Annotated in this window: 57 protein-coding genes and 2 tRNA genes (2 of these 59 cut by a window edge); 27 read left to right on the top strand and 32 right to left on the bottom strand. The window is 65.0% G+C overall.

The genetic code is table 11. The annotated features are described in order from the left end of the window. Positions 1–111 carry the final stretch of an FmdB family zinc ribbon protein gene (locus N0D28_RS15585; RefSeq protein ID WP_312846414.1) on the top strand. 312 nt of this gene lie to the left of the window's left edge, so only the last 111 of its 423 coding nucleotides appear in the window; the start codon falls outside the window, past its left edge; it ends in the stop codon at positions 109–111. After that, a complete protein-coding gene (locus N0D28_RS14350) occupies positions 108–1,205 on the top strand; it encodes a S1C family serine protease (protein WP_260560167.1) in 1,098 nt (365 codons plus the stop codon). The genes N0D28_RS15585 and N0D28_RS14350 overlap by 4 nt, the downstream gene beginning before the upstream one ends. A gap of 91 nt (positions 1,206–1,296) precedes the next feature. Here the strand turns inward: N0D28_RS14350 and pckA are convergent, their stop codons facing one another. Next, positions 1,297–2,922, bottom strand: coding sequence for a phosphoenolpyruvate carboxykinase (ATP) (gene pckA, locus N0D28_RS14345; protein WP_260560166.1), 1,626 nt, complete (start codon positions 2,920–2,922; stop codon positions 1,297–1,299). A 226-nt stretch (positions 2,923–3,148) separates the two neighbouring features. Between pckA and N0D28_RS14340 the strand changes: the two genes are divergently transcribed. The 4 genes from N0D28_RS14340 to N0D28_RS14325 all read left to right on the top strand — a co-directional run bounded on the left by N0D28_RS14340 (position 3,149) and on the right by N0D28_RS14325 (position 7,381). Next, positions 3,149–3,607: a GNAT family N-acetyltransferase gene (locus tag N0D28_RS14340; protein ID WP_260560165.1), complete on the top strand. Its 459-nt coding sequence runs from the start codon at positions 3,149–3,151 to the stop codon at positions 3,605–3,607. Positions 3,608–3,677: 70 nt separating this feature from the next. Continuing rightward, positions 3,678–4,241, top strand: coding sequence for a hypothetical protein (locus N0D28_RS14335; protein ID WP_260560164.1), 564 nt, complete (start codon positions 3,678–3,680; stop codon positions 4,239–4,241). A gap of 241 nt (positions 4,242–4,482) precedes the next feature. After that, on the top strand, positions 4,483–6,972 hold the full coding sequence (gene leuS, locus N0D28_RS14330; RefSeq protein ID WP_260560163.1) for a leucine--tRNA ligase: 2,490 nt from the start codon (positions 4,483–4,485) through the stop codon (positions 6,970–6,972). 133 nt (positions 6,973–7,105) lie between these two features. Beyond that, on the top strand, positions 7,106–7,381 hold the full coding sequence (locus N0D28_RS14325; protein ID WP_260560162.1) for a hypothetical protein: 276 nt from the start codon (positions 7,106–7,108) through the stop codon (positions 7,379–7,381). 95 nt (positions 7,382–7,476) lie between these two features. On the opposite strand, the gene N0D28_RS14320 is transcribed toward N0D28_RS14325, so the two are convergent. Then, positions 7,477–8,088, bottom strand: a complete 612-nt coding sequence (locus tag N0D28_RS14320) for a DUF2726 domain-containing protein (RefSeq protein WP_260560161.1) — start codon at positions 8,086–8,088, stop codon at positions 7,477–7,479. 91 nt (positions 8,089–8,179) lie between these two features. Then, on the bottom strand, positions 8,180–8,686 hold the full coding sequence (locus N0D28_RS14315) for a DcrB-related protein (RefSeq protein WP_260560160.1): 507 nt from the start codon (positions 8,684–8,686) through the stop codon (positions 8,180–8,182). A gap of 49 nt (positions 8,687–8,735) precedes the next feature. Between N0D28_RS14315 and N0D28_RS14310 the strand changes: the two genes are divergently transcribed. Together N0D28_RS14310 and N0D28_RS14305 are read left to right on the top strand one after the other, a co-directional pair. Further along, positions 8,736–9,368 (top strand): MOSC domain-containing protein, encoded by a 633-nt coding sequence (locus N0D28_RS14310; RefSeq protein WP_260560159.1) that lies wholly within the window; start codon positions 8,736–8,738, stop codon positions 9,366–9,368. Between the two features lie 42 nt (positions 9,369–9,410). Continuing rightward, on the top strand, positions 9,411–10,511 hold the full coding sequence (locus tag N0D28_RS14305) for a prephenate dehydrogenase (protein WP_260560158.1): 1,101 nt from the start codon (positions 9,411–9,413) through the stop codon (positions 10,509–10,511). A 29-nt stretch (positions 10,512–10,540) separates the two neighbouring features. Here the strand turns inward: N0D28_RS14305 and N0D28_RS14300 are convergent, their stop codons facing one another. Next, positions 10,541–11,146: an LON peptidase substrate-binding domain-containing protein gene (locus tag N0D28_RS14300; RefSeq protein WP_260560157.1), complete on the bottom strand. Its 606-nt coding sequence runs from the start codon at positions 11,144–11,146 to the stop codon at positions 10,541–10,543. An 81-nt stretch (positions 11,147–11,227) separates the two neighbouring features. Between N0D28_RS14300 and N0D28_RS14295 the strand changes: the two genes are divergently transcribed. Genes N0D28_RS14295 through N0D28_RS14285 form a run of 3 tightly spaced genes read left to right on the top strand, consistent with a single transcriptional unit; the run spans position 11,228 to position 13,132 of the window. Beyond that, complete coding sequence (locus N0D28_RS14295; RefSeq protein ID WP_260560156.1) at positions 11,228–12,190, top strand: diacylglycerol/lipid kinase family protein; 963 nt, start codon at positions 11,228–11,230, stop codon at positions 12,188–12,190. 4 nt (positions 12,191–12,194) lie between these two features. Next, positions 12,195–12,509, top strand: a complete 315-nt coding sequence (locus N0D28_RS14290; protein ID WP_260560155.1) for a PadR family transcriptional regulator — start codon at positions 12,195–12,197, stop codon at positions 12,507–12,509. Beyond that, positions 12,506–13,132, top strand: coding sequence for a hypothetical protein (locus tag N0D28_RS14285; RefSeq protein WP_260560154.1), 627 nt, complete (start codon positions 12,506–12,508; stop codon positions 13,130–13,132). Before N0D28_RS14290 ends, N0D28_RS14285 begins: the two co-directional genes overlap by 4 nt. Positions 13,133–13,168: 36 nt before the next feature. On the opposite strand, the gene N0D28_RS14280 is transcribed toward N0D28_RS14285, so the two are convergent. Further along, complete coding sequence (locus N0D28_RS14280; protein WP_260560153.1) at positions 13,169–13,921, bottom strand: DsbA family oxidoreductase; 753 nt, start codon at positions 13,919–13,921, stop codon at positions 13,169–13,171. A gap of 290 nt (positions 13,922–14,211) precedes the next feature. Between N0D28_RS14280 and carB the strand changes: the two genes are divergently transcribed. Further along, positions 14,212–17,298 carry a carbamoyl-phosphate synthase large subunit gene (carB, locus tag N0D28_RS14275; RefSeq protein WP_260560152.1) on the top strand — a complete coding sequence of 1,029 codons (3,087 nt, stop codon included), beginning with the start codon at positions 14,212–14,214 and terminating at the stop codon, positions 17,296–17,298. A gap of 124 nt (positions 17,299–17,422) precedes the next feature. Here carB and N0D28_RS14270 read toward each other — a convergent pair whose 3' ends face one another. The 3 genes from N0D28_RS14270 to N0D28_RS14260 form a co-directional block, all read right to left on the bottom strand. Further along, a complete protein-coding gene (locus tag N0D28_RS14270) occupies positions 17,423–17,995 on the bottom strand; it encodes a PIN domain-containing protein (protein WP_260560151.1) in 573 nt (190 codons plus the stop codon). Next, positions 17,992–18,402 carry an excisionase family DNA-binding protein gene (locus tag N0D28_RS14265; RefSeq protein WP_260560150.1) on the bottom strand — a complete coding sequence of 137 codons (411 nt, stop codon included), beginning with the start codon at positions 18,400–18,402 and terminating at the stop codon, positions 17,992–17,994. Before N0D28_RS14265 ends, N0D28_RS14270 begins: the two co-directional genes overlap by 4 nt. A 156-nt stretch (positions 18,403–18,558) precedes the next feature. Continuing rightward, positions 18,559–19,971, bottom strand: coding sequence for an MATE family efflux transporter (locus N0D28_RS14260; protein ID WP_260560149.1), 1,413 nt, complete (start codon positions 19,969–19,971; stop codon positions 18,559–18,561). 89 nt (positions 19,972–20,060) lie between these two features. Between N0D28_RS14260 and N0D28_RS14255 the strand changes: the two genes are divergently transcribed. Further along, positions 20,061–20,660: an MSMEG_1061 family FMN-dependent PPOX-type flavoprotein gene (locus N0D28_RS14255; protein WP_260560148.1), complete on the top strand. Its 600-nt coding sequence runs from the start codon at positions 20,061–20,063 to the stop codon at positions 20,658–20,660. Between the two features lie 59 nt (positions 20,661–20,719). Here N0D28_RS14255 and N0D28_RS14250 read toward each other — a convergent pair whose 3' ends face one another. Further along, positions 20,720–21,715, bottom strand: coding sequence for an ABC transporter substrate-binding protein (locus tag N0D28_RS14250; RefSeq protein WP_260560147.1), 996 nt, complete (start codon positions 21,713–21,715; stop codon positions 20,720–20,722). A gap of 129 nt (positions 21,716–21,844) precedes the next feature. On the opposite strand from N0D28_RS14250, the gene N0D28_RS14245 reads away from it, so the two are divergent. Further along, positions 21,845–22,222, top strand: a complete 378-nt coding sequence (locus tag N0D28_RS14245) for a hypothetical protein (protein ID WP_260560146.1) — start codon at positions 21,845–21,847, stop codon at positions 22,220–22,222. Between the two features lie 43 nt (positions 22,223–22,265). On the opposite strand, the gene N0D28_RS14240 is transcribed toward N0D28_RS14245, so the two are convergent. The 4 genes from N0D28_RS14240 to N0D28_RS14225 all read right to left on the bottom strand — a co-directional run bounded on the left by N0D28_RS14240 (position 22,266) and on the right by N0D28_RS14225 (position 28,539). Beyond that, positions 22,266–22,739 (bottom strand): DinB family protein, encoded by a 474-nt coding sequence (locus N0D28_RS14240; protein WP_260560145.1) that lies wholly within the window; start codon positions 22,737–22,739, stop codon positions 22,266–22,268. After that, entirely contained in the window at positions 22,736–23,548 is an 813-nt protein-coding gene (locus tag N0D28_RS14235) for a methylenetetrahydrofolate reductase (RefSeq protein ID WP_260560144.1), read from the bottom strand. Before N0D28_RS14235 ends, N0D28_RS14240 begins: the two co-directional genes overlap by 4 nt. Beyond that, positions 23,545–27,213: a methionine synthase gene (metH, locus tag N0D28_RS14230; RefSeq protein WP_260560143.1), complete on the bottom strand. Its 3,669-nt coding sequence runs from the start codon at positions 27,211–27,213 to the stop codon at positions 23,545–23,547. The genes N0D28_RS14235 and metH overlap by 4 nt, the downstream gene beginning before the upstream one ends. 402 nt (positions 27,214–27,615) lie before the next feature. Continuing rightward, on the bottom strand, positions 27,616–28,539 hold the full coding sequence (locus tag N0D28_RS14225) for a ferritin-like domain-containing protein (RefSeq protein ID WP_260560142.1): 924 nt from the start codon (positions 28,537–28,539) through the stop codon (positions 27,616–27,618). Between the two features lie 406 nt (positions 28,540–28,945). On the opposite strand from N0D28_RS14225, the gene N0D28_RS14220 reads away from it, so the two are divergent. Further along, a complete protein-coding gene (locus tag N0D28_RS14220) occupies positions 28,946–30,076 on the top strand; it encodes a GTP pyrophosphokinase (protein ID WP_260560141.1) in 1,131 nt (376 codons plus the stop codon). A gap of 45 nt (positions 30,077–30,121) precedes the next feature. Here N0D28_RS14220 and N0D28_RS14215 read toward each other — a convergent pair whose 3' ends face one another. From N0D28_RS14215 to N0D28_RS14180, 8 genes are all read right to left on the bottom strand, one after another. Continuing rightward, positions 30,122–31,000 carry an ABC transporter ATP-binding protein gene (locus N0D28_RS14215; protein WP_312846413.1) on the bottom strand — a complete coding sequence of 293 codons (879 nt, stop codon included), beginning with the start codon at positions 30,998–31,000 and terminating at the stop codon, positions 30,122–30,124. Next, positions 30,997–31,809, bottom strand: coding sequence for an ABC transporter permease (locus N0D28_RS14210; RefSeq protein WP_260560140.1), 813 nt, complete (start codon positions 31,807–31,809; stop codon positions 30,997–30,999). Before N0D28_RS14210 ends, N0D28_RS14215 begins: the two co-directional genes overlap by 4 nt. Further along, positions 31,809–32,801 (bottom strand): ABC transporter substrate-binding protein, encoded by a 993-nt coding sequence (locus N0D28_RS14205; RefSeq protein ID WP_260560139.1) that lies wholly within the window; start codon positions 32,799–32,801, stop codon positions 31,809–31,811. The genes N0D28_RS14210 and N0D28_RS14205 overlap by 1 nt, the downstream gene beginning before the upstream one ends. 270 nt (positions 32,802–33,071) lie before the next feature. Further along, positions 33,072–34,256, bottom strand: coding sequence for a sulfate adenylyltransferase (gene sat / locus N0D28_RS14200; protein WP_260560138.1), 1,185 nt, complete (start codon positions 34,254–34,256; stop codon positions 33,072–33,074). A 101-nt stretch (positions 34,257–34,357) separates the two neighbouring features. Then, positions 34,358–35,083, bottom strand: coding sequence for a phosphoadenylyl-sulfate reductase (locus tag N0D28_RS14195; protein WP_260560137.1), 726 nt, complete (start codon positions 35,081–35,083; stop codon positions 34,358–34,360). Beyond that, positions 35,080–35,619 carry an adenylyl-sulfate kinase gene (gene cysC / locus N0D28_RS14190; protein WP_260560136.1) on the bottom strand — a complete coding sequence of 180 codons (540 nt, stop codon included), beginning with the start codon at positions 35,617–35,619 and terminating at the stop codon, positions 35,080–35,082. The genes N0D28_RS14195 and cysC overlap by 4 nt, the downstream gene beginning before the upstream one ends. Continuing rightward, positions 35,616–37,199, bottom strand: coding sequence for a nitrite/sulfite reductase (locus tag N0D28_RS14185; RefSeq protein WP_260560135.1), 1,584 nt, complete (start codon positions 37,197–37,199; stop codon positions 35,616–35,618). Before N0D28_RS14185 ends, cysC begins: the two co-directional genes overlap by 4 nt. Before the next feature lie 30 nt (positions 37,200–37,229). Beyond that, positions 37,230–37,655, bottom strand: a complete 426-nt coding sequence (locus tag N0D28_RS14180) for a DUF4395 domain-containing protein (RefSeq protein ID WP_260560134.1) — start codon at positions 37,653–37,655, stop codon at positions 37,230–37,232. Between the two features lie 165 nt (positions 37,656–37,820). Here N0D28_RS14180 and N0D28_RS14175 point away from each other — a divergent pair, with 165 nt between their 5' ends. Continuing rightward, entirely contained in the window at positions 37,821–39,611 is a 1,791-nt protein-coding gene (locus tag N0D28_RS14175) for an ABC transporter ATP-binding protein (RefSeq protein WP_260560133.1), read from the top strand. 9 nt (positions 39,612–39,620) lie between these two features. Here N0D28_RS14175 and N0D28_RS14170 read toward each other — a convergent pair whose 3' ends face one another. Both N0D28_RS14170 and N0D28_RS14165 read right to left on the bottom strand, forming a co-directional pair. Continuing rightward, entirely contained in the window at positions 39,621–39,854 is a 234-nt protein-coding gene (locus N0D28_RS14170; protein WP_260560132.1) for a hypothetical protein, read from the bottom strand. Positions 39,855–39,962: 108 nt separating this feature from the next. After that, positions 39,963–40,430: an Rrf2 family transcriptional regulator gene (locus N0D28_RS14165; protein ID WP_260560131.1), complete on the bottom strand. Its 468-nt coding sequence runs from the start codon at positions 40,428–40,430 to the stop codon at positions 39,963–39,965. Positions 40,431–40,479: 49 nt separating this feature from the next. Between N0D28_RS14165 and N0D28_RS14160 the strand changes: the two genes are divergently transcribed. Then, a complete protein-coding gene (locus tag N0D28_RS14160; protein ID WP_260560130.1) occupies positions 40,480–40,956 on the top strand; it encodes a Uma2 family endonuclease in 477 nt (158 codons plus the stop codon). A 44-nt stretch (positions 40,957–41,000) separates the two neighbouring features. Here the strand turns inward: N0D28_RS14160 and N0D28_RS14155 are convergent, their stop codons facing one another. Next, positions 41,001–41,735 (bottom strand): YebC/PmpR family DNA-binding transcriptional regulator, encoded by a 735-nt coding sequence (locus tag N0D28_RS14155; RefSeq protein ID WP_260560129.1) that lies wholly within the window; start codon positions 41,733–41,735, stop codon positions 41,001–41,003. Positions 41,736–41,928: 193 nt separating this feature from the next. Between N0D28_RS14155 and era the strand changes: the two genes are divergently transcribed. Further along, positions 41,929–42,846, top strand: a complete 918-nt coding sequence (gene era / locus N0D28_RS14150) for a GTPase Era (RefSeq protein WP_260560128.1) — start codon at positions 41,929–41,931, stop codon at positions 42,844–42,846. Between the two features lie 19 nt (positions 42,847–42,865). Here era and N0D28_RS14145 read toward each other — a convergent pair whose 3' ends face one another. Beyond that, on the bottom strand, positions 42,866–43,411 hold the full coding sequence (locus N0D28_RS14145; RefSeq protein WP_260560127.1) for a GNAT family N-acetyltransferase: 546 nt from the start codon (positions 43,409–43,411) through the stop codon (positions 42,866–42,868). A gap of 110 nt (positions 43,412–43,521) precedes the next feature. Here N0D28_RS14145 and N0D28_RS14140 point away from each other — a divergent pair, with 110 nt between their 5' ends. Together N0D28_RS14140 and N0D28_RS14135 are read left to right on the top strand one after the other, a co-directional pair. Beyond that, on the top strand, positions 43,522–43,884 hold the full coding sequence (locus tag N0D28_RS14140; RefSeq protein WP_260561915.1) for a RuvX/YqgF family protein: 363 nt from the start codon (positions 43,522–43,524) through the stop codon (positions 43,882–43,884). Between the two features lie 18 nt (positions 43,885–43,902). Next, the gene (locus tag N0D28_RS14135; protein ID WP_260560126.1) at positions 43,903–44,085 is read left to right on the top strand and encodes a hypothetical protein; all 183 of its coding nucleotides are present in this window, start codon (positions 43,903–43,905) and stop codon (positions 44,083–44,085) included. A gap of 60 nt (positions 44,086–44,145) precedes the next feature. On the opposite strand, the gene N0D28_RS14130 is transcribed toward N0D28_RS14135, so the two are convergent. Further along, positions 44,146–44,221: transfer RNA gene (locus N0D28_RS14130), tRNA-Phe, on the bottom strand. 2 nt (positions 44,222–44,223) lie between these two features. Then, positions 44,224–44,299 (bottom strand) — tRNA-Asp (locus N0D28_RS14125). A 454-nt stretch (positions 44,300–44,753) separates the two neighbouring features. Between N0D28_RS14125 and rplS the strand changes: the two genes are divergently transcribed. The 3 genes from rplS to N0D28_RS14110 all read left to right on the top strand — a co-directional run bounded on the left by rplS (position 44,754) and on the right by N0D28_RS14110 (position 48,243). Continuing rightward, positions 44,754–45,341 carry a 50S ribosomal protein L19 gene (gene rplS / locus N0D28_RS14120; RefSeq protein ID WP_376777632.1) on the top strand — a complete coding sequence of 196 codons (588 nt, stop codon included), beginning with the start codon at positions 44,754–44,756 and terminating at the stop codon, positions 45,339–45,341. Between the two features lie 249 nt (positions 45,342–45,590). Beyond that, entirely contained in the window at positions 45,591–46,577 is a 987-nt protein-coding gene (locus N0D28_RS14115; protein WP_260560125.1) for a malate dehydrogenase, read from the top strand. Between the two features lie 112 nt (positions 46,578–46,689). Continuing rightward, a complete protein-coding gene (locus N0D28_RS14110) occupies positions 46,690–48,243 on the top strand; it encodes a serine hydrolase (RefSeq protein WP_260560124.1) in 1,554 nt (517 codons plus the stop codon). A 4-nt stretch (positions 48,244–48,247) separates the two neighbouring features. Here the strand turns inward: N0D28_RS14110 and N0D28_RS14105 are convergent, their stop codons facing one another. The 4 genes from N0D28_RS14105 to N0D28_RS14090 form a co-directional block, all read right to left on the bottom strand. Continuing rightward, positions 48,248–49,414 carry a prepilin peptidase gene (locus N0D28_RS14105; RefSeq protein WP_260560123.1) on the bottom strand — a complete coding sequence of 389 codons (1,167 nt, stop codon included), beginning with the start codon at positions 49,412–49,414 and terminating at the stop codon, positions 48,248–48,250. Positions 49,415–49,438: 24 nt separating this feature from the next. Then, positions 49,439–50,212, bottom strand: coding sequence for a DUF2705 family protein (locus tag N0D28_RS14100; RefSeq protein ID WP_260560122.1), 774 nt, complete (start codon positions 50,210–50,212; stop codon positions 49,439–49,441). Beyond that, positions 50,212–51,168 (bottom strand): ABC transporter ATP-binding protein, encoded by a 957-nt coding sequence (locus N0D28_RS14095; protein ID WP_260560121.1) that lies wholly within the window; start codon positions 51,166–51,168, stop codon positions 50,212–50,214. Before N0D28_RS14095 ends, N0D28_RS14100 begins: the two co-directional genes overlap by 1 nt. Positions 51,169–51,249: 81 nt before the next feature. Then, the gene (locus N0D28_RS14090; RefSeq protein WP_260560120.1) at positions 51,250–51,909 is read right to left on the bottom strand and encodes a PIG-L deacetylase family protein; all 660 of its coding nucleotides are present in this window, start codon (positions 51,907–51,909) and stop codon (positions 51,250–51,252) included. Positions 51,910–52,161: 252 nt separating this feature from the next. Between N0D28_RS14090 and N0D28_RS14085 the strand changes: the two genes are divergently transcribed. The 4 genes from N0D28_RS14085 to N0D28_RS14070 all read left to right on the top strand — a co-directional run bounded on the left by N0D28_RS14085 (position 52,162) and on the right by N0D28_RS14070 (position 54,851). Then, positions 52,162–52,302: a hypothetical protein gene (locus tag N0D28_RS14085; RefSeq protein WP_260560119.1), complete on the top strand. Its 141-nt coding sequence runs from the start codon at positions 52,162–52,164 to the stop codon at positions 52,300–52,302. 373 nt (positions 52,303–52,675) lie between these two features. Beyond that, positions 52,676–53,311 (top strand): MarC family protein, encoded by a 636-nt coding sequence (locus tag N0D28_RS14080; protein WP_260560118.1) that lies wholly within the window; start codon positions 52,676–52,678, stop codon positions 53,309–53,311. 71 nt (positions 53,312–53,382) lie between these two features. Further along, entirely contained in the window at positions 53,383–53,931 is a 549-nt protein-coding gene (locus tag N0D28_RS14075) for an HNH endonuclease (RefSeq protein ID WP_260560117.1), read from the top strand. 59 nt (positions 53,932–53,990) lie between these two features. Beyond that, entirely contained in the window at positions 53,991–54,851 is an 861-nt protein-coding gene (locus tag N0D28_RS14070) for an alpha/beta fold hydrolase (protein WP_260560116.1), read from the top strand. A 68-nt stretch (positions 54,852–54,919) separates the two neighbouring features. Here N0D28_RS14070 and N0D28_RS14065 read toward each other — a convergent pair whose 3' ends face one another. Then, positions 54,920–54,986: the 3' end of a DdrH gene (locus N0D28_RS14065; RefSeq protein ID WP_260560115.1), read on the bottom strand. 191 nt of this gene lie beyond the right edge of the window; 67 of the gene's 258 nt are visible here — the last part of the coding sequence; the start codon falls outside the window, past its right edge; the stop codon is at positions 54,920–54,922.

Genomic DNA, 54,986 nt, shown 5'->3' with positions numbered 1-54,986 from the left:
GCCGACGCTCCCAAAGCCGCGCCCAGCCCGGCCCCGGCCAAGAGCAGCGCGCCCGCCGCGACGGGTTCTTCCAGCAGCGGCGGCTCTTCCAGCGGCGGTCAGAGCCAGTGAACTGGCAGCGCGGGCTGGGACTGGGCGTGCTGCTGAGCGCGGCGCTGGCCTGCGCTTATCTCACCGGCACAGTCACGGCGCAGCGCCCACTGGTCACCTCCGACGAGATCAACACCGTCGAGGTGACGCGTGCGGCCCTGGCCGCCACCGTGCGGGTGGACGTGCGAATCCGTGCCGACGCTCTCCAGCAGGGCGAGAGTCCCAACGACACCGGCAGCGGATTCTTCTACAAATCCAACCTGATCGTCACCAATTACCATGTGGTGCAAAATCAGGAAAGCCTCAGCGTGACGCTCAACGACGGGCGCAGTGTTCCGGCCAAGGTGGTGGGCATCGATCCCGGCATCGACATCGCGGTGCTGCGGGTCACAGGCGTCAGCGCGCCCAAGCTGCTGAGTTTTGGAGACAGCAGCCGCCTGGTGCCGGGTCAGAAGACCATCGCCATCGGCTCGCCGATCAAGTTTCAGGGCTTCATCTCGACGGGGGTGTACTCGACCTCCAACGCCGACATTCCCCGCGACGACGGTTTCGGCGGTGAGGTCGGCGAGTACATCCTGACCACCGCCATGATCCAGGGCGGCAACTCCGGCGGCCCGGTGCTCGATTCGCGCGGCGCGGTGATCGGCGTGGCTGACGCCAATGCGGCCCCCAGCCAGCTGGTGCCGGGCATCATCGGTGTGGTGATTCCGGCCAACATCGTCAAGCAGTCGCTGACCGACCTGGAAACGGTGGGGGTGTCTCAGCGCGGCACGCTGGGCGTGACCTTTCAGGACCTCGCCAACCTCGACCCGGCGCTGCGCCAACTGGCGGGCCTGAGCAGCAGCAACGGCGCGCTGGTCAACGATGTCCCGGCGGGGTCGGCGGGGGCGCGCTCGGGTCTGCGCGGCAGCCTGAAAAACAATGAGGGCCAGCTGCTCGCGCCGCTCGGCGACGTGATCGTGGCGGTGGACGGCGTGCGGGTGAAGAGTTCTTACGACGTGGTGCGCCGGGTGGCCACCAAGCGCCCTGGCCAGACGGTGACGCTGACGGTGTGGCGCAACAAGAAGGAAGTGCCGGTCAAGGTGACGCTGCTCAAGCGCACGCTGGTGCAGTAAAGCGGGCTGACCGGGTGGCCGAAGGGGTCAGGGGCCAGGCGAACGGTCATTTTCCGAAGGCCTGGCCCCTGACCCCTTCAACTTCTGCTGTTCAGTCGTGCTGCGGCAGGCTGGCCGTCACCGCTGGATCCACACCGATTTCGAAGCGCTCGAAGTTCTGGCGAAACTGTCCGGCCAATTTTCTGGCCGCCGCGTCGTAGGCAGCGGTGTCGGCCCAGGTCCGGCGCGGGTTCAGCACGGCGGGGGGCACGCCCTCGACTGCTGTGGGAATCTCCAGGCCGAAGAACGGCTCGCGCCCGAACTCGCCCTCATCCAGCGAACCGCTCAGCGCCGCCGTGATCAGGGCGCGGGTGTGCCCAATGCTGATGCGCTCTCCGGTGCCGTAGGGGCCGCCGCTCCAGCCGGTGTTGACCAGCCAGACCTTCGCGCCGCTGCTCTTTACTTTCTCGGCCAGCAAGCGGGCGTACTCACCGGGGTGGCGCGGCATGAAGGGTGCGCCGAAGCAGGCCGAGAAGGTCGGCTGCGGCTCTTTGACGCCGTCCTCGGTGCCGGGAATCTTGGCGGTGAAGCCCGAGATGAAGTGGTACATCATCTGCTCGGCACTCAGGCGCGACAGGGGCGGCAGCACGCCGGAGGCGTCGGCGGTCAGGAAGATGACGTGCTGGGGCACTCCGGCGACCCCGCCGGGCAGGTGGTTGGCGATCTGCTCGATGGGGTAGGCGCTGCGGGTGTTCTCGGTCAGCGAGGCGTCGGCCAGGTCGAGCGTGTGGTCGGGCCGGACCACCACGTTTTCCAGCACCGTGCCGAAGGTGTGGGTGGTTTTGAAGATCTCCGGCTCGGCCCTGGCCGACAGATTGATGACCTTGGCGTAGCAGCCGCCCTCGAAGTTGAAGATCCCGTCACCCGTCCAGCCGTGCTCGTCGTCGCCGATCAGCTGCCTCGTGGGATCGGCGCTAAGGGTGGTCTTGCCGGTGCCCGACAGCCCGAAGAAGAGGGCCACGTCGCCCTGCTGACCCACGTTGGCTGAGCAATGCATCGGCATCACGCCCACGCCCGGCAGCAGGAAATTCAGCACGCCGAAGATGGCCTTCTTGTTCTCGCCTGCGTACTGGGTTCCGGCCACCAGAATCATCTGGCGCGTGAAGTCGATCAGAATGGCCGTCTCGCTTCTGACCCCGTCAGCCTCGCCCTGGGCCTTGAAGCCCGGCAGGTTGAGCACCGTCCAGGCTGGCTCGAAGTCGGCTTGTTCCTCGGGAGTGGGCCGCACGAACATGTTGCGAACAAACAGCGAGTGGTAGGCCATTTCCTGCACGAAGCGCACCGGCAGGCGGTAGCGGGGATCGGCCCCGGCGTAGAGGTCCTGCACGAACAGCTCGCGGTTTGAGGCGTACTCGCCCATCTTGTCCAGCAGGTGGGTGAACACCTCCGGCGTCGTGGGCGTGTTGAAGCCGCCCCACCACACCGCGCTGCGGGTTAGGTCGTCCTCGACGATGAAGCGGTCCTTGGGACTGCGCCCGGTCTTGTCGGTGATGACGGCCAGCGGCCCGCCCTGGGTGATGACGCCCTCGCCCAGCCGCAGGGCATGCTGATACAGCTCCGGCACGCCGGGATTGTGGTAAACGGTGGCGTCGTGAATGCTCAGCCCCGAGAGGAGCGAAGGTTTGGTGCGGGAAGAGGCGGGTATTTGGGCGGCTGTGACGGGAAGTGTCGAGGTCATGGGTGGCCCTCCTGTGGCGGCGAAACGTCGCAAGACTGCCCGGCAAATGCCAGGTCTTGCTTTTACTGTGACCCGTGAAGCGCTTCCAAACCAAGTGGGTTTGTGTTCCACATTTAGGAACAGCCTAGACCGTGTTCGGCTTTGTCGGACGCCCGATTTCGGATTCTGTCTGGGTGTTCTGGGTACACAAATTCGCGTCGGTCCGCCGATCTGCCAGCCTGTTGTCATGTTGCGTCCCTGCACGTCCCCAGACCGCCCCTCCTGCCTGAACCTGTTGGACCGCAACCTCCCACACTTCTTCGTCGAACACGAGCGGGCCGACTTCGCCGCCTTTCTGGACAGGGTCGACAGGCTGGGGACCGGGTCGGAACCGTATTTCGTACTGGAGCGTGAAGGGGAGGTCGTGGCCTGCGGTGGTGTCGGCCCTGAGGCGTTTCCTGCGCTGGCTTGCCTGAGCTGGGGCATGGTGCGCGGCGACCTGCACGGTGCTGGCCTGGGCAGCGAACCCACCCGCTCGTGGCTGGACTGGCTGCGCCGCCACTGGCCCGCCGTGACGCACGCCAAGATCGAAACCAGCCACCATACCGAGGGCTTTTATGCCTGCTTCGGTTTTGAGGTCGCCGAGCGCACGCTGGACGGTTACGGGCCGGGCCTGGACAGGGTGCGGATGGTGGCGCGACTTTGACGGGCGCGCGGCTTTTCTTCCTGAGTTTGCGGCGGGAGAAGTTCACATTCTCGCCCCCGTATCCTGAACTGTGAAAATCCCACTTTCTTTTCTGATCGGTGCCGCCTGGCTGGTCGCCGTTTCTCCAGCGCTGCCTCAGACAGACCAAGTACAGACGGGCCAGACGGTCTTTATCAATGGAGTGGCTCTCCAGACCACCGCCACCCAGAAAAACGGCGAAACGTACTACCAGTTCAGGGCCAGCGACCTCAAGCGTATCGGGGCCATCACTGCCGGGGGCGTCAAGCCCAGGACCGATGCTGTCAAGGGCTGTGTGGGCGACACCCTGTTCAACGGCGTCTACAGCGTTCAGCTCGTCAAGGCCGGAAACGTGGACGGGGCGTTTGGAGTCACCCTGAAACTCAGCAATGCGTCCAAGCAGCTCTACAACTTCATGGCCTTTGCGCCCTCGGACGTCGTGGCGGCCACCGATTTCAGCACCGCCCCCCTCAACAATTACCAGGGCAGTTGGATAGACACCCTGCTCCCCGGCACCGCCGTTACCCTTCAGGCCGTAACGGGAAGTGACGGAGCGGTGACCAAATGGCCCCGGCTGCTCATCCGGCCCAGCGCCGACGCCGTCAAGGAATTGTAGAAAGCCAAGATGCCGCTGGCGAAGGTGTACAACATGCAGTTTGACCTGATCTGCAAGAAGAAATAGGACCCAGTCTGGCGGGCGCGGCTTGCTCGCCCGCCCCCACCGTTCTAAACTGTTGGCATGATCTCCTCTGCGCTTATCACCGGGGGCCGCTGCGACTAGCCACGTGCTTGTTCGCCCGCCCCCGGCCTGACCTGCGCCGGGGCCTTTTTTTGCCTTCTCTACAGGAGTTTTCCTCATGACCGACACCCAGCCCCAGCCGATCAGCACGTCTGGCATTAACATTGCCGAACCCCGCTCCGAGCGCTACAACCCGCACGCCATCGAGGCCAAGTGGCAGCAGCAGTGGGCCTCAGATGGCCTGTACAAGTTCGACCCCGACGCGCCCGGCGAGAAGTTCTACGCGCTGACCATGTTCCCGTACCCCAGCGGCAACCTGCATATCGGCCACTGGTACAGCTACTGCGCCCCCGACGCCCGCGCCCGATTCCTGCGGATGAACGGACGCAACGTGCTGTTTCCGATGGGTTTTGATTCGTTCGGTCTGCCCGCTGAGAACGCCGCCATCAAGAACAATTTAGACCCCCGAAAGTGGACCTATTCCAACATCGAATACATGACCGGGCAGTTTCAGCGCATGGGCACCATGATCGACTGGAGCCGCAAATTCGCCACCTCCGATCCGGAGTACTACCGCTGGAACCAGTGGTTTTTTACCGAGATGTTCCGGCGCGGCCTGGCCTACAAGCGCGACGGCCTGGTCAACTGGTGCCCCAAGGATCAGACCGTGCTGGCCAACGAGCAGGTCGTGAACGGCCACTGTGAGCGTTGCGGCACCCAGGTCGAGCGGCGCAATCTGAGCCAGTGGTATTTGAAGATCACCGACTACGCCGACGAGCTGCTGGACTTCGGCGGCACCGACATGCCTGAACGGGTGCGCGCCATGCAGACCCACTGGATTGGCAAATCGGTGGGCGCGGAAGTGGTCTTCGACACGCCTGCTGGCCCGGAAACGGTGTTCACCACCCGCCCCGATACCCTGATGGGCGCGACCTTCCTGGTTCTGGCCCCCGAACACCCCAAAGTGGCCGAGCTGACCACTCTGGAGCAGGCGGAGGTGGTCCGCGCCTACCTGGAAATTGCGGGCGGCAAGACCGATGTGGAGAGGCAGCAGAGCGCCGAGAAAACCGGAGTCTTTACTGGCTCCTTCGCCACGCATCCGATTGGCGGGCATCAGGTTTCCATCTGGGTGGCCGATTACGTGCTGGTCAGCTACGGCACCGGCTCCATCATGGCTGTGCCCGCCCACGACGAGCGCGACTTCGAATTTGCCAAGAAGTTCGGGTTGGACATCGTGGAGGTGATTCGGCCTGAAGGTGGCGAACCTCTGGACGTCACTGGAGATGAGGCCTACAGCGGCGAGGGCGTCATCGTCAACAGCGGCGAGTTCGACGGCATGCCCGGCGGTAAGGCCAGCATCGCCACCGTGATCGCCAAGCTGGAGGAGCGCGGCGTGGCGAAGGCCAAGACCACCTTCCGTCTGCGCGACTGGCTGGTGAGCCGCCAGCGCTACTGGGGTACGCCGATCCCGATTGTCTACTGCCCCGAGCACGGCGCGCAGCCGGTACCTGCCGATCAGTTGCCGGTGCTGCTGCCCGACAATGTCCACTTCACGCCGACGGGTCAGAGTCCGCTGAAGCAGGACGCCGAGTTTCGGAAGGCGATCTGCCCGGTCTGCGGGGGAGAAGCCGAGCGCGACACCGACACCATGGACACCTTCGTGGACAGCAGCTGGTACATGTACCGCTTCACTTCGCCGCACTATACCGAAGGCCCCTGGAACCCGGCGCTGGCCGACAAGCTGATGCCGATTGATCTGTATACCGGCGGCATCGAGCACGCCATCTTGCACCTGCTGTACAGCCGCTTCTGGACCAAGGTGGCCCGCGACATGAAGCTGACCGACATCTCCGAACCGTTCAGGGTGCTGCGAAACCAGGGCATCATCCTGGGGCCGGACAACGAGAAGATGTCAAAAAGCCGGGGCAACGTCATCGACCCCGACGATCTGGTGCGCGAGTACGGAGCTGACGTGGTGCGAACCTATCTGGCCTTCATCGCGCCCTGGGAAGTCGGCGGTCCCTGGGACCCCAGCGGCATCAACGGCCCGGCGAAATGGCTGGGGCGCGTCTGGTCGCTGTTCTTCGACGAGATCAAGGGGCCAGCCGAGACGGTGAGCGAGAACGATCTGCACTACGCCATTCACAGCACCCTGAAGAAGATCACTGGTGACTTTGAGCGATTGAGCTTCAACACCATCGTCGCCGCGCTGATGGAGCTGACCAACACACTGGTCAAGGCCAAGCGCGCCCCGGTGGCCCATACGCCCGCCTGGGACGAGGCGCTGAATATCTTCAACCTGATGCTGGCCCCGCTGGTGCCGCATGTGGCCGAGGAAATCTGGCATGAGCGTGGCAATGCCCAGAGTGTGCACCTGCAAACCTGGCCCACCGTGAACGAGGCCGCCGCCGTGCGTGACAGCGTGGTGATCGGCGTGCAGGTCAGCGGCAAGGTGCGCGGCGAGGTGGAGATTTCCAAGACCGCCAGCCAGGAGGAGGCCATCGCTGCCGCCCGCGCCAACCCCGACGTCGCCAAGCATCTGGAGGGCAAGCAGACGGTCAAGGAAGTCTATGTGCCGGGGCGGATCATCAACCTCGTGGTGCGCTGAGCGGGCCGGGGCCAGTCAGCCGCTCCGCTTCTCGCGGAGGCAGAACCCGACATAAACAATCGCTCATGGGCAGATTCAGGCGGCTTTAGCTTCGGCTTACCGGCCGACCTGAACAGCCGGTCAGACTGAGAACATGTTAAAAGCCCTGCCCCAGACCTACGGCCCAGTTCGCGCTGAGCCGGAGCTGCCCGCTGCCCTGCGTCCGGCATCGAAGGCCGCGCTCGACGAGGCTGAGTCTGCCGCGCCGTCTTATCTGGGCGTGGCCCTGGCGCTGCTGGTGGTGCCGCTGGGCCTGGCCTGGGCCACCCAGGGTGCGTGGCTGAGCGTGCTGCCCCTGGGTGTGCTGCTGCTGGCCCTGTGCGCCTGGACCATCTACGAGGACGCCCGCGAGCGCCGGGACGCCGACTGATTCGGTCTGTTTCTTGCTCCTGAACATCACACCACCTGCTCGACTGAAAGCGCACCCAGCACGCAAATGCTGGGTGCGCTTTCAATTCTCTTGAGCTAGGCCCGCATCAGATACGGCATGACCAACTTCTGGAGTTCGTCGGCCTCGATATTGCGCTTGGCGTCAATATGGAGCAGCGGCAGGCGGGCGCTCTGAAAGGCCAGTTCGAGCAATTCGGCATCGTCGGGCGAGGCTGATACATCGGGCCATTGGGACGCGCCGTAAGGCGAGCCGCGCAAACTCACGCCCAGCACCGGGCGAAATTCCGGCGTCTCGACCACCAGAAAACCCACGACCTGACCGCGTAGGCGGCTCAGGGTCTCCGGCGAGGGACCGGACGTGAGCTGGAAGATATAATCGAGCCGCACATTCGGAAACACCCGGTAGGATCTTCCTGCCAGGCTGGCCACCAGTTCGGCATAGAGGTTACTCTCGCTGGTCACGAAGAAGTGCTGCCGGGTCTGGATGGTCAGGGCGTCCTGCACCGAGGACAGGGTGTCGTAACCGGACTGCAAGCGGAACTGCGGCGGCAAATCGAGTTCATCGTCGTAGTGGGATACGGCGTCGGTCTGACTGCCCGGCATCCAGCCCAGTGGCGGCGTCCTCCAGGTTTTGAAGAGCCACCAGCCGGTGATGGTGACGGCCAGCAGCACGAAGAAGACGAACATATTCCGGAGCGTAGCGCCCCGGTCCTGACAGCAAGCTTGCAGCAGCTTCCCTCTCCAGTATCTGAAGGTTTCTTCAGCAAGTTGAGTGAGGTCAGCGCCTGGCCTTGAACGTCCTGACGAAGCCGTCCATGACCGCCCTGAGCGCGGCGTCCTGGCCCTGCACTGTTGTGCCGGTCAGCACGTAGGCTTTCTTACCGACGATGGCGTAGGTCTGGGTGAAGTACAGCTTGTACTGGCCCTGCCGCCCGGTGTAGTTGAGCTGGGTGGCCTCGGAGCCGTCGAGGGTCACGGCCTGCTGGCTGATCAGCTTGCCGTCGGTGATCAGCTTCTTGATCTGGTCGAGGGTCGCGGCGTCGTAGTCCTTGAGGGTGACGCCAGTGGGCACGGCCTGGACCAGTACGTTGATGTTGGGGTTGAATGCCGAAACCGTTTTGGGGGCCAGAAACACCACCGAGGTGCCGGGATAGCTCGACTGCTTCCAGCCTTTTGGAGCCGTGACCGAGAAGCCGTCTGCCGCGTCGGTATAGGCCAGTGCGGCGCTGACTACCAGGGACGACAGTGCCAGTAGCCGGACTGCTGGGCGAGAGGAGAGGGTCATACTTCAGGATAGCGGGCGTGGATTGATGGGTGGAGACTAGACTGCCACCATGCAACTGCTGAGTGTCAATATCGGCCAACGTCAACCCATCGCGGCCAAAAATGGACAGACCGGCATCTTCAAGCGGCCTGCCTCGCAGCCGGTGTGGGTCGGCGCGCTCGGCCTGGCGGGCGACCACATTCAGGACACCAAGAACCACGGCGGCCCTGAGCAGGCGGTGTATGTCTATACCCAGCCGGACTACGACGCCTGGAGCGCCTTCCTGGGTCAGCCGCTCGAACCCGGCCTCTTCGGCGAGAACCTGCTGATCTCGGGCCTGGAATCGGCGGCGACACCAATGGGCACGCGGCTACGGATCGGCGGCGTTCTGATCGAGGTCACATCGGCGCGCATTCCCTGTGACACGCTGGCCGCCCGCATGAACGATCCGCAGTTCGTCAAGACGTTTCGACGTCAGCGCCGCCCCGGTTTTTACACCCGTGTGCTGGAGGAAGGCGAAGTCAGTGCAGGCGACGCCGTGATGCTGGAGCGCCAGATGCCGCCCGGCACGCCCACCGTACTGGACGCTTTCGAGTTCTTCTACACCAAATCGCCGACGCGGGAGCAGATGGAGCGCCTGCTGACGGCTCCCATTCACCACAAGATGCGTGCCCAGCTGGAAGAACGGCTCAGCCGAGGCTGATTGTCTGGACCCACAGCTGCGCCGTGCTAGCCTGCTCGGTGCATGAGCAGCCCGGTTCTTTCTCCCGAAACCTTCGAGACAGTGGTGGTGGCGGGCGTGGGGCTGATCGGCGGCAGCGTGGCCCTGGGCCTGCGCGAACGGATGCTTTCGCGGCACATCATCGGATTGGACGCCAGCGCGGGGGCACTGGAAGAAGCCCTGGCGCTGGGCGTCATCGACGAGGCGCGGACCGCTCCCGGCGAGTGGCTGAGAAGTGCCGATCTGGTGGTGCTGGCGGTGCCGGTCAAGGTGCTCACCTCTCTGGCCCGCAGCCTCGCGCCGTACCTCGCGCCCGGTGCGCTGATCACCGACGTGGGCAGCGTCAAGACGGGCATTGCCGCCGAGTTCGAGGCGCTGGGGGTGCGCGCCTTCGTGCCGGGCCACCCGATGACCGGCTCGGAGCGCGGCGGGGTTGCCAACGCCTCGGCGGGCCTGCTTGAAAACGCCGTGTGGGTGCTGACCCCCACCGAGCGCACCCCGCTGACGGCCTTATCCAGGATGCGCCGCCTGGTCGAGCAGCTCGGCGCGGCCCCGGTGGTGATGCCGCCCGACGCCCACGATAAGCTGGTCGCCACCGTCAGTCATCTGCCGTACCTGGCGAGCCTGGCGCTCACCCACATGGTCGCCCGCGACGAGAGATTGAGTTTGCTGGCGGCGGGCGGCTTCCGTGATCTGACCCGCGTGGCCAGCGGCGACCCACGCATGAGCCGCGACATGGTGGTCGAGAACAAGGTGGCCCTGCGCGAAGCCCTGCACAGCTTCTCGCGCCAGCTCGCGCATCTGGCCGATACCCTCGACGACCCCGAAGAACTGCTGCTGGCCGCCAGCGAGGGCAAGCGCACCCGCGACAACCTGCCGGTGGTCAAGCGCAGCCTGCTGCCGCCCAAGTACGACCTGGTGGTGGCCGTGCCGGACAAGCCCAACCAGATCGGGGCCATCACCCGGATTCTGGGAGAAGCCAGCATCAACATCAAGGACATCGAGGTGCTGGCCATCCGTGAGCACGGCGGCGCGATTCGTCTGGGACTGGAGGAAGCCGGAGACGTGGACCGGGCGGCGGCACTTCTCAGGCAAGAAGGCTACGCCACCCGCAACCGGGGCTAGGGACTGGGTCTAGAGAAAAGCAGGCCGTTTCAGTTCAGGTCGCGCGCGGGTACCGGCACGAAGCCCACCAGGGTTTCCAAACGCTCGGTCAGGCTGGGGGCTTCCAGCACCTGCTGGCGTTCCTCGCCGCTGAGCGGCAGCAGGACCGAGGCGAACGAGGCCAGCAGCAAAGGATCGGGCGGGGCGTGCTGCACAATCGCCTCGCGGTCGTCCGGGCGCATCCGCAGCAGATCGGTGACCAATCGGTTGGACAGCGCCCGCAGGATGGTGGCGCTGTGAACGTCGTCGTCGGCCTGAAGCGGCAGCAGTTCCACCTCGGCGCAGAGGTAGTCCTGATCGGTGATGAGGTGCTGAATCTGAAATCTCTCGCCGCCGACCACCGTGATCGAGGAGGTGCCGTCTTCGTGGGGCGCGACCTCGCGCAGGTGCGCCAGGGTGCCGATCATCGAGAGCCGGGCTTCCAGCGGGCGCGGGTCCTCGGTGGAGGGGGTCAGGATCTGCGGCATTCCGAAGGCCTCGCCGGTGCGCTGCACGCGGGCCAGCAACATTCGGTAACGCGGCTCGAAAACATACAGCGGCACCACCTGACCCGGAAAAAGCACGAACTGAGGCAGCGGAAACAGGGGGATGAGCATGAACCTATGCTGGCCCCCCCAGCGGGTTTTGATATGAATAGAAGCTACAAAGCGCCCCCAGTCCGCTATTCTGACCGGACTGTGTCGCCCTCACCCTTGCCGTTCAGCGCGCTGGCTGTCGTCCTCAATCCGCAGGCCGGGCGCGGGCTGGCACTGCGCGAGTGGCCCCGGCTGGAAGCGGCGCTGAACGCGCATGCTCTGCCGTGGAACTGGCTGAGCGCCGCAAGTGCCGAGGACGCCCTTAGCCGCGTGCAGGCGCTGCCGCCGGGCGTGGCGGTGCTGGCGGTGGGCGGCGACGGCACCGTAAATAACCTGCTGCCTGCCCTGGTCGGTACGGGTCGGCTGCTGGGCCTGGTGCCGCTGGGCAGCGGCAACGACTTCGCCGGAATGCTGGGGTTGCGTCCCGGTGACTTCGGGGCGGCCCTGTCTCGCCTGACATTCCCATCCCGCGCCGCCGACGCCCTGTGCTGCACGGTGGGCGGCTCCGGCAGCGGTTCCGAGACCTGGCTGATGAACGGCCTGGGCATGGGCTTCGACGCGCAGGTGGCGGCGCTGATGCTCCAGGCCCCGGCGCGGCTCTCGGGCTTCGGGCGTTACCTGTGGGCGGCGCTGAGTGCGGTGCGGCAGCTCAAGACCGAGACGGTGGAAGTCGTGCTGGACGGGCAGATCCTCTACGCCGGGCCATCGTGTCTGGTGGCGGTGATGAACGGGACGCGCTACGGCAGCGGCTTCATGATTTCTCCAGCCTCGGACGCTTTCGACGGGCAGCTCAACGTGGTGCTGGGGACCCAGCTCAGCCGCCTACGCCTGCTGGCGCTGATGGGCCAGGTGCTGCGGGCCCGGCACCTGGGCGATCCCCGCGTGCGTTCTGGCAGCGGGCGGCAGGTCACGGTGCGCTGGCAAAGCGGCGTCGTGACCCACCTCGACGGCGAGGTGATCGGTGTCCAGCGAGAGCTGAGTGTGCGGCTCGTTCCGGGAGCGGTGCAGTTGCTGGCTGGGCCGGAGCCGACCCCCGCCCATACCTCTGGTCGCAAGGTAGATTGAGTGAATGAACACCAAGCAGCAACTCCGCATGCTGATTCTGGGGGTGCTGGAGCGCCAGCCCGAGCACGGCTACGCCATCGCCCAGGCCATCAAGGGGCGCAGCGAGGGGCTACTGAGCGCCAAGGAAGGCACGCTCTATCCGGCGCTTCACATCCTGGAGGCCGAGCAACTGGTGGAAAGCAGCGAGGTGGAAGTCGGCGGGCGGCTGAGGCGCGAGTACCGCCTGACTGTGAAAGGCCGCCAGGAACTGGCGCGGGCGCAGGGCGACTGGCAGCGCCAGATTCGGGCTGTGAGCGCGGTGATGGGCGGCGAAGGGTGACGCTGGAGCACTGGCTGGCGGAAGCCACCTGGGGGTTGCCCGCCGCTGCCCGCCTGCGACTGGAGGCCGAGTACCGTGCCCACTGGGAAGCCAGACGCTGCGAAGCCAACCACTGTGAGGCCGGGAACGATGCTGGCCCGCTCGATCTGTTCGGGCCGCCGCAGACGGTGCGGCTGGCGCTGAGGCGGCTATACCTGTCGCAGCGCCAGCTCGATTGGCGTCGCAGTAGGTACTCCCTGGGAATGCTGGTCAACTTGCTGGGCGTCACCGCCGCCTTTGTGCTGACGCTGGGGCCTTCGCTGGCGCGGCTCCCCTTCTGGATAGTGCTGGCCCTTCCGGCGCCGGCCGCGACCCTGTTCGGCCTGGCTTCACTGACAACACGGAGGCTGGAGCGCGTCCAGCGTTCGTTCGTGATGGACGTGGTGTGCGTGCTACTGTGCTGCGCCCTGCCGACGCTCCTGCTCCTGGCAACCTGGCCGACGGGTCAGCGGCTGGACGGACTGCTGCCGAGTGGCTGGCCGCTGGCTTTGCTGGGTGCTGGCATGCTGGGTCTCGGCGGTATGCTGTGGCACGAAATCAGGTTTCGCCGCACTCTGGCCCTGATCGGGGCGGCGCTGATCTGAGGCGTGTGTGCTGGCTGGGAGCTGTAGAGGGCCGACTCAGCCCTGCGGCACCGCGCACGAGCCGTCCTCGCAGCCCTCGGCATCCGCTGCGCCGAGGAGCGTCAGGGGAGCCTGCTCACTCCAGACCTGCTTGAGCGCACTCAAAATCGTTTCAGGAGCCTGCGCTCCGCTGACGCCGTACTTGTTGCCCAGCACAAAGAAGGGCACGCCGCTGATGCCGTGCGCCTGGGCCTGCGCCTCGTCTTGCCGCACGGCTTCGGCATAGGTCTGCGCTTCCAGGGCGGTGCGGACCTCCTCGGCGTTCAGGCCGACTTCAGCGCCCAATTTCACCAGCGTGTCCACCTGACCCAGATGTTGCCCCTCGCTGAAATAAGCGTGGAGCAGCCGTTCTTTCATGGCGTCCTGCAAGCCGTGCTCGGCAGCCAGGTGGATGAGCTGGTGGGACAAAAAGGTATTGGCGGGCTGGACCTGGTCAAAGTGGTAGTCCAGGCCAACTTCGGCGGCAGTCTGGGTCATGCCGTCCAGCATTCCCTGAGCCTCGGCAGTGCTGCGCCCGTACTTGGCGGCCAGGCCGTCGCGCATGGCATTGATGCCAATCGGCTTGCTCTGCGGTGCGGAGGGATCAAGCTCGAAGCTGTGCCAGACGATCTCCACTTTATCCTTGCCCTCGAACTGTCCGAGCGCCTGCTCAAAGCGCCGCTTGCCGATGTAGCACCAGGGGCAGGCGATGTCCGACCAGATGTCCACTTGCAGGCGTTGGGGGGCGGGCAGGTTCAGGAGTTGAGTCATGCCCTTATTGTGTCGTAACTGACGTCAGAAGGGAGGAAGGCAGATGACAATGTAAAGCGGTTTGATTTTATTCAGTTTCTAAATCTGAATCTTTATCTTTAAGCTAGAGAATTTATACAGGATAAAGGTGTAGAGCAGGCTATCCGAATTCAACTTATAATTGCCTTGCAGAACTGTAAATTATCGTTTTTCTTGACTTCTCTTGGACGTTTCACGCTTTGAATTGTCTGCATAACCATACATGCCTCTCACGCCATTGACCCTGATCCGTGCCATACTCTGTTTTTGGAATGCCCAAACGCACTGACCTTCAAACGATTCTGATCCTCGGCAGCGGCCCTATTCAAATTGGGCAGGCTGCCGAGTTTGATTATTCCGGCACCCAGGCGCTTAAAGCGCTCAAAAAAGAGGGCTACCGCGTGGTGCTGGTCAACAGCAATCCGGCAACCATCATGACCGACCCCGATCTGTCGCATGCCACTTACCTGGAGCCACTGACGCCCGAATTCGTGGAAAAAGTGATCGCCAAGGAGCGCCCCGACGCCCTGCTGCCTACCCTCGGCGGCCAGACGGCGCTCAACCTCGCCATGGAACTGCACGAGCGCGGCACGCTGGAGAAGTACGGCGTGGAGCTGATCGGCGCGGGCGTGGAAGCCATCAAGAAGGGCGAGGACCGCGAGCTGTTTCAGGCGGCCATGAAGAAAATCGGCATCGAAACGGCCAGGGGCAAGATGGTTCACAGCATGGAAGAGGCGATTGAGTATCAGAAAGAACTCGGCCTGCCCGTGGTCATTCGCCCCAGCTTCACGCTCGGCGGCACGGGCGGCGGCATCGCCCACACCTACGAGGAGTTTCTGGAAATCACCGAGGGTGGGTTGCGCGACTCGCCCGTGACCTCGGTGCTGCTGGAAGAAAGCATTCTCGGCTGGAAGGAATACGAGCTGGAAGTCATGCGCGACACCGCCGATACGGTGATTATCATCACGGGTATCGAGAATTTCGACCCGATGGGCGTGCATACCGGCGACTCGATCACGGTGGCCCCGGCCCAGACGCTCAGCGACGTGGAATACCAGCGGCTGCGCGACATGTCGCTGGCGATTATCCGTGAGATTGGCGTGGCGACGGGCGGCAGCAACATCCAGTTCTCGGTCAACCCCGACAACGGGCGCGTCATTGTCATCGAGATGAACCCGCGCGTGTCGCGCTCCTCGGCGCTGGCGAGCAAGGCCACCGGCTTCCCGATTGCCAAAATCGCCGCGCTGCTGGCGGTGGGCTACCACCTCGACGAACTCCCCAACGACATCACCCGCGTCACGCCCGCGTCGTTCGAGCCGAGTATCGACTACGTGGTGACCAAGATTCCGCGCTTCGCCTTCGAGAAATTCCCCGGCACCTCCGACCACCTGGGCACCCAGATGCGCTCAGTGGGCGAGGTGATGGCGCTGGGCCGCACCTTCAAGGAAAGCTTGCAAAAGGCGCTCCGAAGCACCGAGAGCGACGTGCGCGGCCTCTACGCCGAGATGGACGAGGGGCAGTTACGGGCTTTGATGTACCCCAATCCGCGCCGCCTGGAAGCGGTGATCGAGCTGCTGCGCCGCGACCTCAGCGTGAACGAGCTGTTCGACCTGACCAAGATTGACCGCTGGTTTCTGGGGCAACTTCACGAGATCGTGGCCGCCGAGCGTGAGATTCTGGAACTTGGCCCGATAGAAGGGTGGAAGTACGAATACTGGCGCGAGGTCAAGCGGCTGGGCTTCAGCGACGCCCGCATCGGCGAGATCGTGGGCCTGACCGAGCTGGAAACCCGCGCCATTCGCAAGAAGGCCAACGCGCTGCCGGTCTACAAGACGGTGGACACCTGCGCCGCCGAGTTCGAGGCGCACACGCCGTACCATTACTCGACCTACGAGTGGGAAGACGAAGTCAAGGCCACCGACAAGCCCAAGATCGTCATTCTGGGCAGCGGTCCCAACCGCATCGGGCAGGGCGTGGAGTTCGACTACGCCACCGTCCATGCGGTCTGGGCCTTGCAGGAAGCCGGGTACGAGACCATCATGATCAACTCCAACCCTGAGACGGTCAGCACCGACTACGACACTGCCGATAGGCTGTACTTCGAGCCGCTGACCTTTGAAGACGTGATGAACATCGTGGAGCACGAGAAGCCGGTGGGCGTGATCGTGCAGCTCGGCGGGCAGACGCCGCTGAAACTGGCGGGCAAGCTGGAAGCCGCCGGAGCGCCGATCATCGGGACGAGTCCGGCGACCATCAATGAGGCCGAGGACCGGGCCAGCTTCAACGCGCTGTGCGAGCGGCTAGGCATTCCGCAGCCGAAGGGCCTGGTCGCCGAGACTCCCGGCGAGGCGCAGGAACTGGCCGCCAAGCTCGGCTTCCCGCTGATGGCGCGGCCCAGTTACGTGCTGGGCGGGCGGGCCATGCGGATCGTGGGCAGCGCGGAAGAGTTGCAGACCTATCTGGACGAGGTCTACGCCGCCGTGGAAGGGCAGCCGAGCATCTTGCTCGATCAGTACCTCTCAGGAGCGCTGGAGCTGGACGTGGACTGCCTGTGCGACGGGCAGACGGCCGTGGTGGCGGGCATCATGGAGCACATCGAGGCGGCGGGCGTGCACAGCGGCGACTCGGCCTGCATCACGCCGCCGATCAGCCTCAGCGCCGAGCTGACACAGACGGTCAAGGACACCACCGAGCGGCTGGCGCTGGCGTTGGGCGTGCGTGGGCTGATGAATGTGCAGTACGCCGTCAAGGACGGGATTGCCTACATTTTGGAGGCCAATCCCCGTGCCTCGCGCACCGTGCCGTATGTGAGCAAGGCCACCGGGCATCCGCTGGCGAAGTACGCGGCCCGCATCGCGGTGGGGCAAACCCTCGCGGAGATCGGGCTGACCGAGACGCCTGTGCCCGCCATGTACAGCGTCAAGGAAGTGCATCTGCCGTTCCTGAAGTTCAAGGGCGTGCTGCCGGTGCTGGGGCCGGAGATGAAAAGCACCGGCGAGAGCATGGGCATCGACGCCGATCCGTATCTGGCCTTCTACCGCGCCGCGCTGGGGGCCAAGAGCAACCTGCCGCTGTCGGGCACGGCGTTGCTGCTGGGCGAGGGGTTAGATGAAGTGGCGGGCGTGCTGGAAGGCGCGGGCCTGAGCGTCATTCGGGAGCAGGACGGCACGGTGTCGTTTGAAGATGCGTTGCCTGATTTGCTGATTGACGTGACTGGGAGCCAGTTGCTCCGCACGGCCTTGGAGCGCGGCGTGCCGATTGTGAGCACGAAGGAAGGGGCCGAGTGGACGGCGAAGGCGATAGCTGGAGCGGTGGGAGCGGAGCTGGGGGTTCGGAGTTTGCAGGAGTGGCTGAGCTAGGCACATCCTTACTAATAAATTGAATGACATGGTTATTGATCTCGTCTGAAGTTAAAGACGAGATCAATAATTATGCCCCCGCTGCTGCTTGGGCAGGTCGGGGTGGCAGAGGGTGAGGCAGGCGCTAGAGGCTGTCCCTGAACCGCTTAAGCTGCCCGGCAAATAGTGGAAGCTCGGCGCGAACCAGAGCCGCCAGCAACTCGTCTGGGCTGAATGGCGGCTTTTTCAAATCAGCCCGCAGCTCGTGTAAAGCCGCCAGCACACCGCCTGGCTGCTGTTCAAGGCAAGCCACCAGAAAAGCGTCAGGATGAATGGCTTGCAGGGACGCGGGCAACGCCGAAGACGGAAAATCAGCCAAGTTGAACGTTAGGAGCACGCTTGCGCCTGCGCTGAGGGCGGCGTCAAGGACGTGTTGGTCGTCGGGGTCAGGCAAATGATGGTTTCCGGTGAGAGTTGTAGCGTGCAATGAATCCCTTACTGCACGGTTCATTACCTCGCGGGTACGCTGCAAACGAGCATGGCTCAAATCGGGGCGGTGCTCCAGAAGATTAGTGATCCATTCATCGTGAACGCGGTCTGTCCAGCGCGGGGCGAGCGTTCCCTTGACGCCTAACCGGACAATCAAATCGCGCAATACGTTTTTATACAAGACATTTGCATCGCACAAAACGATGAGTTCAGAGCCAGCAGAAATCAATAGTCCAATCCCATTTCCTGCGCCAGTTCGGTAATTTCCCGCGCCAACGCCTGCCGCTCGGCCAAGTCCTGCTGCTGGTACGTCAGCACATCACTCAGGCGGATGCGGCGGTGCTTGCCAACTTTGCGGTAAGGGAGTTTGCGCCCCTCCAAAAGCTGCTCAATCAGGTAAGGACGGCTGACGCCCAACACATCGGCAGCGGCTTGGGTGCTGAGTTCCTGATCTTGACTCAGTACGGTAATGCTCTGGCCCTTGCCAAGTTGCCCCAAAATTTCGCTGAGCAGTTGGGTGAGTTCTGGTGTCAGGGTCACGTCGCGGCTGAGCTTCAAGGGGGCTTGGCTGAGCAGTTGCTGTGCGGCCTGTGCCAATGCCTGTTCAGCGGCGTTGGGCGTGTGATGCAGGGTCATAGTTCTACTATTCGCAATATTCGCAGCAAACGCAATTGGCAACGTCACAGTTTGAGTTTCCTCAAAGCTCGGGCTTCTGCTTGGGCAGGGGGCAGGCGATAGAGGGCCAGATGCCGCACCCGCTGATCAGTGGCCTTCAGAACGGCCTCGCCGCGCTCAGTGCCCCGCTGTGATGGTCGCTTCGCCCTCGCCCGTGTAGACGTGCTGCTCCCAGCGAATGCGCCTGGCCCGCCACATAAAAATGACCAGCTTGGCGCTCTCCTCGGTGCAGCGGGCAATCAGCAGGCCCCAGAAGCCCAGGCCCAGCCCAAAGGCCAGCAAGTAGGCCAGCGGCAGCCCCACCACGAAGGCCGACACCGAGTCGCCCAGCAGCACCCCGCGCGGATCGTTGCTGCCCGGCAGCACCCCGATGCCCAGAATCAGGTTCTGCACCTTGACCACCTGAAAAGCCGCGTTGACCAGAATCGAAAGGGTGGCCAGCTGGATCACGCCCGCGTCCACGTGCGGAAACAGCAGCCCCAGCAGCGGCGCGGTGAGCGCAAACAGCACGCTGCACACCAACGCGACCAGCAGTCCCCAGCGCTGCACGCTGCGTGCCCAGGCCGCCGCGCCTGCCGCACTGCCGCGCCCCAGCGACTGCCCGATCAGCACCGTGGCCGCCGACCCCAGCCCCAGCGAGGCCACGATAAACACGCCCTCCAGGGTGTTGCTCAGCTGCATGCCCGCCAGCGCCTCGGTGCTGATCCGTCCGGCCAGCAGCGCGTACAAAAAGGTGCCGCCGCTCCAGGCCAGTTCGGTGGCGGCCATCGGCAGGCTCAGCGGAATCAGCGGCGCGAGGGCTTTTTTCCAGGCCAGCACGCTGCGCGGCACGCTGGCGTCCAGAATGCCGCGCCCGTAGGTCTGCCAGGCCAGCAGCCCGGCCCGCAGCGCATACGAAATGGTGGTCGAGATGCCCACGCCGATGACGCCCAGCTTGGGAAACGGCCCGAAGCCGGTGACCAGCGCGTAACCCAGCACCGTGTTGAGAATCACCGCCACGATGGTGACGGTCATCGGCGTGCGAGCGTGTCCGGTGGAGCGCAGCGCCCCGCCGAAAATGGCCGCCGCAGTCACGAACGGCAGCGACACCGCCACCACGCTCAGAAAAGGCCCGCCCGACCCTGCGACTTCCGGGGTGGCCCCGACCAAGCGCAGAAAGTTCGTGCCGCCGAACACCAGTGGCAGGGCCAGCAGCCCCGACACCAGCGTGCCGAGGGTCAGCGCCGCGCCGAACAGCCGAGACGCCCCGGCGCGGTCCCCGGCTCCGTGCGCCCGCGCCACCAGAATGCTGGTGCCCGCGCCGATGGCGTTGAGCGTAAAAAACAAGATCATGGTGACGCTGTTGGAATAGCCCACCCCGGCCACCGCCAGCGTGCCGAGCAGCGCCACGATAATCTGGTCAACCAGGCCCAGCGCCAGTTGCGCCACGAACTCCAGGCTGACCGGCAGGGCGATCTTGACGAGTTCGCGCCGGGGGGTGGGCGGCGTGTTCAGGCCGGATTCGGCAGCGGACGGGGAAGGCGAAAGCAAACTCACCTGAACACTGTACGCGGCCGGAGCGCAGGCAAGTGTCAGGCAAGCCGGTGCCTGCGCCGTACACCGGAGCCTTAGACTGGGCCATGCAGCTCGATTCCGCCCACCTGCTCACCGCCGACAACGTAGGCCAGATTTACCGCGAACCCAGCCTGCTGGTCAGCAGCAAGGTCAGTGACCACATCGGCACCGACTTTGCCCGCATCATTGCCCAGTCGCCGCTGGTGGTGCTGGCGACCCGTGGGCCGACCGGCCTGGACTGCTCGCCGCGCGGCGACGTGGGGCAGGTCGTGTACGTACACGACGAAAAGACCCTGCTGCTGCCCGACCGCCCCGGCAACAACCGCATTGATAGTGTCCGTAACATTCTGGCGAGTCCGCAGGTGGCACTCGTGTTTCTGGTGCCGGGTGTGGCCGAAGCGTTCCGGGTCAACGGCACGGCCCGCATCACCACCGACCCGGCGCTGCTGGCGCAGTTTGCCTACAAAACCCAGTTGCCGCGCAGCTTGATCGTCATCGAGGTCGAGGAAGCCTTCCTGCACTGCGGGCGGGCCCTCGTGCGCTCCGACGTGTGGAACGCCGAGAAGCACGTTTCGCCCTCGGTGCTGCCCAACTTCGTGCAGATGCTGCGCGACCAGACCAGGGTAGCCTTGCCCGACGACGCCCTGGTCATCGAGGACCGCTGAAGGTAGGAATAAAAAACAGGAGCGCGCGGCCCCGGCTCTTGTTCACTCTGGCCGGGGCGTTACTTCGCCAGTGCCTTGACCCAGCTCAGATCGACCAGTTTGCCCAGGTCCGGCACAGCGCGGGCAAATCCGGCTTCCATGTTGAGCTGCGCGTATTCCGCCAGCGTCTTGAGGTTGATGTCGGAGGTAACCTGGGTGCGCGCCAGCCCCTTGAACAGGTCGGCGCTGCTGGGGCGCTTGCCGGTGAAGCTGTAGATTTCGTCGCTGATGGCCTTCTGCGCCCCGGCGTTGCTGGCCTTGATGAAATTGATGGCTGCCAGATGGCCCCGCAGCAGCGCTTTGACGGCCTCCGGGTTCTTCTTGGCGTAGTCGGTGCTGACCACCAGCACGGTGGTCGTGTAGTCGCCGCCGTTCCAGATGGCTTTCTCGTTCGCGATGAGTTTTGCGCCCTGCGATTCCATCACCGCGCCCCAGGGTTCTTGCACCAGCGCGGCGTCCACCTGATTGCTGGCGAAGGCGGCGGGCATGTTGGCCGGGTCAATCGGAATCACCGTGACCGTGCCGCCCTCGTCGCTGGCCTTGAGACCGTTCTCGTGCAGCAGGTGGCGCAGGCTGATGTCCTGGGTCGAGCCGCGCGTGGGCACCGCCACCTTCTTGCCCGACAGTGCCTTGACGTTGCGAATGCCGCTGCCCTGGCGGGCCACCAGCACCGCGCCCGCGTTGGCGGCTCCAGCATAAATCTGAATCGGCACGCCGCGCAGAAAGGCGTTGATGGCCGGCCCGGGACCGACGTAGGAGGCGTCGATGGCCCCCGCCGCGAACGCCTCGTTGACCTGTGAGCCGTTGGCGAATTCGCTGACGACCAGTCTGGTGTTGCCGAGTTCTTTCTGAATCAGTCCCTTCTGGATGCCGACCAGGCCCGCCGCGTGGGTCACATTGGGGAACACGCCGAGGCGGAGCTGGGCGGGCGGATTGGACTGGGCTTGAGTAGATTGGGCCTGGGTCTGGGCCGTGAGTGCCAGAGCGATGGAGGAGAGGAGGAGAAGAGGTCGCATCGTCGGAGTATAGCGGATAAGATGACTCATTTTATCAACTAGAGAACTGTCGGCCGACCTGACCTTCTGGCCAGTGCCTGGTCAGCCAGCCAGTACCCTATCCCGCCCTGCACGGCGCAGGATAGAGGCATGTCGTTCGCCCTGTCTTCTGTTCGTGTGTCCGTCTGGACGGTGCTGCTCGGCGCACTGGTCGTACTGGCCGGACTGGGCCTGCTGTTCGCCTGGCGCACGCCCGTCGATCAGGCCCAGATTCGTGCCTCGGCAGTCATCGAGCGCTGCACGGTGGCCTTCTCCGCCAATCACTTTGCGGCGGCGGTCCGTGAGCTGGGCGGGCCGGTCACGCAGGGCAGCTTCAAGGTGCTGCCCGAAACTGTCCAGGCGGCAGGCGGCGGGCGCTGGACAGCCCGCATCGAGTCCAACCTGTTTGTCGGCGATCAGGAACACTATCCGGTGTTTCTCTGCACGGTGGGGCCGCAGGGCGTTGCGTTGAGAACAGAATCCAGGTGAGGGCCGCCGAAAGGCGCTTGAACTCCACCCCATCGACCCCGGCTCAGGCGCTCGACGCGTCCAGCAGTCGCCGCACCACCACCAGCTGACCCAGATGATAGGCGGTGTGGTCGGCGATCAGCAGCGCCTCGCGCAGCCAGGTCTGCTGGCCGCCGTCGGGGCCGTCGCCGTTCGGTACCACCGCCAGCGGATCGGCACGCTCGAACAACTCGAGGAAGGCGGCCAGATCGTCCTGAATGCCCTGCGCCGTCTGCGCCCAGCTCTCCGGTGTGCCGGGCGATTTGGGCCAGTAGTCGGTGGGCCACTCCAGCTCGGTGTACCCAGTGTCCCCCACGAAATTGAGGATGTCGCGCTGGGTGAACCAGACATGCCACAGCAGGCCCCAGGCGGTGTAGGGCAGCCCCACATCCTCGTTGATCTGCTCAACGGGAAAGCCCTCCAGTACGTCGCCGAGTTGCAGGTGGGCCTGGCGCTCGGTCAGCAGGGCGCGGACGTGGGCCTTGAGATTCTCGCTCACAGGATGCCGCCCAGGTACTCGCGGACGCTCTCCTTGATCGGCATGAAGTAGACGTGGCTGCCGGTCTCCTGCGCAAAACCCAGCACGTCGCGCGCCCAGGCCCGGTTGCAGGCCAGGGTGGGCTCGAAGCTGCGTGGAAACACCGCCCTGTTGCGGTTTTGCCAGTAGCTCAGGCTGCGCTCGGTGGTCACCGAGGTCGCGCCCCAGAAGACCTGCCGGGTGGGCAGCAACTCGGCCCAGACGTCCATCAGGCGGCGGTCAAAGAAGGGCTGGGTAAAGAACCCGACTGCGCCCGCTTCCAGCTTGGCCTCGGCGTAGTCGCGCTCGCGGGCAAAACTCTGGCGGTACGGATCGAGGCCCGCCCAGACGCTGATCTCGGGCAGTTCGCGCCTGAACTTGCGGATGATGTCCAGCGAGGTCACGTCGAAGGTATGGCTGCTCATGTCGCTGGGCGCGTCGCCCTCGATGACCAGCACCTCGCGGATGTCGTGCTGGCGCAGAAAGTCGGCCATTTTCAGCGGCTCACGCGGGTTGATATCAATCGCCCGGATGTGCGGAATCGCTTCCGGCACGTGCTCGCGGGCCATCCGGCAACCTTCCCAGCTGCGCATCCGGTAGCGCAGAAAATCGGGAATGTTGACCGTCTGCACGCTGCCGAGTTCGGCGCGCAGTTCGGCCAGCTCACTGCTCAGCGACGTGCGGCTGCGCGGCACCAGTTCCACGCTGACGCGGGTGAGTCTGGGGATGGTGTGGACGGGTTCGACCAGAACCGATTTGGCCAGCACCGATTCGGACAGCACCGAGGTCACGCTGTCACCACCTGGGGCTGAGTCCGGGTGGGAACCACCGGCTGCGGGTCATACGCCAGGTTGGGCGCGAGCCACTGCTCGGCTTCCTCCAGCGTCCAGCCCTTGCGTCTTGCATAATCGGCCACCTGATCGCGCCCGATGCGGCCCAGCGCCAGGTATTTACTGTCGGGGTGCGCCAGGTACAGCCCCGACACGGCGGCGGCGGGCAGCATGGCGCAGCTCCCGGTCAGCTCCATGCCGATGCCCTCGGCGTCCAGCAGGGCAAACAGCGTGCGCTTCTCGGTGTGGTCGGGCTGGGCCGGGTAGCCGGGAGCGGGCCGGATGCCCCGGTAACGCTCCTTGATCAGATCGTCGCCGCTGAGTGTTTCACTTGCCGCGTAGCCCCAGTACTCGCGCCGCACGTCCTGGTGCAGCTTCTCGGCGAAGGCCTCGGCCAGCCGGTCGGCCAGGGCCTTCACCATGATGGAGTTGTAATCGTCGAAGGCCGCCGCGTACTCGCGGGCCAGTTCGTCGGCCCCGTGAATGCCCACTGCAAAGCCGCCGATCCAGTCGGGCGACTCGCTCACGAAGTCGGCCAGGGCGGCGTTGGGCACGGTCTGGTCGCGCTGCTGGCGCAGGGTGTGGAAGGCGGTGTGGTGTTCGGGCAAGGTGAGATCGTCGCCCACCCGCCGCGCGGGCCACAGCCCGATCACGCCCCGCGCCGTGAACCTTTTCTCGGCCACGATCTTCGCCAGCAGCGCCTTGCCGTCCTCGTAGAGCTTGCGGGCCTCGACGCCCACCGACGGGTCGCGCAGAATCTTGGGATAAACGCCAGGCATTTCCCAGGCGATAAAGAACGGCGTCCAGTCTATGAACGGCAGGAGGCCGCTGAGATCCTGCTCGATGACGGTGCGGCCCGGCTGATTCGGTGCGGGGGCGGGCACGTCTTCCAGTCTGGGCGCACGCTGGCGGGCTTCCTCAATGCTGACCAGGCGGACGTTGCGCTCGCCGTGCCGCTCCCGCAGGCCGTCATACTCGGCCTTGACGCGCGCGGTGATCGCCTCGCGGTTCTGGATCAGGTCGCCCGCGACGCCCACCGCGCGGCTGGCATCCTGCACATGAACGACGGTGCCGGTGTAGGCCGGATCGATCTTGACCGCCGTGTGCGCCCGGCTGGTGGTCGCGCCGCCGATCATCAGCGGTGTGGTGAGGCCCCGGCGGGTCATCTCGCGCGCCACGTTCGTCATCTCGTCCAGGCTCGGCGTGATCAGACCGCTCAGCCCGATGATGTCGGCGTCCAGCGCTTTGGCGGCGTCCAGCACCTTCTCCGCCGAGACCATCACGCCCAGATCGGTGACCGCGTAGCCGTTGCAGGCCAGCACCACGCCCACGATGTTCTTGCCGATGTCGTGCACGTCGCCCTTGACCGTCGCCAGCACGATCTTGCCCTTGCTGCCGCTGCTCCCGGCCTTCTCGGCCTCCAGGTAGGGTGTCAGGTAAGCCACGGCCTTCTTCATCACGCGGGCCGACTTGACCACCTGCGGCAAAAACATCTTGCCCTCTCCGAACAGATCGCCGACCACGTTCATGCCGTCCATCAGCGGCCCCTCGATGACCTGTAGGGGCGATTTGAGCAGCTGATAGGCTTCCTCGGCGTCCGCGTCCACGAAGTCGGTGATGCCGGAGATCAGGGCGTGCTTGAGCCGCTCCTGCACGCTGCCGCTGCGCCACTCGCTGACGGCGCTGACCTCGCGCTTGATGCCCTTGTAACTCTCGGCCAGCTCGATCAGTCGCTCCGTCGCGCTGAGTGGCGAAGAAGTCGGCGTGCGGGCCAGAATCACGTCCTCCACGGCCTGTTTGAGTTCCGGCTCGATGTCGTCGTAGACCGCCAGCATTCCGGCGTTTACGATGCCCATGTCCAGCCCGGCGCGGATGGCGTGATACAGAAAGACCGCGTGCATCGCCTCGCGCACATGGTTGTTGCCCCGGAAGCTGAACGACACGTTACTGATGCCGCCCGACACCTTCGCGCCCGGCAACTCGCGTTTGATCCACCGCGTCGCCTCGATAAAGTCCAGCGCGTAGCGGTCGTGCTCGCTCATGCCAGTGGCGACGGTCAGCACGTTGGGGTCGAAAATGATGTCCTGTGGCGGAAAATCGGCCTGCTCGGTCAACAGCTTGTAGGCCCGCGTGCAGATTTCCTTGCGCCGCTCCAGGTTGTCGGCTTGCCCGGTTTCGTCAAAGGCCATCACCACGGCGGCGGCTCCGTAGCGCCTCAAGAGCCGGGCACGTTTCAGGAACTCCTCCTCGCCGTCCTTGAGGCTGATGGAGTTGACCACCGCCTTGCCCTGCACCCGCTTGAGTCCGGCTTCCAGAATCCCCCAGCGTGAGCTGTCGAGCATGAACGGCACGCGGGAAATGTCAGGTTCTCCGGCCAGCAGGTTCAGGAAGTGAATCATGGCCGCCTCGCCGTCGAGCATGCCCTCATCGAAGTTCACGTCGATGACCTGAGCGCCGTTCTGCACCTGCTGGCGGGCGATCTTGAGTCCAGCGTCGTAGTCGCCCGCCAGAATGTGTCTGGCAAATTTGGGGCTGCCGGTGACGTTGGTGCGCTCGCCCACGTTGACGAAGTTGGTTTCCGGCGTCACGGTGAAACTCTCCAGACCGCTGAGCCGCAAAAAGGGCGCGAGCTTTTTCGGGCCGCGTGGCGCGTAGGGAGCCACCGCCGCCGCGATTTGCCGGATGTGTTCGGGGGTGGTGCCGCAGCAGCCGCCCACGATATTGAGCAGGCCCTCCTCGGCGAAGGTTCTCAGCACCTCGGCGGTGTGTTCGGGCAATTCCTCGTACTCGCCGAAGGCGTTGGGCAGCCCGGCATTCGGGTGAACGCTCACCAGCGACTCAGTGTTCTCGGCAATCGAGCGCAGGTAAGGCCGCAGGTGATCGGCTCCCAGTGCGCAGTTGAGGCCCAGACTGAAGGGCCTGGCATGCGCCACGCTCACCGCGAAGGCTTCCGGCGTCTGCCCGCTGAGGGTGCGTCCCGAGGCGTCGGTGATGGTACCCGAGACCATCACCGGAACGCGCCGCCCGATTTCGCTGAATACTGTTTCTACCGCGAATAAAGCTGCTTTGGCGTTCAGGGTGTCGAAAATGGTTTCGATCAGCAGCAGGTCTGCGCCGCCGCGTAGCAGGGCGCGAATCTGCTGGGCGTAGGCGTCGTGTAGTTCGTCATAGGTCACGGCCCGGAATTCGGGACGCTCCACGTCGGGGGACAGGGTGGTGGTGCGGTTGGTCGGCCCAATCGAACCCGCCACAAAACGCGGTCTGCCGTCGCGGGCTTCAAATTCGTCGGCCACCTCGCGGGCGATCCTTGCCGCCTCCACGTTCAGCTCGTCTACCAGATGCTCCAGCCCGTAATCGGCCTGGGCGATCACCGTCGAGGAAAAGGTGTTGGTCTTGGTGATATCGGCCCCGGCCCCGAAGTACTGAGCGTGAATCTTTCTCAGCAGATCGGGCCGGGTCAGTTGCAACAGATCGTGGTTGCCCTTGTACTGCCGGTCCCAGGCGAACTCGGGGAGGCGGTAATCGGCTTCCGTCAATTCCTCGCGCTGAAACATGGTGCCCCATGCGCCGTCCAGAATCAGGATGCGTTCTTGAGCGAGTTCGTTCAGGGTGCGGGCATGGGTCATGGGGTGTCCTCGTCTGTGTTGTCTCGTCTGACAGTCAAAATCCGCCCTCGCATGGGAGCGGGGCGGCGATCTCGGTATGCCGGAATGCTCCATCGTTCCTGCGCCGGAGGGGTGGGTCCGGAAGCCATCGTTGGCGGGCAGGCTGGCCTGAAGCACCTTTTCCGAAATGGGGGAGAGGTTGCCGCGCCTTCATTGAGCCAGGTCTCTCGGGCGCTTCTGGATGGGGAGAAAGCAGCACTTGCTTGTGCTGAGAGGTAGTTTAGCGTGAATGGCGGGCGGCGGGGCGGGGGAGGGCAGACAATTTGGACTGACGGTCTGGACTGGCAATCTGGACTGGCAATCTGGATTGTGGGGCATGAAAAACGGCCCCCGGTGAAGGGAGCCGCTTTCAAGCAGGAGAATCTACTTGATGTTGCCGTTGAGGCCGTTGGGGAAGAAACCGCCCTTGCCCGCGCCGCCCAGGTAGACAATCGGCAACACTTCAGCAGTGCTGCGGCTGAAGGCGATGGAATTCGCGTCGGTGGGAACGATATTGGCCGCGCCCGTCGCGGTGTTGTCCGAGGTAATGCCCTGATCCTTGCCGCCGCCGACGCTGGCACGCAGAGCACTGATTGCGCCGATCAACTGAGCGACGTTCACGCCGTAACCGGTGGGAGCCGCACGCTGAGCGTAAAGCTGAGTGCGCACTTCGCCCGCGTGGTAAGCCTCGACGGCCAGAATGCCCGCCGCTGCTTCCAGGTAATCGGGGTTGGTGATCAACCGGGCTGCACCTTTGTATGCGGTGACGCCCACATCTTCAAAGATGAATGCGCCGTGCAGGAAGTACAGATCAGCCGAGTAAGGGTTAAAGCCGGGTGCGAGGGGGGTAGCCAGGCCGGCACCCATGGCGGCCGCGTTGGCTGCCGCTACGAAAGCGGGGCCAATGTCGAGCACAGGACGCGCGACGGCGTTCGCACCGAGAGCACCGTAGAGGAACTTGACGTGGTTCAGCTCGTCCTGAGCAATTTCTGCGGCGTACTGGGCCACAGGTGAGTTAGGGTCTGTAAATGTGTTCGTGGTGCCGTCAAAGCCCGTGCCCGTGAGGATGACATCAGCGCCGCCGCCGATGGCCTTGAGTTCGGCCAGGCGGCCCACAGCGGCGGTGTAGAAAGCCGCTTCCAGGTACTCCAGGTTCAGAGCGAAGTTCAACACGTCCAGGTCGATGTTGGCTTTGGCGGGTGGGGCGGCCACAGCAGGCGCACATGAAGCCAGCACGGCTCCGGCTCCCATCAGACCAGCGGCGGAAAGGAACTGACGGCGGTTGGGTAACTTACGATCTGCGCTCATAGGGACTCCTTGGGGGGTTCGAGACGATGCCGAACAAACACAACGCGGACGCTCCGGCTCACTCGCGAGAGGGCTTTGAGAGATAACCGACACTGTGTTGTAAGCGGAGATTAGCGGATTGGATGTGCGGTTTGTCGCCTGTACGATTTGGATGAACTTCATCTAAAGCGATTGGGTGATATTTTTAGACCTAAAATATTATTTAGTCAAGCCTAAAACAAATTCAATTGAAGTAGACCACTGGAAACTGCTGAACTTGCTTTTACAATGCCAAATCACTATTTGAGAAGCGATCTGGAGAGTGATTGTATGCGACCTCAGCGCTATCGGGCGGAGTCTACGGCTACGGCGCAGACATGTGGGGCGTGTCCTCCGGCAGCTCGGCGGCTTGCTCTAGCATGTCGGCGTGGATTTCTCGCCTGACATCACCGAGATTCTGGCCGCCTACCGCGCCGAACACAGCACCTACGCGGCGCTGCGCGAAGACGCCATGCGCCTGATCGAGGGGCTGATCGAGGGCGCGGGCATCAAGATTCACCACCTCACGTCGCGGCTCAAGACGCCTGGCAGCCTGCGCGAGAAGATGCACCGCAAGCCGGGGCGCTATACCCACCTGAGTGACGTGACCGACCTGGTGGGCCTGCGAATCATCACCTACTTCGAGCAGGACGTGGCGGCGGTGGCGCGGGCGCTGGAAGCAGTCTTCGACGTGGACTGGGACAACAGCGTGGACAAGAGCAAGGTTCACGACCCCGACCGCTTCGGCTACCTGGGGGTGCATTACGTGATGCGCTTCGTCAGCCGCGACTACAGCGGTGGCCTGTCGCCGCGCTTCGAGGTCCAGATTCGCAGCATCCTGCAACACGCCTGGGCCGAGATCGAGCACGACCTGGGCTACAAGAGCCGCGCCGCCGTGCCCAGGGAAGTGCAGCGGCGCTTTTACCGCCTGGCGGGCCTGCTGGAGATGGCTGACGAGGAGTTTATGGCGATTCACCGGCTCTCGCAGGATTACGTGGCCGACTTGCCGGGCCGCATCGAGGACAACCCTGACGGCGTGTTCGTGGACGCCCAGAGCATGGCCTACCTGACCAACGACTCTTTTATTCACGGCCTCGATCTGGAGGTGGCCCGCGCCCTGGGCGTGCCGCTGCTGAGTGACTGGCCCGACCCTGAGCGTCCGCAGCGGCTGGCCAGCATCCTCGATTATGTGGGCGTGCGTTCGGTGGGGCAGTTGCAAAAGGAGTTGCGCCGACTGGAGGGCGAGGTCGTGCAGTTTGCCGCCGCCCTCAATCCCGAGTTGCAGGGCGTCTGGACGCCGGTGGGCGGCGCGCGTCCCGGCACCAGCATCGTGCATTACGCGCTGTGGCGGGCCTGCGGGCACGCGGGTCTGGAGGCCGACGTGGTGGCCCGGCTGCTCGATCTGCGCGGTACCTCGGGAGCGCTGGAGCAGACCGTGCGCGCCATCTACGAACAGGTCAATAGCGAGCAGGTGGGCGGTGGGCAGGCCGCGTCCGCCGTGCAGGAGTCGGCCCGGTAAGAATGGGCAGAGCCACCTGCTGGGGCCAAAAAATTGGCTCCAGCGCTAGCTCTCGTCCAGCACCATTCTGAGCTGCTCCGGGCTGACCTCGCCTGTGGGCGCGTCGAGCACCACCTGACCGCCGCGCAGGGCCACCACCCGCTCGCCGAGGGCCAGCGCTTCGTCGAGGTTGTGGGTCACGAACACCACGGTCACCTGCTGGGCCTGCCAGATGCCCAGCAGTTCCTGGCTGATCTCGGTGCGGGTACGGGCGTCCAGGGCCGAGAACGGCTCGTCGAGCAGCAGCAGGCCCGGACGGGTCGCCAGGGCGCGGGCCAGGGCGATGCGCTGGCGCTGGCCGCCGGAGAGTTCGTGAATCCGGCGCTCGCCGTACCCGCTCAGGCCGACCTGCTCCAGCGCGTCCAGGGTGCGGCGAACCTGCTCCTCACGCCCCAGTTTCTGGGACTTGAGACCGAAGGCGATGTTGCCCGCCACTGTCAGCCAGGGAAACAGGGCGTGTTCCTGCTGCACCAGCGTCAGCGCCGGGTGTGGTCCCTTGACCGGTTGCCCGGCCAGCGTGAGCACGCCCGACTGCGGTTTCAGAAAGCCTGCCAGCACGCTCAGCAAAGTGCTCTTGCCGCTGCCCGACGGCCCCACCACCGTCAGAAATTCGCCCGCGTTCACCTTGAGACTCAGGGGCCCGAGGCCAGCCCGCTGTCCGCGCCGGGCGTTGTAGTGGTAGGCCACGTCTGCGAGTTCCAGCGCCGCGCCGCGCGGCTGGTTTGCCGGGGCGACATGGGGCGGGGCAGGGTGCTGACTCACACTGCCCAGTCTAGTGGACGGGCCGCGCCCGGCATTTCCCGTTTGCTTAAAGTCACGCTGGGTCTGGCTGTCCAGCGTGCGCTCGTTGGCCGTGTGGTTGGTGGTTGTGCGGTTGGCGGTCATGCCTGCACCTCCAGGCCGTAGTCACGGCGAATGCGGGTCTCCAGGGCGCGGATGATCAGATCGAACAGGCCGCCGACCACCCCCACGATGATGATGGTGGCGACCACCAGCGCCACGTTGGCCGTGTTGCGCCCGACTTCCAGGAGCTGGCCCAGGCCGGGGTTGGATGTCAGCAGCTCCGCGCCGATCAAGGCCCGCCAGGAAAAACTCCAGGCGGTTCTGAGGCCGGTCACGATGTTGGGCAGGGCGGCGGGCAGCAGCACCCGCGTCACCAGAGCGAAGTGGTTTGCGCCGAGCGTGCGCCCGGCTGTGCGCCAGGCCGGAGGCACGTTCAGCACCGCGCCCGACACTGCCAGCGCCACCGGAATAAAGCCCTCGATGATCACCACGAACATCACGGCCTTTTCGTTGAGGCCCAGAAACAGAATCGCGAACGGTACGAAGGCGATGCTCGGCACACTCTGGAGGCCCTGCAAATACGCGCCGAGGGTGTCGCGCAGGGGCCGCCACAGCGACATCAGCAGGCCCACCCCGCCGCCGAGGGCCACTGCGATCAGGTAGCCCAGCCCCACCCGCCGCAGCGAGTTGCCCACCGAGGACAGCAGCTTGCCGTCCTGCGGGCCGCTGCCCCACAGGCCGTAGGCGAACTCCTGCCAGACCGCTTGCGGCGTGGGAAAGACATACGGCGGCCAGACTTTCAGGACGTCGGTGATGAGCCACCAGAGGCCCAGGATAATCAGCAGGCCCAGCACCTGCCACAGCAGGGTCAGGCTGCGCCGCACCGGACGCTGCGCCATGGCCAGCGTCATTATTTGCCGCCCAGCGACTTGAGCACGCTGAGATCGATGAGCGTGCCGAAGTCCGGCAGGGTGCGGGTGTACCCGGCGGCCAGGCTGAGCTGCCCGTAGTCCTTGAGCGCGTCAATGTCGATGTCACTGGTGATCTGGGTGCGCTTGAGGGCGCGTTGCAGCACGCGGGCGTCGATTTTCTGGTTGGTCAGCTTCAGCAGTTCGCCGCTGATGGCCTCCTGGGCGGCGACCGGCGACCTGGCCATGAAGTTGACAGCTTGCAGGTGCGCCTTCAGAAAGCCCTTGACGATCTCTGGATTGGCCTGGGCGAATTTGGTGTTGACGATCACCACTGCCGAAGGGTACTTGCCGCCGCGCCAGATGGACTTCTCGTCGCCCAGTACCTTGTTGCCCTGGGCTTCGAGCTGCGCGCCCCAGGGTTCGGGCACCAGCGCGGCGTCGAGCTGTTTACTCAGAAAGGCGGCGGCCACGTCGGCGGGGGCCACTGGCATGATGGTGACCGTGCCGCCCGAGTCCTGCGGCTTGAGGGTGTTGGCGCTCAGCAGCGCGCGCAAACTGATGTCCTGGGTGTTGCCCAGACTCGGCACACCGATCTTCTTGCCCGCCAGATCCTTGTAGGCGCTGAGGCTCAGGTCCTTGCGAACGATCAGCACGGCCCCCGCCTCGGACGCGCCTGCGATGATCTGCACCGGAATCCCCTTGGCCGCCGCGTTGATGGCTGGACCGGGACCGATCAGGCCGATGTCGATGGCCCCCGCCGCGAAAGCCTCGCTGAGGGTGGTGCCCGACACGAAGGTCTTGATCTCGACCTTGACGCCCTTCAGTTGCGCGGCGTAGTAGCCCTTGGCGTCGGCGACGAGCGCCGGAGCATGGGTCAGGTTGGGAAAAAACCCGATGCGGACGGTGGTGGCCCCCTGGGCCTGCGCCAGGCCGAGCAGACCGAGCGAAATGAAGGTGAGGGCGGCCAGCGGTACTCGGGTGCGGTGTGTCATCTTGACCCTCCTGAGAAAGTGCGTCTAGGTCGGTGTTGGTCAACTGAAGGTGGGTGGACTGGAGATTGCGCGGCCAGCGAGAACGGTGGGAGCGGGCGAACTGTTCGGGTCGCCCGAATGCCAGCACGAATCCGGTGCTTCAGCAAACTGGAAGCGGGGCCGCAGATGGTGTGAGCTTGATGGACGAAGGCCAAAGGCGACGCCAGACTGGGCTGTGGAATTTTTCATGGCGTTCGGCAGCGCACCCGCCATGCCCTGCGGCGGCGTTCCTCAGCCCGGCAGCTGGTAAGCGGCCCTCAGCACCTCGGCCACCTCAGGACGGGTAAATTCCGGCGGCAGGTTCTCCCCGGCGCGCAGCTTCTCGCGCACCTTGGTGCCGCTGAGAATCAGGTGGTGTGAGGCGTCGTGCGGGCAGGTGCGCGGGCTGACCATCTGGCCGCAGGTCTGGCAGTAAAAGGTGTGCTCGAATTTGAGAATCTGAATGCCGAGTTCCTGGGGGGTGTAGGCGCTGAAGATTTCCTGGGCGTCGTAGCTGCCGTAGTAGCTGCCGACCCCGGCGTGATCGCGGCCCACGATGAAGTGACTGGCCCCGTAGTTGCGCCTTGAGAGCGCGTGCAAGATGGCCTCGCGTGGCCCGGCGTAGCGCATGGCCGCCGGGTAGACGCTGAGTAAGGTGCGCCCTGCCGGGTAGTACTGGCCCAGCAGCACCTCATACGACTGCATGCGGGTCTCGGCAGGCACGTCATCATTCTTGGTCTGCCCGACCAGCGGGTGCAGCAGCAGGCCGTCGACCAGTTCCAGCGCCACCTTTTGCAGGTACTCGTGGGCGCGGTGAACCGGGTTGCGGGTCTGGAAGGCCACTGTGCTGCGCCAGCCGCGCGCCAGGGTGACCTCGCGCACCTCGGCGGGCGTGCGGTGGTGCGCCGGAAAGTGGCCGCGCGGCACTTCAAGCAGCGTGACGTCTCCGGCCAGATAGATCTCACCCGCCGCGTTCAGGGCCGCCACGCCGGGGTGCGCCGGGTCGGTGGTGCGGTAGACCTCGCGCGCCTCGAAGTCCTTGTGCGCCTCGTAGCGCTCGCTCACGTCCAGCGTGCCCACCGCCTCACCGCCAAACGTCAGCAGCACCCGGCCGCTGTACTGGCGGGCGTTCTCGCGGCTCACCGGCAGCGTAATGGGAATGCTCCAGGGCGTGCCGTCAGCGAGGCGCAGGTGCTCGATCACCGACAGGTAATCCCGCTCGCCCAGAAAGCCGGTCAGCGGCGAGTAGGCTCCGGTGGCGATCATTTCCAGATCGGCGTAACTGCGCCCGCTCAGTTCCAGGCGCGGCAAAAGGCCCAGTTCCTTCAGCTCGAAAGCCTCGCCGGGCCGGACAACGCGGCTGATGAGCTCACCGCCCAGCGGCGTCGGCAGGGTGAAGACGGTGGGCAGCGGCTGGGTGAGCGGGGTCAGGGTCATGGGGCGTCTCCGAGGGATGGGAAGGCTGGTGGTAGTTCTGGCAGTGTTGATAAAAGTAGTCAACTATTGGGGCAAAAAAGGGGGAGGAGATGGGGGAGGCTTCAGAGCTTGCCGTCGCCTTCCCACAGTCCGCACTCGGTCTTGCCCTTCCCGGCCCAGCGTCCGGCGCGGGCGTCCTCGCCGGGGCGCACGGCGCGGGTGCACGGCCAGCAGCCGATGCTCAGAAAGCCGTCGAAGTAGAGTGGATTGACGGGCAGGCCGTGTTCGGCGGCGTAGGCTTCCAGCATATCGCGCGTCCAGTACGCCAGTGGGTTGATCTTGCGCCGCGTCCCACCCTTGTCCACACTGCCGTCTTCGACGAAGGGAATGTCGGTGCGGGTGCTGGCCTGATCGCGGCTGCGGGCGTTCAGCAGCGCCGATGGGCCTTTCTCCTTCAGGTAGCGTTGCAGCGGCGCGACTTTCCGCACCGCGCAGCAGGCGTCCGGATCGGCAGCGTAGAGGTTGCCCGGCGTCTGGCCGTCGTCCGGTGAGGCCCCGGCGTTCAGCGTCACGAACGTCAATTCGGGATAGCGGGCCGCCAGTCGCTCACGGGTCGCCAGCGTTTCGGGAAAGTGGTAGCCGGTGTCCACGAACACCACCTCACCCCCGTAGCCCGCCTTTGCGGCCAGATCGAGCAGCACCACGCCGTTGAGATTGAAGGCGCTGGGCATCGTCACATCGGGGTGGGTCCGCAGCGCCCAGCCGATCACATCCAGCGGGTCGGTTGCGGGGCCGAAGCTGGGCAGGCTGATAAAAGCGGCAGCGGGGCGCGGCTCCAGGGCGGTCACGCGGGCACAGCCGTCCGCAGTCCGGCCAGCGGGCGCAGCAGGTCGAGGCATTCCGCCACGCTGAGTCGGTCGGTTCGCAGGTGTAGGCTCGGTGCGCTCGGCGCTTCGTAGGGATCGGAGACGCCGGTGAAGTGCGCGATCTCGCCCGAGATGGCTTTCAGGTACAGGCCCTTCACGTCGCGTTCGGTGACGGTTTCCAGCGGCGCGTCCACGAAGATCTCGCAGGCGTTGGGTAGCTTGCTCAGGACCTCGCGTCGGGTGTCCTCATACGGCGAGATGGCGCTCACCAGCACCGTGACGCCGTGCTGGGCCAGCAGTCCCGCCACGAAGCCGATGCGCCGCACGTTGGTGTCGCGGTCGGCCTTGCTGAAACCCAGCCCTTTACTCAGGTTCTCACGCACCGCGTCGCCGTCGAGCAGCTCAGTTTTGACACCCGCCGAGACGAGTTCCTGATACAGCGCGCTTGCCAGGGTGCTCTTCCCCGCGCCTGATAAGCCGGTCAGCCACAGAACGCGGCCCTGCGGAGGCTGGCTCACGCCAGGACCAACTCTGGCTCGGGGGCCAGCACGCGGTCAGGCAGGAAGCGCTCCTGGCCCACCCGGTCGGCGTACTCCACGAAGCTCTCGCCCGCCGATTTGTGGGCCTTGAAGTCGCTGATGACTTTGTCGGTGTACTCGGTGAGGCGCTCGGCGGGCACCGCCCCCTTGAGCTTCGCGCCCACCCGCTCGGCCTGTCCGATGCTTCCGGCCAGATGCACGGTGTAGACCTCTTCGAACTCGTTCTCGATGCCACTTTTGCTGGCCCGCTGCGCGCCCATGAAGCCCAGATCGGCCACCTGATAGCGGGTGCAGGCGTTCGAGCAGCCCGTCAGGTTGATGACGAACGGCACGTCCAGATCGCTGTGCTTGACTTCCAGATCATCGATCATTCCGGCGACCCGCGCCTTGGTCTCGGTCAGGGCCAGGCGGCAGAACTGGGTGCCGGTGCAGGCGATGGTGGTGCCGCGCAGGGTGGCCCTGGGAGCCAGATCGAGCGCTTGCAGGTCGTCGATCAAAGCGTCCAGATCTTCGGTCTTCACATGCGGAATCATCATGTTCTGGAAGGCGGTGGTCCGCAGCACGCCCTCGCCGTAGCGCTCGGCGAGGGCGGCCAGCGCCCGCGCTTTGGCGGGGTTGATGCGCCCCACCGTCGTGGACAGCACCACGTAATTCAGGCCGTCACGCTGCGGGTTGATGCCCAGCACGTCACTGCCGCCGAAGCGGGCGACGGGTGCGGCGGGGCCGTCCTGCATCGGGTAGCCCAGGTACTCGGTTTCCACGATCTCGCGGAACTTCTCCGGTCCCAGATCTTTGATCAGATACTTCAGGCGGGCCTTCTTGCGGTTCTGGCGGTAGCCGTGATCGCGGTACGCGCCCGCGATGGCCCGACCGACCTCCACCACCTGCTCGGGCTTGATGAAGACGCCCAGGCGTTTGGCCAGGTGCGCCACTGCGCCGAGGCCCCCGCCCACCCACACGTCAAAACCGACTTCGCCATTGACCTCATGCGCCAGAAAGCCGATGTCGTTGATGTGGTGAATGCCTTCCAGTTCGGGCGTGGCGCTGAGGCTGATCTTGAATTTGCGCGGCAGGTCCTCGAAGTCCTTGCTGCCGCTGAGACTGCCTTCCATCGCGGCGGCAATCGGACGCACGTCGATCCGCTCGCGGGCGTCCAGACCGGCCAGCGGCGAGGTAATCACGGCGCGCACGGTGTCGCCGCAGGCCCCGCGCGTGTGCAGCCCCACCGTGTCCAGGCGGGCCAGGATGTCAGGGATGTTCCCGATACTCAGCCAGTGAAACTGAAAGGCCTGCCGGTCGGTCACGTCGAGCAGGCCGCGTCCGTAGTCCTCGGAAATGCCCGCGATCACACGCAGGGTATCCGCGCTCAGTTCGGCGGTGGGCACCTTCACGCGCATCATCAGGAAGCCGTCTTCCTGCGGGCGCTGCGGGTAGACGCCTGCCCACTTCAGCAAATCCATCTTCTCCGGATCGATTTTCCCGGCGGCGGCGTACTGCGGAATCAAATCGAAGATTTCAAAGGGCGGCAGTTCTTTTTTCAGCGCTTCAATGTCAGACATGGGTGGCTCCGGTGGCAGATTCAGGCGCGTTCACGAGCGGGCGGTGAGGCGGTAGCGCAACATCCTGTACTGGAAATACATCAGACAGCCCACACAGATCCGGGCCGTCAGGTTGAGCAGCGCCAAACCGATCACCAGAAAGCCGAGCACGATGCCCAGCCCGGTCAGGCCGCCGAAGACCGCGAGCGCCGAGGCCAGCAGAAATACGCCGCCGACGCCCTGGGCGAAGTGATGCGCCTCGGGCGATTCGTCCACCACGTCGGGCCTGAGACCCAGCAGGGGAGCGAGGGTGCGGTAGGCCGCCTTCATCGGACTGCGCTGGGGCCACACCGCCCCGATCAGCATGGCCGCGCCCAGCAGGCCGCTGAGCCAGGGCTGGCGCACGAGCAGCGCCAGGGCGGTGAGTGCCACCACGCTGAGCTGGTTGAATTTGAGGGCCGAGAGATCGGTTCGCATGCCGGGTATTATTGACCAGATTCATCAACAATGTAAGTGACCTCTTTGGTCAACTTGTCTATCCTGGCCCGGTTTCAGGGCCTAAGGTCGCCTGAAATCTCCTGCCGTGCTTCAAACCGCAGTAAAGCAGACAAAAGCCGCTGCTTGGAGAGCTAGCCTGGGGTAATGTCTCAGGTTTTGTCACGCCGCACCGCGCCCACCAAGGCCACACCCTCGGTGGTTCGCCGCCTTTACGGGCTGCTGACGCCCTACCGCCGCACCGTGTTTATCGGTATGGCCTGTCTGGTGGGCAGCGTGGCCGCCGAACTCTACCCGCCGCTGGTGTGGGGCCGGGTCGTCGATCAGGGGCTGATGAAGCGCGACTGGACCTATATCGGCTGGGAACTGGTGGTGCTGGTGGGGGTGTTTGCCGTGCAGCAACTCCTGGCGGCCTGGCGCGGTCTGCTGCTGGAGCGGGCCGGGCAGCAACTCACCTTCGATCTGCGGATGCGGCTTTACAACAAACTGGCCGGGCAATCGGCGACTTATTTCGAATCGCAGCGCTCCGGTGACCTGCTCTCGCGCGTCACCGCCGACGTGGACGGCATTCAGGACGTGCTGCTGCGCGGCACCGACGCGGTGCTGGGCAATGCCCTGCGCCTGATCGGGGTCGTCACCATCTTCATCGCCCTCCAGCCGCTGCTGGGCGTGGTCGTGACCCTGCCGATGCTGGCGGTGGCCTTATTACTGCGGCGCTACAACGTCGAGGTGCGCCCGGCCTACCGCGCCGCCCGCAACCGGCTGGGCGACCTCTCGGCGCTGGTGGCCGACCGGCTGGCAGGCATCCGGGTGGTGCAAGGTTTTGCCCGTGAGGCTGCCGAGGCCCGCAAGGTCGAGGGCATCGGACAGGCGCTCTATCAGGAAGGAGTGAAGGCCGTGCAGATGCGCAACCGCACCTTTCCGGTGGTCCGGTTCGTCGCCAACTTCGGCAATATCCTGATGCTGGGCGGCGGGGTGCTGCTGATTGCCAGGGGGCAGTTCACGCTGGGCGGGCTGCTGGCCTACCGGGGCTACGGGCGCTACTTTTACGGCCCGATTGATGATCTGGTCAATATCAACGACCTGCTCCAGCGCGCCGAGGCCAGTGGGCGGCGCATCTTTCAGGTGCTCGACGCGCCTGAGGCGGTGACCGAGCAGCCGGACGCCCACGATCTGGCGCTGCCCGCACGCGGCGAACTGGCCTTCGAGAATGTCACCTTTGGCTACGATTCGGCCCAGCCGGTATTGAGAAACCTCAGCCTGCGGGTGGCGGCGGGCGAACGGGTGGCCCTGCTGGGCGCGTCGGGTGCGGGCAAGAGTACCCTGATCGGGCTGACCACCCGTACCTACGATCCGCAGGGCGGGCGGGTCACGCTCGACGGTCAGGATGTACGTGAGCTGACTTTGCCCTCGCTGCGCCGCGCCGCCGCCGTGATGCAGCAGGACACCTTCCTCTTCCACGACACCGTACTGGAGAATGTGCGCTACGCCCGTCCGGACGCCACGCCCGCCGAGGTGCAGGCCGCACTGGAGGTGGCGGGCGCGGCTGACTTCGTGGCCGCTCTGCCGCAGGGCCTGGAGACGATGGTGGGGGAGCGCGGGGTGCGGCTGTCAGGCGGGCAGCGTCAACGGCTGGCGATTGCGCGGGTGCTGATCGCCCGCCCCGCCGTGCTGCTGCTCGACGAACCCACCTCGGCGCTCGACACCGAGTCCGAAGCGCAGATCGTGGACGCCTTGGAGCGGCTGATGCGCGGGCGCACCGCTTTGATCGTCACCCACCGCCTGTCGCTGGCCCGCAGCGCCGACCGGATCGTGGTGCTGGAGGGGGGCCAGGTGGTGGAGGAAGGCACGCCCGCCGCGCTGCGCCGCCAGATGGGCCGCTACGCCGCACTGGAGGAAGCTGCGCTGATGACTGGCGGAGCATTGGCGAACGACTGAGAATGATCGTCAGGCGTCGTGCAGGCGGTAGTCGATCTGGCCTTCCAGCGCCCGGCTGAAGACGCAGATGGCCTGGCCGCGCTCCACGAGGTGCTGGGCCTGCTCACGGCTCAATTCGGGCAGCGTGATGTCCAGCGCCACCTGAAGGTCGTGGGCGTCAGCGTTGGCGATCAGGCCCGCCGCCGCAGTGACCTGCATGGTGCCAAATTCGGGATAATTCCCGGCCCGTGCCGCCGCGCCCATGGCGGTTTCGTACAGGGGGTGGACTTGGTCATGCCCGTGAGTCTGGAGAGGTGGCCCGCCCGCCCCGGTAGCCGACTTCACCGTTCCCTGCGATGCTGAAGGCTCGCTTCAGGCGTTGGGCTTGAGCAGATGCTCCAGGCACAGGCTGTAGCTCACGCCCTGCGAGGCGTCGGTCACCAGGTCCTGCACGCTGAACTCCTGCAACACCGCCAGCATGGCGTCGCGCATCCGGGTGTAGACCGTGTTGCGGGCGTGGCAGCGGTCTTCTTCCGGGCAGCTCTCGCGCCAGTTGAGGCTAACGCATGACAGCGGCGCAACCGGACCGTCCACGGCGCGCACCACCTCGCACAGCGAGATCAGTTGCGGCTTGCGGGCCAGCACGTAGCCGCCGCCGATGCCCTTCTTGCTCTTGACCACGCCCTTGGCGCTCAGCGCCGCCAGAATCCGCACCAGATAAGGTCGGGCGATGCGGGTCTGCTCGCTGATCTCTTCACTGGCGACCCAGCGCTGGGCGTCCTGGGTGCCGAGGTAGCCCAGCGCCTGAAAGGCGTAGATATCGGTGGTTGACAGGCGCATTCTTCGTAGTCTAGCGCGTGCATCGGCACGGACAGCGTACCATAGCGCCATGGGCGACCTCGCCTTCAAAGCGATGAGCGTCGAGGAATATTTGCGAACTGAGGAGAGTAGTCCGGTCAAGCGCGAGTACGTCGGCGGGTTCGTGTATCCGCTGCACGGCGCGACGCTGTCCCAGGCGGGCACGAGTAAGGTCCACATGCGCCTGAGTCTCAATTTCGTGTGTGCCCTGGACACCGCCGCTTTGCGCTCCGAGTGCCGCCTGCATAGGGCCGGTATGCGGCTCAAGATCGTGTCGCGCAGCAGCTTTTCCTACCCGGACATCATGGTGGTCTGCGGTCCTGACAACGGCGAGGCGTACCTCGAGACCGAGCCGTGCCTGCTGGTCGAGGTGCTTTCGAAGGGCACGGCCAGAGGCGGGTCTACGCTTACCAGCGCGGCACCGATCCGTGGGGCGACGAGTTGTGGCAGCTCAGCGAGGTCGCGGGCAGCGGCAGCGTCGCTGTGCCGTGCCTGGACCTCTCGCTAAGCCTGGACGAGATTTATTTCGGGGTGCTGAAGCGCTAAGCCTGCTCAGCCCTCGTAGTCCTCCGGCAGCTCGGCGTTGCTGTACACGTTCTGCACGTCGTCGAGGTCTTCAAGCGCCTCAATCAGGGTCATCAGCTTCCTCACGTCGTCGCCGCTGACCGCTACCGTGCTACTCGGCACCCGGCTGAGCTGGGCGCTCTCCACCTTGAAGCCGCGCCCGGCCAGGCCCTCCGAGACGGCGTAGAGGTCACTGGGCGCGGTGCTGATCTCCAGCCCGTCCTCGCCTTCCTGCATGTCCTCGGCCCCCAGTTCGATGGCGGCTTCCTGGGCGGCCTCGGAGTTCTCGGGCAGATAGACCACGCCCTTGTTCTCGAACTGCCAGGCCACCGAGCCGCTGTTGCCCATGCTGCCGCCCTTCTTGGTAAAGACACTTCGGACTTCGGCCACCGTGCGGTTGAGGTTGTCGGTCAGGGTCTCGATGTAGATGGCGGTGCCGCCGGGGCCGTAACCCTCGTAGACAGCTTCCTTGTAATCAGTGGCCCCGCTCTCGCTGCTGACCGCCCGCTTGATGGCGTTGTCGATGTTGTCTACCGGCACGTTATCGGTCTTGGCCGCCGCGATGACGTTTTTCAAGCTGAGGTTGCCCGCCGGGTCGCCGCTGCCGCCTGAGCGAACCGCCGCCGTAATCGCCCGGAGATGTTTGCTGATGGTGGCCGAACGCTTTTTGTCGTTGGCCCCTTTTTTCCGTTTAATCTGAGACCACTTGCTGTGTCCTGCCATGTCGGAAAGCAGTTTAGCTCATCGCGGCAGCTCGGCATCTGGAAGCAGGCCGGGACCGCGCCGGGAAATCTGGAAGGGGACGCAGCCGGTTGAGAAGCCGGGCCATATCCGGCAGCGCCGGGTGCGGCCAACACGCCGCGGCCCCGCCGATGGTCGCAATCCGGTATGGTCCCGCCGTGAGACAATGCTTCCCATGACGGATTTTTCTTCACGCACAGGCGCGCCCACCCACTCCGGGTTCGTGGCGATCATCGGCAAGCCCAACGTGGGCAAGAGTACCTTGCTCAACGCCTTCCTGGGCGTCAAGGTGGCCCCCACCAGCCCGCGCCCGCAGACCACCCGCAAGGGCGTGCGCGGCATCTACACCACTGACGAGGCCCAGCTCGTGTTCGTGGACACGCCCGGCATTCACAAGCCCAAGGACGCGATGGGCAAGTACATGAATCAGGAAGTCAACACCGCGCTGGCCGACGTGGACGCCGTGGTGTGGGTCGTTGACCTGCGCCACCCGCCCACCGACGAGGACAGGATGGTGGCCCGCCAGATTCGCGAGTTGCCCAAGCCGCTGACCCTGGTCGGCAACAAACTTGACGTCGCCAAATACCCCGACGAGGCCATGAAGCTCTACCGCGCCCTGTTGGAAGGCCGCGAGGAACTCAACGAAGTGATGCTCAGTGCTCAGAACAGCCCGGCCCAGGTGCAGGCGCTGCGCGACCAACTGCTGGAAAGCTTGCCGGAAAACCCCTTCTTCTTTCCGCGCGGCGCGAGCAGTGACCAGAGCCGCGAGCAGTGGGCCGCTGAGATCATCCGCGAGGAGGCCATGAAGAAACTGCGCGACGAGCTGCCCTACGCTGTCGCCACCCGCGTCAACACCTGGACCGAGCGCGACGACGGTCTTCAGCGCATCGAGGGTGAGATCATCGTGGAAAAGAATGCCCACAAGGGCATGGTCATCGGTGCAGGCGGCAAGCAACTGCGCGAGATCGGCCAGGCCGCCCGCAAGCAGCTCGAAGTCTTCCTGAACCACAAGGTCTACCTGGGCCTGGAAGTCATCGTGATCAACGGCTGGCGCGAGGACGTGGAAGCGCTGCGCGAACTGGGCTACGAGTAAGGGAGGGAGTCAAGAAGACTCAGCACTCCGGGTCATGCTGAATGAGCGAGTACATCCACATGTCGCGCCGCTTTTCGCCTACCGTCTGCCAACTTCGCAGCAGTCCCTCGCGCTGGTAACCGGCCCGCTCGGCGGTGCGCCAGGAGCTCTCGTTCCAGGGTTCAATGTACAGTTCGAGTCGGTGCAACTCCGGCAGGCTCAACCCCCACCGGGAGATGGAGCGCAGGGCCTGAACGGCGACGCCTTGCCGCCGCTGGCTGGAAACCACCCAGTACCCAATGCTGGCGCGGCCCTGCGCTGCTGGCCACAACCCAATTTGGCCGATCGCCTGATCCTGGGCATTGGCGATAGCCAGAGAATAGCCTTGACCGGTGCTGAGCCGCTGATGCTGGCGTTTGATGAAGGCTTCTGCTTGCTGTAGATTGCCGCCCGCCTGTACGGTGGTCACAAGTGGAATGAGCGGGTCGCGCCCGGCCTCCATGACAACGGTGGCGTCGCCCAGGTGAAAGGGACGCAAGGTGAATGGTCCGGCGCTCAGCAGAGGGGGAGGCAGGAGGTCAGGCATCCTGATTCAACTTTATCCGGGCGCAGTCACTTCGGTCATGCTCTACACTCCTGAGCGTGACGGCTCCTTCAATCCTGCCCACCTTCCTCGCGCTGGATGTCAGCAAGAGCATGGTGGGTTTCGCGGTCAATCACGGGGGACTGGTGTTCGGGCGCGGCAGCTTCGAGCGCACCCGTCTCAAGAATGATCTCAAGGTCATCCTGCACAAGCAGCGGCAGGAAGGCGCGGCGTCGCTGGTACTGGGGCTGCCGCTCAGGACCGACGGCCTGCCGAGTCCGGCGGCGGACCGCATCCGCTCGTTCGGCACCGAACTGCAACGCGCCGGGGCACAGGTGGTGTACCAGGACGAGCGCTTCACCACCCGCCGCGCCCGCGAACTCGGCGCAACCGATCTGGATGAGGCCGCCGCCGTGCAGATTCTGGAACTGTACGTGCAGGGACTGGCCATGCGGTCTCAAACAGAACCGGGGTGAGCGGGTGTACCGTGGAGCATGAATCTCCTCTCGGCGGTACGCTCGGTCCTGAATCGGCTCCTTGTTCGGCCTGCCCGACCCGGTAATGAGCCGGGCGGCGACTTCGCGGGCGTGACGGCCCCGCATGGCCCGCGTCCCCGGCAGGGTGGAGCGCACGCGCCGCTGCCTGAGGTGGAGGAGGAACTGAGCCTGAGGCGCTGACCCTGGCCTGTGCGCGGCAGGCAAACAAAAAACCCCGCCAGAATGACGAGGTTCGATGTGTGGTGGCAAAGGGCGGACTTGAACCGCCGACCCAACGATTTTCAGTCGTTTGCTCTACCGACTGAGCTACTTTGCCGCTGGCGGTCCGGACGGGATTTGAACCCGCGACCTTCTGCGTGACAGGCAGATATGCTAACCGCTACACTACCAGACCAGCGTGGCACTTTCGCCGCTTCCGCAGCGGGTTAAAGGATAGCCGCGCCTCCGGGCATTGTCAACCAGAGCGCCTCCGGTATGCCGCAGCCGTCCTGGGCCTTCAGCCGGATGTGAGCAAAAGGCCAGCAAGCGCCTTTCTCCGGTGCAGCCGACTTTACTGGTGAAGGTCTGGAGCGACCGCTAGACTTGAGAGCAATTTTAATCTGCTCGGGAGGCCAGGGCGCGGCGCGGTAAGGCGAGACAGATCTGGACAGTGGGCGGGTGAATCTGGCAAGAGGCAGGACGACCTGACGAGAAATGAGGCTTTACCTGTACCCGCTTTGCCCGTATACTTCTGAGGTTGCCCCGGCGCAGGCCGGGAAGCGAAAAGAGCAGGAACCGCGACTGTGAACATGTCTGCTTGCCTGAAGGCAGGAGGTGGTGTGGTCCGCCAGCGCAAAGGAGAACCAACTATGACTCAGAGCAAGATTCCCAAGATCAACCGTGGCGCGATTCTGCGTTCCATCGAGCAGCCGCACATCAAATCCGGTCTGCCGGACTTCCAGGCGGGCGATACCGTCCGTGTGGAAACCAAAGTGGTGGAAGGCACCCGCACCCGCACCCAGGCTTTTGAGGGCGTTGTCATCGCCATTAACCACGGGGGAAGCCGTAAGAGCTTTACCGTCCGCAAGATCAGTTTCGGTGAAGGTGTCGAGCGCGTGTTTCCCTACAACACCCCGCTGATCAGCAAGATCACGGTGCTGGAGCGCGGCAAGGTGCGCCGGGCCAAGCTGTACTACCTGCGCGAACTGCGCGGTAAGGCGGCCCGCATCAAGAACGACCGTGGCCGCGTGATGAAAGACGCTGCCCGCAACAAGCAGGTCAAGGCCGATACCGAGGCTGCCCAGGTCCGCCAGGCGCAGGCCGACGCGGAAGCCGCCCAGGTGGCCGCTTCCCAGCAGGCCCAGGAAGCTCAGGCAGCCCAGGATCAGGCGGCCCAGGCCCAGGCCGTGGACACCCAGACTCCTGAATCACAGACGCCCGAAACCCAGGGCGAGTAAGCGTTCAGGGTTCGTCAAAAGCTCCATCCTCCAGCGCGGGGGTGGGGCTTTTGTCTTGCCTGAGCGGTCCCTGGGCTGTCTGATCTGAATCGTCACTGTTCCAGGAGCGTCACCGCTCCAGTCACCATCCTCAACGAAATCTGGAGGTCGCCGCGCCCGGCCTTTGGGGTAGCATGGGCCGGACACCCTGCATTGCACCTGCGTGTGAAAGTTGCCCATCTTCGTTCTAGCTTTTCAGGAGGACTCCTTATGAAAGAACCTGTACGTGTGGCCGTCACCGGAGCGGCTGGTCAGATCGGCTATAGCTTGCTGTTTCGCATCGCGGCGGGCGACATGCTCGGCCCCGATCAGCCAGTCATTTTGCAACTCTTAGAAGTCACCCCGGCCCTCAAGGCGCTCAGCGGCGTGGTTATGGAACTCAACGACGGGGCCTTTCCGCTGCTGCACAGCATTGTGACCAGCGACGACCCGATGGTGGCTTTCAAGGACGCCGATTACGCCCTGCTGGTCGGCGCGATGCCGCGCAAGGCGGGCATGGAGCGCGGCGATCTGCTGTCGGCCAACGGCGGCATCTTCAAGCCGCAGGGCGAGGCGCTCAGCGAGGTCGCCAGCCGGGGCGTGAAGGTGCTGGTGGTCGGCAACCCCGCCAACACCAACGCCCTGATCGCCCAGCAGAACGCCCCCAAACTCGACCCCAAACAGTTCACGGCGATGGTGCGGCTCGATCACAACCGCGCCATCTCGCAGCTCGCCGCCAAAATAGGGTCGCCGGTCAGCGCGGTCAAGAACATCACCATCTGGGGCAACCACAGTTCCACCCAGTATCCGGACCTTTCGCAGGCCACCGTGAACGGCAAACCGGCGCTGGGCCAGGTCGATCAGTCGTGGTACGAAACCGAGTACATTCCCACTGTCGCCAAGCGCGGAGCCGCCATCATCGAGGCGCGGGGAGCCAGCAGCGCGGCCAGTGCGGCGAGTGCGGCCATTGACCATATGCGCGACTGGGCGCTGGGCACCCAGGAGGGCGAGTGGGTCAGCATGGGTATTCCCTCGGACGGCAGTTACGGTATCCCCGAGGGCCTGATTTACGGCTTCCCGGTGACGGTTAAAGGTGGCCAGTACACTGTCGTGCCGAATTTGCCGGTGAGCGACTTCAGCCGCGCCAGGATGGACGCCACCGCCCAGGAGCTGGCCGAGGAGCGCGACGCGGTGCGCGGCCTGGGTCTGGTCAAGTAAAACCGCTGTAATTGAAACCGGCGGCTCCCTTCGGTGGGGCCGCTTTTTTGCTTGCCTTTACCCTCGACTCATCTTCAGGAACGTCCCGGCCCGTTCACGCATAGTCGTAAGCATGTCCAAGCTGCTTCTTTTGTCGGCCCTTCTCGGCCTCACGCTCAGCCCGGCAGCCCTGGCCCAGACGACTGCGCCCGCCATGCCCAACACTGCTGCCCAGACCACGCCCGCGCTCACTCCGCAGGCTGCTCTGACCCGCCTGGCGACGGCGACGAGAGTGGACGCCAGTTGGTTCGTTCCGGCGTTCGCCACCGCGCTGCCGCAGGTGACGGGCGGCTTTCAGGGCTTTACCAGCCAGTTCGGTGCACTTCAGGGCGTGGACGACCTCGGCGGCAATCAGTACCGGCTGCGCTATGCGGGCGGCACGGTGACAGTGGAAACCCAGCTCAACGCGGCGGGGCAGTTCACCGGGTTGTTCCTGAAAGGACAGCAAGCTGCCCAGTCTGCGCCTTCGCCGCCCGCCCCCTCAACGTCCAGCATGCCCAGTGCCGCCAACGTCACCACCCCGCAAGCCGCCCTCACCCGCCTCTTCTCAGCCACGACACTCAGCCCCGACTGGTTTTCCGCCGACTTTCTCAAGCAGGTGCCGCCCGCGCAGCTCTCTCCGATTCTGGCGGCGGCCAGCAGTGGACTCGGTACTTTTCAGAGTGTGGAGGTGGGGCCGCAAGGCACCTTCACGGCCCGCTTCGCGCAGGGCACCTTGCCGGTCAAGCTTGCCAGTGTGGACGCGCAGGGCCGCTTTACCGGGTTGCTGCTCGGTGCGGGCGTGCCCACCCAGAAGCCCAATCTGGCTGAGGCGGTGGCAGCGTTCGGCAAATTGGCGGGAACAAGCAGCGTGGTCGTCGTCGAGAACGGCAAGGTGACGGGCAGCCTCAGCCCGCAGAGCAAGCTGGCGGTGGGGTCGGCTTTCAAGCTCGGCATTCTGGCCGAGTTACTGGCCCAGATGAAGACCGGGCAGCACCAGTGGTCGGAGATCACGACCTTGCAGGCGGGCGACAAAGCGCTGCCAAGTGGTTTCTTGCAGACCTGGCCCGACAGTGCGCCGCTGACTTTGCAGACCCTCGCCACGCTGATGATCTCGCAGAGCGACAACACCGCCACCAATGTGCTGCTGCGTCTGGTGGGCCGGGACGGGGTGGGCCAGCGCCTGGGCCTGGGCGCGGTGCCGAGCACCCGCGACCTCTTCGCCCTCAAGAATCCAGCCAACAAAGCGCTGCTGGACGCTTACCTGAAGGGTAACGACACCCAGAAAAGGACGGTGCTGGAACAAGCTGCTGCTGCGCCCCTGCCACCCGTGGGCCTGTTTGCCGGGGACGCGGTGGTATCGCCGCAACTGGAATGGTTCGTGCCGGTCACAACCCTCTGCGGCCTGATGAACGAGGTCGCCGCCCTGCCGCTGATGCAGGTCAACCCCGGCGTGGCCGACCCCAGCTTATTCAAAACCGTCAGCTTCAAGGGGGGCAGCGAGGGCGGCGTGCTGAACCTGACCACCCAGGTCACGACCAACGACGGACGCACGGTCTGCCTGAGCGCCACCAGCAATGACAGCAGGGCGATTGATCAGACTCAGTTTGCAGGCGCGTACAGTCGGCTGCTCCAGGCGGTGCGCTGAGCCCTCACAGCCCCAGATAAGCTGTGTAGGCGTCAATGATTGCTGCGCCCCACAGCAGCGCCACCACTGCGCCAATCGCCAGATACGGCCCGAATTTCAGTTTGTTCTCGCCGCCCGTGAAGCGCTGGATCAGGCCCAGGACAGCACCGACGACCACTGCGACGGCCAGGGCCACCAGCAGGCGCTCGAAGCCCAGGAACGCCCCGATGACGGCGGCCAGTTTGACGTCTCCGAAACCCATTGCAGTGGGGTCGCCGGGGGCGTCGTCGTCATCGGCGGTGTCATTGCGGCTGCCGATCCACCAGTACAGGCCTGCCAGCAGGCTGATGGCTCCGGCGGCGGCCAGGCCCCCTTGCAGGCCCGTCAGCAGTGAAATGCTGCCGCGTGCGCTGAAAAAGGCCAGTGCCAGCAGCGAGCCGCCCAGGGTCAGCAGTTCGGGAATGCGAATCACCCGGCGGGCTGCTGCGTTGACGACAGTGGAAATCACGCCCAGCGCTGCGCCGCCCGCCAAGGCCGTCCACCAACTGCCCCACAACCCGCCGAACAGCACGCCGCCGAACAGGGCCAGGGCGATCTGCTGGTAACCGATGGGCAACTCGGGATACAGGCGCTCACGAAAGCGCCGCAGCACCCAGCCGCCCAGCAAACTGATGGCCACCAGCACGCCCGCGCCCATCAGGGCCCCGCGCAGGGCAGCTTCAAAATGGGGCAGGGGCGAGAGGGCCGCGCCGTTGACGGCCCCGAAGATCAGCCCAATGACCGTGCCCGGTAGGGTCAGCTCGTCGGGGATGGTGTAGGTCTCGAAATCGATGACCGAGGCCGCCAGCAAGATGGTGAACAGCAGGCACAGCCCAATCACGCCCGTGCCGAAGCTGCTCAACGGGAACAGCAGGGCAATGGCCGCGTAGGCCACCCCACTGATCAGCTCGATGATGGGATAGCGCGGGCTGATAGGAGCCTTGCAGTAGCGGCACTTGCCGCCCAGGGCCGCCCACGACACCACCGGCACCAGGTCGAGCGGGCTGAGCGGATGGTCACAGTTGGGGCAGTGGCTCGGCGGGAAGGCTATGTTCTCGCCCCTCGGCAAGCGCCAGATCAGCACATTGGTAAACGAGCCGATGAGTAAGCCCAGCACGAACAGAACAACTACTCCGAAGGCGTCCACATTCACATCCTGAAGTGTAGGGGGCAGCTCTTACAAGTCCCGTTTCTCGAAGGCGAACACGGCCAGCAGCGAGAAGCCCACCGTGTAGATGACCATCAGGATAATCGGCTGGGTCAAATCACCCTGACGGCTGTAGAGATCGAGGTAGGTGGTGATCAGGATCTTTTGCAGCGCTTCGGGAAAGACCACCAGCATGTTCATGATCTGGATGGTGGCCAGGGTCGCCAGCGCCGCCGCCGCCGTGTTGAGAAATGCTACCGCGTATAGCAGGGAGAGTGCGGCAATTGGCATCAGGGCCAGGGCATCGAGCAGAAACGAGCGCAGCACCTGTCCGAACGCCTCGCCGCTGCTGAGTTGCCCCACGCCCACGAACAGGCCCGGCCCCAGCCCGGTGCCGCCGCTGAAATCGCCGAAACCGAAGCGCAGGCCTGCCACCAGACTGGCGACAAACAGGACGGCCAGTAGCAGGGCCGGGTAGATCAGCGCCGTGATCAGCTTGGCGACGATGATGCGGCTGCGGTTGATCGGGCGCAGCATGAGAGGAGCCAGGGTGCCCTGCGAGATCTCGGTGCCGATCATCTCGGCGCAGGTGAGCGCCACCAGCAGCGGCAACAGAAACTGGGTGATGGTGATCAGTGACAGGGTCGGCACCTGCCAGCCGCTGACGATCACCAGGTTGTAGACGCCCTTGAGGCGCGGCGCGAGCGGCCAGATCCAGGGCAGCAGCACGCAGATGAGGGCGGCCAGCCGGGCGCTGCGTGCGCCGAACAGCTTGCGAAATTCCAGCATGATCAAGGTGAGCATCAGTGTTGTTCCACCCGTTCGCGGTAGTACTCGTAGAGATCGAAATGGTCAGGGCTGGCCTCGAACACCCGGATGCCCGCCGCCGAGAGGTGCGCTAGGGCGTCAGGTACGCGGGCCTCGCCGCCGATATGGGCAATGGCGTAGGGCGTGCGGGCACTGGCCTTCTTCACGAACGGCAGTGCCGAGAGCGTCTGCACTGCGCCCAGCGGATCGTCCACCCGGAAGCGGTAGGCCGCCTGGCGGGCGCGCAGGTCCACCGAGTCCACCATCCGGCCCCCCGTCAGAATGCCGACGGTGTGGGCGTAGGTGGCGATCTCGCGCAGGTGGTGGGTGCTCAGGATGACGGCGCAGCCGCTGGTGGCCAGTCCGGTCACGATCCGGTGAATCAGCCCGATGCCCAGCGGATCGAGGCCCGAGGTGGGTTCATCGAGAATCAGCACCTTGGGCTCGGCCAGAATGGCGGCGGCCACGCCCAGGCGCTGACGCTGGCCCAGCGAGTACTGTCCCACCGGGCGCTCGGCCATGCGGGTGAGTTCGAGCAGGGCCAGCACCTCGCGCACCCGGTCACGGCCGACCCGTTTGGTCTTGCCGCCGCCCATGCTGGGGGCCATCGCCGCGAGCTGGGCGTGCATGCTGAGGTTTTGTGATCCGGTGAACTGCGGATAGAACTTGGCCGGGGCCTCGACCACCGCGCCCAGGTTGGCGCGGGCGCGCGGGCCGTCGGTGTGCACGTCGCGGCCCATGATGGTGACCTCGCCGCCGGTGGGGAAGGCCAGGCCGGTCATGCAGCGGATCAGGGTGGTCTTGCCCGCACCGTTGGGGCCGGTCAGGGCGTAAACCTCGCCGGGTTTGACGCCCAGCGAGACCTCTTCGAGCACCACCTGATCCCTGTATTTCTTTTGCAGCCCCTTGACCTCGATGGCCGGGCGCACGGAAGCAAGTGTGGACTTTGACACGCTTTCAGCCTAACGAAGGAGGGCAGACGGAGTTCTTACACTGCCGCCGGGCCGCCGTTTCTGGGCTTTTTTCCGCCTGACTCACTCCACCTGATAAAATGTCTCCTCGGTGACGCGCTCGGGAAACTTGCGAATGAAATCCACGGTGCTCAGGGCCTGGGTGCGGTGGCAGGCGATGGCCTGCAATTTGCGGGTGATGTGGCGGCTCACGTCACGCTTGATGTTGGGCGGAATCCAGATGTCGCGCAGCTCCTCATTTTCCGGTGGTGTTTCGGAAGCGTAATACCACAGCTGGGGCCGCTCGTTTTCCGGCAAGCTGTCCCAGGCGGCCTTAACGGCTTTGTGGGCGGTGACATGGTCGGGGTGGCCGTTGCTGCCGTTGGGCGGAAAAGCCAGCACCGTTTCGGGCCGGTGGCGCTGCATGGCGCTGCGGGCAGCGGCGACGAGTTCTTCCAGCGGCTGATCTTTGAGGTACTTGTCGGGAAAGCTCAGCTGCTCGTGAACCTGCAAACCAATTACGTCCAGGCAAGCCCGCAGTTCCACTTCGCGTAACTGGGCGAGTTCGGCGGGCGTCTCACACAGTCCCAGGGTGCGCCCCGCCTCGCCGCGTGTCAGGGTCACCAGGCCCACGGTATGTCCCTCTTCAATGAAGTCCATCAGGGTGCCGGACGCGCCGTAGACCTCGTCGTCGGGGTGCGGCACGATCAGCAGGAGTTTGAGTCTGGGGTTGATTTCGGTCATGGCGGTCAGGATACGCCGAGTTTTTGGTGAATGAACCGCGCCGCCTCCGCCAGCGTGCTGGTGCGCTCCCCGACCCCTGTCCTGCACACTGGGCTGTATCTGGCCTGATTTCGCAAGAGCTGAAGCGGCCTGCCGATTTTGCCGCCGTCGCTGCCATTTGCAACGCTGCCTGTTCCGATTGGCCGGTGACGCCCGAACTGCTGGGCGGGCTGGAACGCGGCCCGTGGTCCGGCGCTCTGTCACTTTGAGTTGGTGGCCGAATTCGGCGGCGAGGTGATCGGGCACCTGGGTATGGGCCACGATGACTTCGCCTTTCAGGAAGACCGCTCCTGTGGCGGCCTGCATGTGGCTCCCGGTGTCCGGCGGCGCGGCTTCAAGCGGGTCAGACGCTGACCCGAAAAACCTTCAAGGTCTGGGTGCCCGAGGAACTCGAAGACCCACCTTCGGGCCTGACCTCTCTTTCGTGGTGCTCGGTTCCCGGTCCAGTCTCCGGCCCAGTTCGCGGCCCAAGGCCTGGCCAGGGCCCTCAAAGTGGCGGCCATGCGGGCGCTGGACACTTGGGGCGGCGGGTGAGATCTGCACCTTTAGCGACACTCACAACTGGCGATGGTGGGCATGAACGGGCGCTGGGATTCCGGCGCTTTCCCAGCCGGGTGCGCTAGAGGTTGCTGTAGGAAAGGGCGTGAGTTCCGCGCCGGATACTCGGGCGGTCTCACGGAAAGCGCTGCCCCTGAGCGCACTCAGCCAAGCAGCGTAAGCTGGGGCGGTGAACGTTTCGGCCCTCTCAAGTCTCGCCCTGCAAACTTTCCTGACCATGCTGGTGGTCATGGACCCCATCGGCCTGGCTCCGCTGTACATCGGCCTGGCGGGAGGCCGCCCGACTGCGGAGCGCCGCGCTATCGCCCTGAAAGCCTCGCTGGTGGCGGGCGGCATCATATTGGTGTTCGGCCTGCTGGGCAAGCCGCTGCTCGACCACCTCGGCATCAGCCTCGACGCCTTCCGGGTGGCGGGCGGCATTCTGCTGTTTCTGATCGCGCTCGACATGGTCTTCGGGCGGGCCAATGCCAGCCGCGAGTCGCCCGACGAAGAGCAGCACGCCCAGGAGCGGCCCGACATCAGCGTGTTTCCGCTGGCCATTCCGCTGATTGCCGGGCCGGGCACGCTGGCCAGCATCATGATTCTGGCGGGCGGCGCGCACGGCAACCCGCTGCTGCTCGGCGGCGTCTTCGTGGTCACGGCGGCGGTGCTGCTGCTGTGTTATCTGGCGCTGCGGGTGTCCAGCCACCTCGCGCGCGTTATGGGCGAATCAGGCATTCACGTCATCACGCGGGTGCTGGGCGTGCTGTTGGCGGCGCTGGCCGTGCAGTACGTCGCCGACGGTGTTCGGGGGTTCTTGGGCTGATGGATGGTTCGGCGGGGCGCTAAGCCGTTCGGCGCAACAATTCTTTGACGATTTGGCCTTAAAATGACTCAATGAACGGGCCAGAGCTTCAAGCTGCGCCTCTGCGGGTGGCCACGAATCTGAACGTGCCGCGCGTGCTGGTGCTGAACGCTTCTTACGAGCCGCTGCACGTGACCAGTGCCAAGCGGGCCATCACCCTCGTCCAGTACGGCGTGGCTGAGGTTCTCGAAAACAGCGCCGACGTGGTCAGGTCGCCCAGCACCGTGTTGCTGGTGCCCAGCGTCATCCGGCTGCGGCGCTACATCCGCCGCCCGCGCATCCACCCGATTCCCTTCAACCGCCGCAATGTGCTCAGGCGCGACGCCTACACCTGCCAGTACTGCGGTGAGAAGGGCGACCTCACCCTGGATCACGTGCAGCCGCGCTCGAAGGGTGGGCGGCACAGCTGGGAGAACGTGGTGGTGGCCTGCCGTCCCTGCAACCAGCGCAAGGGAGACCGCACCCCCGAGGAGGCTGCCATGCCGCTGCGGCTGCGCCCACGCGCGCCCAGCTTCGGCTTCTACGCCCAGGGCCAGTTTGCCCAGGACCGCAGCGAGTGGCATAAGTATCTGGGGGGCTGAAGGCCGTCGCCGTCAAGTCGTCTGCGCCGCTGTCCGGCCCGCTCTGACATACTCTCGCCATGACACTCCAGCATCTGACGGTCAATGGCACCCGACTCTTCGCCGACGTGCGCGGTTCTGAGCAGTTGCCGCCGTTGATCGTGCTGCACGGCGGCCCCGGCCTCGACCACCACGAGTTCGCCAACTACCTCGATCCGCTGACCGACACGGTGCGGCTGGTGCTGCTGGACATGCGTGCCCAGGGAGAGAGTGACCGCGACGCACCCGAGGACACCTGGACGCTTTCGCAGATGGCCGCCGACGTGGGCGGGGTGGCGCAGGCGTTGGGAGCTGCGAAATACGCCGTGTTCGGTCATTCCTACGGCGCGTTCGTGGCCTTGCAGCAGGCCGTCAGCGAGCCGGGCGCAGCGGCGGCCAGCATCGTGTCGTGCGGCGTGCCGTCCAACCGGTTTCTGGAGGGCATCGAAGCGAAGATCTCGGCGTTTGAGCCGCTGCACCTTCGGCGGCAGGTGCAGGACTCCTGGACTGGAGAGGCGGACGTCACCACTGAGGCCGATTTCGCCCGCTTGATGGACGAGCAGATGCCCTGGCACTTCGCCGATCCTGAAGACCCCCGCCTGCCCGACTACACCCGGCGCAGCGCGGGCCGCTACGCCCCCGACGTGCTGCGGAAGTTTTCGGCCGCCGGTTACGGCGGGATCGAGGTCGAATCAAGCCTGAACCGGGTCACCTCACCCATGCTGGTGCTGGCTGGCCGCCATGACCGAACCTGCCCGCCTGAGGCATCCCAGGTCACGGCGGCGGGGGTGCCGGGTGCCCAGTTGCACGTCTTTGAAGAAAGCGGTCACATGCCGTTTGTCGAGCAGCCGGACGAATTTCTGAATGTGGTTCGCCGTTTCCTGCAATCGGCGCTGGGCTGAGCATCCTCTAGGTTTAAAAAGAAGCGCCGCTCGAATCCTGGGCGGCGCAGTTGATGTCTCTGGAACGTCTAAGCCTGGACGCTGCTACTCTTGCGGCTCGGCTGACCGGCCCCATTCTGCTGCTGCCCGGCGCTG

The organism is Deinococcus rubellus (assembly GCF_025244745.1).
Classification (GTDB): Bacteria; Deinococcota; Deinococci; order Deinococcales; family Deinococcaceae; genus Deinococcus; species Deinococcus rubellus.
Note: the sequence above shows the minus strand (reverse complement) of the source record. Positions and strands in the feature narration are given on the sequence as shown.

Coding starts and splice junctions, on each gene's coding strand:
- N0D28_RS14180 (WP_260560134.1), bottom strand. CDS start 37,655: ATGCGAACCGATCTCTCGGCCCTCAAATTCAACCAGCTCAGCGTGGTG.
- N0D28_RS14185 (WP_260560135.1), bottom strand. CDS start 37,199: ATGTCTGACATTGAAGCGCTGAAAAAAGAACTGCCGCCCTTTGAAATC.
- N0D28_RS14075 (WP_260560117.1), top strand. CDS start 53,383: ATGAACGGGCCAGAGCTTCAAGCTGCGCCTCTGCGGGTGGCCACGAAT.
- rplS (WP_376777632.1), top strand. CDS start 44,754: ATGACTCAGAGCAAGATTCCCAAGATCAACCGTGGCGCGATTCTGCGT.
- N0D28_RS14325 (WP_260560162.1), top strand. CDS start 7,106: ATGTTAAAAGCCCTGCCCCAGACCTACGGCCCAGTTCGCGCTGAGCCG.
- N0D28_RS14210 (WP_260560140.1), bottom strand. CDS start 31,809: ATGACGCTGGCCATGGCGCAGCGTCCGGTGCGGCGCAGCCTGACCCTG.
- N0D28_RS14315 (WP_260560160.1), bottom strand. CDS start 8,686: ATGACCCTCTCCTCTCGCCCAGCAGTCCGGCTACTGGCACTGTCGTCC.
- N0D28_RS14165 (WP_260560131.1), bottom strand. CDS start 40,430: ATGCGCCTGTCAACCACCGATATCTACGCCTTTCAGGCGCTGGGCTAC.
- N0D28_RS14090 (WP_260560120.1), bottom strand. CDS start 51,909: ATGACCGAAATCAACCCCAGACTCAAACTCCTGCTGATCGTGCCGCAC.
- carB (WP_260560152.1), top strand. CDS start 14,212: ATGCCCAAACGCACTGACCTTCAAACGATTCTGATCCTCGGCAGCGGC.
- N0D28_RS14255 (WP_260560148.1), top strand. CDS start 20,061: ATGCAGCTCGATTCCGCCCACCTGCTCACCGCCGACAACGTAGGCCAG.
- N0D28_RS14245 (WP_260560146.1), top strand. CDS start 21,845: ATGTCGTTCGCCCTGTCTTCTGTTCGTGTGTCCGTCTGGACGGTGCTG.
- N0D28_RS14155 (WP_260560129.1), bottom strand. CDS start 41,735: ATGGCAGGACACAGCAAGTGGTCTCAGATTAAACGGAAAAAAGGGGCC.
- N0D28_RS14290 (WP_260560155.1), top strand. CDS start 12,195: ATGAACACCAAGCAGCAACTCCGCATGCTGATTCTGGGGGTGCTGGAG.
- N0D28_RS14115 (WP_260560125.1), top strand. CDS start 45,591: ATGAAAGAACCTGTACGTGTGGCCGTCACCGGAGCGGCTGGTCAGATC.
- N0D28_RS14250 (WP_260560147.1), bottom strand. CDS start 21,715: ATGCGACCTCTTCTCCTCCTCTCCTCCATCGCTCTGGCACTCACGGCC.
- N0D28_RS14100 (WP_260560122.1), bottom strand. CDS start 50,212: ATGCTCACCTTGATCATGCTGGAATTTCGCAAGCTGTTCGGCGCACGC.
- N0D28_RS14110 (WP_260560124.1), top strand. CDS start 46,690: ATGTCCAAGCTGCTTCTTTTGTCGGCCCTTCTCGGCCTCACGCTCAGC.
- metH (WP_260560143.1), bottom strand. CDS start 27,213: ATGACCCATGCCCGCACCCTGAACGAACTCGCTCAAGAACGCATCCTG.
- N0D28_RS14340 (WP_260560165.1), top strand. CDS start 3,149: ATGTTGCGTCCCTGCACGTCCCCAGACCGCCCCTCCTGCCTGAACCTG.
- era (WP_260560128.1), top strand. CDS start 41,929: ATGACGGATTTTTCTTCACGCACAGGCGCGCCCACCCACTCCGGGTTC.
- N0D28_RS14300 (WP_260560157.1), bottom strand. CDS start 11,146: ATGCTCATCCCCCTGTTTCCGCTGCCTCAGTTCGTGCTTTTTCCGGGT.
- N0D28_RS14160 (WP_260560130.1), top strand. CDS start 40,480: ATGGGCGACCTCGCCTTCAAAGCGATGAGCGTCGAGGAATATTTGCGA.
- N0D28_RS14320 (WP_260560161.1), bottom strand. CDS start 8,088: ATGTTCGTCTTCTTCGTGCTGCTGGCCGTCACCATCACCGGCTGGTGG.
- N0D28_RS14265 (WP_260560150.1), bottom strand. CDS start 18,402: ATGACCCTGCATCACACGCCCAACGCCGCTGAACAGGCATTGGCACAG.
- N0D28_RS14135 (WP_260560126.1), top strand. CDS start 43,903: ATGAATCTCCTCTCGGCGGTACGCTCGGTCCTGAATCGGCTCCTTGTT.
- N0D28_RS14170 (WP_260560132.1), bottom strand. CDS start 39,854: ATGGGCGCGGCGGCACGGGCCGGGAATTATCCCGAATTTGGCACCATG.
- N0D28_RS14225 (WP_260560142.1), bottom strand. CDS start 28,539: ATGAGCGCAGATCGTAAGTTACCCAACCGCCGTCAGTTCCTTTCCGCC.
- leuS (WP_260560163.1), top strand. CDS start 4,483: ATGACCGACACCCAGCCCCAGCCGATCAGCACGTCTGGCATTAACATT.
- N0D28_RS14215 (WP_312846413.1), bottom strand. CDS start 31,000: ATGACCGCCAACCGCACAACCACCAACCACACGGCCAACGAGCGCACG.
- N0D28_RS14305 (WP_260560158.1), top strand. CDS start 9,411: ATGAGCAGCCCGGTTCTTTCTCCCGAAACCTTCGAGACAGTGGTGGTG.
- N0D28_RS14310 (WP_260560159.1), top strand. CDS start 8,736: ATGCAACTGCTGAGTGTCAATATCGGCCAACGTCAACCCATCGCGGCC.
- N0D28_RS14175 (WP_260560133.1), top strand. CDS start 37,821: ATGTCTCAGGTTTTGTCACGCCGCACCGCGCCCACCAAGGCCACACCC.
- N0D28_RS14145 (WP_260560127.1), bottom strand. CDS start 43,411: ATGCCTGACCTCCTGCCTCCCCCTCTGCTGAGCGCCGGACCATTCACC.
- N0D28_RS14070 (WP_260560116.1), top strand. CDS start 53,991: ATGACACTCCAGCATCTGACGGTCAATGGCACCCGACTCTTCGCCGAC.
- pckA (WP_260560166.1), bottom strand. CDS start 2,922: ATGACCTCGACACTTCCCGTCACAGCCGCCCAAATACCCGCCTCTTCC.
- N0D28_RS14280 (WP_260560153.1), bottom strand. CDS start 13,921: ATGACTCAACTCCTGAACCTGCCCGCCCCCCAACGCCTGCAAGTGGAC.
- sat (WP_260560138.1), bottom strand. CDS start 34,256: ATGACCCTGACCCCGCTCACCCAGCCGCTGCCCACCGTCTTCACCCTG.
- N0D28_RS14205 (WP_260560139.1), bottom strand. CDS start 32,801: ATGACACACCGCACCCGAGTACCGCTGGCCGCCCTCACCTTCATTTCG.
- N0D28_RS14140 (WP_260561915.1), top strand. CDS start 43,522: ATGGTGGGTTTCGCGGTCAATCACGGGGGACTGGTGTTCGGGCGCGGC.